This window comes from Streptomyces sp. NPDC053750, assembly GCF_044544295.1.
GTDB lineage: Bacteria > Actinomycetota > Actinomycetes > Streptomycetales > Streptomycetaceae > Streptomyces.
The window spans coordinates 1-57,671 of record NZ_JBITXB010000025.1; the positions used below are offsets into that span (position 1 = coordinate 1).

Annotated in this window: 37 protein-coding genes and 4 CRISPR repeat arrays (1 of these 41 running past the window's edge); of the genes, 20 read left to right on the plus strand and 17 right to left on the minus strand. The window is 71.6% G+C overall.

Annotated features, from left to right (window positions below; all coding sequences use genetic code 11):
• Nucleotides 1-338: 338 nt before the first annotated feature.
• The gene (locus tag ACIGO6_RS37420) at nucleotides 339-827 is read right to left on the minus strand and encodes a MarR family winged helix-turn-helix transcriptional regulator (protein WP_399884504.1); all 489 of its coding nucleotides are present in this window, start codon (nucleotides 825-827) and stop codon (nucleotides 339-341) included.
• A 483-nt stretch (nucleotides 828-1,310) separates the two neighbouring features.
• On the opposite strand from ACIGO6_RS37420, the gene ACIGO6_RS37425 reads away from it, so the two are divergent.
• From ACIGO6_RS37425 to ACIGO6_RS37435, 3 genes are all read left to right on the plus strand, one after another.
• Nucleotides 1,311-2,474 (plus strand): ParA family protein, encoded by a 1,164-nt coding sequence (locus ACIGO6_RS37425; protein WP_399884507.1) that lies wholly within the window; start codon nucleotides 1,311-1,313, stop codon nucleotides 2,472-2,474.
• On the plus strand, nucleotides 2,471-3,595 hold the full coding sequence (locus ACIGO6_RS37430; RefSeq protein ID WP_399884509.1) for a ParB/RepB/Spo0J family partition protein: 1,125 nt from the start codon (nucleotides 2,471-2,473) through the stop codon (nucleotides 3,593-3,595). Before ACIGO6_RS37425 ends, ACIGO6_RS37430 begins: the two co-directional genes overlap by 4 nt.
• Nucleotides 3,596-3,782: 187 nt before the next feature.
• Entirely contained in the window at nucleotides 3,783-4,421 is a 639-nt protein-coding gene (locus tag ACIGO6_RS37435) for a hypothetical protein (RefSeq protein ID WP_399884512.1), read from the plus strand.
• 76 nt (nucleotides 4,422-4,497) lie between these two features.
• Here the strand turns inward: ACIGO6_RS37435 and ACIGO6_RS37440 are convergent, their stop codons facing one another.
• Together ACIGO6_RS37440 and dnaE are read right to left on the minus strand one after the other, a co-directional pair.
• Nucleotides 4,498-4,854: a DUF6300 family protein gene (locus tag ACIGO6_RS37440; RefSeq protein ID WP_399884514.1), complete on the minus strand. Its 357-nt coding sequence runs from the start codon at nucleotides 4,852-4,854 to the stop codon at nucleotides 4,498-4,500.
• Nucleotides 4,851-8,450, minus strand: coding sequence for a DNA polymerase III subunit alpha (gene dnaE, locus ACIGO6_RS37445; RefSeq protein ID WP_399884516.1), 3,600 nt, complete (start codon nucleotides 8,448-8,450; stop codon nucleotides 4,851-4,853). The genes ACIGO6_RS37440 and dnaE overlap by 4 nt, the downstream gene beginning before the upstream one ends.
• A 478-nt stretch (nucleotides 8,451-8,928) precedes the next feature.
• A CRISPR array of direct repeats spans nucleotides 8,929-9,323; the repeat unit is 29 nt; unit sequence CTGCTCCCCGCACGCGCGGGGATGGTCCC.
• A gap of 280 nt (nucleotides 9,324-9,603) precedes the next feature.
• Between dnaE and mobF the strand changes: the two genes are divergently transcribed.
• Nucleotides 9,604-13,740, plus strand: coding sequence for a MobF family relaxase (gene mobF / locus ACIGO6_RS37450; protein ID WP_399884518.1), 4,137 nt, complete (start codon nucleotides 9,604-9,606; stop codon nucleotides 13,738-13,740).
• 338 nt (nucleotides 13,741-14,078) lie between these two features.
• Nucleotides 14,079-16,911: a CRISPR direct-repeat array (repeat unit 28 nt; unit sequence GAGCAACCCCCGCAGGCGCGGGGACGAC).
• Between the two features lie 21 nt (nucleotides 16,912-16,932).
• Here mobF and cas2e read toward each other — a convergent pair.
• The 10 genes from cas2e to ACIGO6_RS37500 all read right to left on the minus strand — a co-directional run bounded on the left by cas2e (nucleotide 16,933) and on the right by ACIGO6_RS37500 (nucleotide 32,438).
• Nucleotides 16,933-17,277: a type I-E CRISPR-associated endoribonuclease Cas2e gene (gene cas2e / locus ACIGO6_RS37455; RefSeq protein ID WP_399884520.1), complete on the minus strand. Its 345-nt coding sequence runs from the start codon at nucleotides 17,275-17,277 to the stop codon at nucleotides 16,933-16,935.
• The gene (gene cas1e, locus ACIGO6_RS37460; RefSeq protein WP_399884522.1) at nucleotides 17,274-18,248 is read right to left on the minus strand and encodes a type I-E CRISPR-associated endonuclease Cas1e; all 975 of its coding nucleotides are present in this window, start codon (nucleotides 18,246-18,248) and stop codon (nucleotides 17,274-17,276) included. The genes cas2e and cas1e overlap by 4 nt, the downstream gene beginning before the upstream one ends.
• Complete coding sequence (gene cas6e / locus ACIGO6_RS37465; RefSeq protein WP_399884524.1) at nucleotides 18,241-19,026, minus strand: type I-E CRISPR-associated protein Cas6/Cse3/CasE; 786 nt, start codon at nucleotides 19,024-19,026, stop codon at nucleotides 18,241-18,243. The genes cas1e and cas6e overlap by 8 nt, the downstream gene beginning before the upstream one ends.
• Before the next feature lie 4 nt (nucleotides 19,027-19,030).
• Nucleotides 19,031-19,822: a type I-E CRISPR-associated protein Cas5/CasD gene (gene cas5e / locus ACIGO6_RS37470; RefSeq protein ID WP_399884526.1), complete on the minus strand. Its 792-nt coding sequence runs from the start codon at nucleotides 19,820-19,822 to the stop codon at nucleotides 19,031-19,033.
• The gene (gene cas7e / locus ACIGO6_RS37475; protein ID WP_399884528.1) at nucleotides 19,819-20,997 is read right to left on the minus strand and encodes a type I-E CRISPR-associated protein Cas7/Cse4/CasC; all 1,179 of its coding nucleotides are present in this window, start codon (nucleotides 20,995-20,997) and stop codon (nucleotides 19,819-19,821) included. The genes cas5e and cas7e overlap by 4 nt, the downstream gene beginning before the upstream one ends.
• 121 nt (nucleotides 20,998-21,118) lie before the next feature.
• Nucleotides 21,119-22,318 (minus strand): type I-E CRISPR-associated protein Cse2/CasB, encoded by a 1,200-nt coding sequence (casB, locus tag ACIGO6_RS37480; RefSeq protein WP_399884530.1) that lies wholly within the window; start codon nucleotides 22,316-22,318, stop codon nucleotides 21,119-21,121.
• The gene (casA, locus tag ACIGO6_RS37485; RefSeq protein WP_399884532.1) at nucleotides 22,315-24,006 is read right to left on the minus strand and encodes a type I-E CRISPR-associated protein Cse1/CasA; all 1,692 of its coding nucleotides are present in this window, start codon (nucleotides 24,004-24,006) and stop codon (nucleotides 22,315-22,317) included. Before casA ends, casB begins: the two co-directional genes overlap by 4 nt.
• 331 nt (nucleotides 24,007-24,337) lie before the next feature.
• Nucleotides 24,338-27,109: a CRISPR-associated helicase Cas3' gene (gene cas3, locus ACIGO6_RS37490; protein ID WP_399884534.1), complete on the minus strand. Its 2,772-nt coding sequence runs from the start codon at nucleotides 27,107-27,109 to the stop codon at nucleotides 24,338-24,340.
• 309 nt (nucleotides 27,110-27,418) lie between these two features.
• Nucleotides 27,419-29,522: a CRISPR direct-repeat array (repeat unit 28 nt; unit sequence GTCGTCCCCGCACCCGCGGGGGTAGCTC).
• Nucleotides 29,523-30,741: 1,219 nt separating this feature from the next.
• Nucleotides 30,742-31,311, minus strand: a complete 570-nt coding sequence (locus tag ACIGO6_RS37495) for a hypothetical protein (protein WP_399884536.1) — start codon at nucleotides 31,309-31,311, stop codon at nucleotides 30,742-30,744.
• 29 nt (nucleotides 31,312-31,340) lie between these two features.
• Nucleotides 31,341-32,438: an NlpC/P60 family protein gene (locus ACIGO6_RS37500; RefSeq protein ID WP_399884538.1), complete on the minus strand. Its 1,098-nt coding sequence runs from the start codon at nucleotides 32,436-32,438 to the stop codon at nucleotides 31,341-31,343.
• A 253-nt stretch (nucleotides 32,439-32,691) separates the two neighbouring features.
• Here ACIGO6_RS37500 and ACIGO6_RS37505 point away from each other — a divergent pair, with 253 nt between their 5' ends.
• Genes ACIGO6_RS37505 through ACIGO6_RS37540 form a run of 8 tightly spaced genes read left to right on the plus strand, consistent with a single transcriptional unit; the run spans nucleotide 32,692 to nucleotide 42,258 of the window.
• Complete coding sequence (locus tag ACIGO6_RS37505; protein WP_399884540.1) at nucleotides 32,692-33,687, plus strand: hypothetical protein; 996 nt, start codon at nucleotides 32,692-32,694, stop codon at nucleotides 33,685-33,687.
• 13 nt (nucleotides 33,688-33,700) lie between these two features.
• Nucleotides 33,701-34,036 (plus strand): hypothetical protein, encoded by a 336-nt coding sequence (locus ACIGO6_RS37510; protein ID WP_399884542.1) that lies wholly within the window; start codon nucleotides 33,701-33,703, stop codon nucleotides 34,034-34,036.
• An 11-nt stretch (nucleotides 34,037-34,047) separates the two neighbouring features.
• Nucleotides 34,048-34,827: a hypothetical protein gene (locus tag ACIGO6_RS37515; RefSeq protein WP_399884544.1), complete on the plus strand. Its 780-nt coding sequence runs from the start codon at nucleotides 34,048-34,050 to the stop codon at nucleotides 34,825-34,827.
• Nucleotides 34,817-36,838, plus strand: a complete 2,022-nt coding sequence (locus tag ACIGO6_RS37520) for a hypothetical protein (RefSeq protein WP_399884546.1) — start codon at nucleotides 34,817-34,819, stop codon at nucleotides 36,836-36,838. The genes ACIGO6_RS37515 and ACIGO6_RS37520 overlap by 11 nt, the downstream gene beginning before the upstream one ends.
• Nucleotides 36,839-36,841: 3 nt before the next feature.
• On the plus strand, nucleotides 36,842-38,395 hold the full coding sequence (locus ACIGO6_RS37525; RefSeq protein WP_399884548.1) for a PrgI family protein: 1,554 nt from the start codon (nucleotides 36,842-36,844) through the stop codon (nucleotides 38,393-38,395).
• Nucleotides 38,395-39,999, plus strand: coding sequence for a type VI secretion protein (locus ACIGO6_RS37530; protein WP_399884550.1), 1,605 nt, complete (start codon nucleotides 38,395-38,397; stop codon nucleotides 39,997-39,999). The genes ACIGO6_RS37525 and ACIGO6_RS37530 overlap by 1 nt, the downstream gene beginning before the upstream one ends.
• A gap of 2 nt (nucleotides 40,000-40,001) precedes the next feature.
• Entirely contained in the window at nucleotides 40,002-41,747 is a 1,746-nt protein-coding gene (locus ACIGO6_RS37535) for a type IV secretory system conjugative DNA transfer family protein (RefSeq protein WP_399884552.1), read from the plus strand.
• Nucleotides 41,740-42,258, plus strand: coding sequence for a hypothetical protein (locus ACIGO6_RS37540; protein ID WP_399884554.1), 519 nt, complete (start codon nucleotides 41,740-41,742; stop codon nucleotides 42,256-42,258). The genes ACIGO6_RS37535 and ACIGO6_RS37540 overlap by 8 nt, the downstream gene beginning before the upstream one ends.
• A 103-nt stretch (nucleotides 42,259-42,361) precedes the next feature.
• On the opposite strand, the gene ACIGO6_RS37545 is transcribed toward ACIGO6_RS37540, so the two are convergent.
• A complete protein-coding gene (locus ACIGO6_RS37545) occupies nucleotides 42,362-43,363 on the minus strand; it encodes a peptidoglycan-binding protein (protein ID WP_399884556.1) in 1,002 nt (333 codons plus the stop codon).
• 56 nt (nucleotides 43,364-43,419) lie between these two features.
• A complete protein-coding gene (locus tag ACIGO6_RS37550; RefSeq protein WP_399884558.1) occupies nucleotides 43,420-44,667 on the minus strand; it encodes a peptidoglycan-binding protein in 1,248 nt (415 codons plus the stop codon).
• A gap of 194 nt (nucleotides 44,668-44,861) precedes the next feature.
• Here ACIGO6_RS37550 and ACIGO6_RS37555 point away from each other — a divergent pair, with 194 nt between their 5' ends.
• The 4 genes from ACIGO6_RS37555 (at nucleotide 44,862) to ACIGO6_RS37570 (ending at nucleotide 49,765) form a co-directional block, all read left to right on the plus strand.
• Nucleotides 44,862-45,857, plus strand: a complete 996-nt coding sequence (locus ACIGO6_RS37555) for a DUF2690 domain-containing protein (protein WP_399884560.1) — start codon at nucleotides 44,862-44,864, stop codon at nucleotides 45,855-45,857.
• Nucleotides 45,858-46,065: 208 nt separating this feature from the next.
• The gene (locus ACIGO6_RS37560; RefSeq protein ID WP_399884562.1) at nucleotides 46,066-46,491 is read left to right on the plus strand and encodes a hypothetical protein; all 426 of its coding nucleotides are present in this window, start codon (nucleotides 46,066-46,068) and stop codon (nucleotides 46,489-46,491) included.
• A complete protein-coding gene (locus ACIGO6_RS37565; RefSeq protein WP_399884564.1) occupies nucleotides 46,488-48,074 on the plus strand; it encodes a hypothetical protein in 1,587 nt (528 codons plus the stop codon). The genes ACIGO6_RS37560 and ACIGO6_RS37565 overlap by 4 nt, the downstream gene beginning before the upstream one ends.
• Nucleotides 48,071-49,765, plus strand: coding sequence for a hypothetical protein (locus ACIGO6_RS37570; RefSeq protein WP_399884566.1), 1,695 nt, complete (start codon nucleotides 48,071-48,073; stop codon nucleotides 49,763-49,765). The genes ACIGO6_RS37565 and ACIGO6_RS37570 overlap by 4 nt, the downstream gene beginning before the upstream one ends.
• A gap of 179 nt (nucleotides 49,766-49,944) precedes the next feature.
• Nucleotides 49,945-50,339: direct repeats of the CRISPR family, unit length 29 nt; unit sequence CTGCTCCCCGCACCCGCGGGGATGGTCCC.
• A gap of 342 nt (nucleotides 50,340-50,681) precedes the next feature.
• Here the strand turns inward: ACIGO6_RS37570 and ACIGO6_RS37575 are convergent.
• Together ACIGO6_RS37575 and ACIGO6_RS37580 are read right to left on the minus strand one after the other, a co-directional pair.
• Nucleotides 50,682-51,221: a GNAT family N-acetyltransferase gene (locus ACIGO6_RS37575; RefSeq protein ID WP_399884569.1), complete on the minus strand. Its 540-nt coding sequence runs from the start codon at nucleotides 51,219-51,221 to the stop codon at nucleotides 50,682-50,684.
• Nucleotides 51,218-52,504 carry an XRE family transcriptional regulator gene (locus tag ACIGO6_RS37580; RefSeq protein ID WP_399884571.1) on the minus strand — a complete coding sequence of 429 codons (1,287 nt, stop codon included), beginning with the start codon at nucleotides 52,502-52,504 and terminating at the stop codon, nucleotides 51,218-51,220. Before ACIGO6_RS37580 ends, ACIGO6_RS37575 begins: the two co-directional genes overlap by 4 nt.
• A 241-nt stretch (nucleotides 52,505-52,745) precedes the next feature.
• Here ACIGO6_RS37580 and ACIGO6_RS37585 point away from each other — a divergent pair, with 241 nt between their 5' ends.
• The 4 genes from ACIGO6_RS37585 to ACIGO6_RS37600 form a co-directional block, all read left to right on the plus strand.
• Nucleotides 52,746-53,192, plus strand: coding sequence for an ATP-binding protein (locus ACIGO6_RS37585; protein ID WP_399884573.1), 447 nt, complete (start codon nucleotides 52,746-52,748; stop codon nucleotides 53,190-53,192).
• Between the two features lie 197 nt (nucleotides 53,193-53,389).
• Complete coding sequence (locus ACIGO6_RS37590; RefSeq protein ID WP_399884575.1) at nucleotides 53,390-53,569, plus strand: FxLD family lanthipeptide; 180 nt, start codon at nucleotides 53,390-53,392, stop codon at nucleotides 53,567-53,569.
• A 222-nt stretch (nucleotides 53,570-53,791) separates the two neighbouring features.
• Complete coding sequence (locus ACIGO6_RS37595) at nucleotides 53,792-56,737, plus strand: lantibiotic dehydratase (protein ID WP_399884600.1); 2,946 nt, start codon at nucleotides 53,792-53,794, stop codon at nucleotides 56,735-56,737.
• Nucleotides 56,734-57,671: the 5' portion of a lanthionine synthetase C family protein gene (locus ACIGO6_RS37600; RefSeq protein WP_399884577.1), read on the plus strand. 343 nt of this gene lie beyond the right edge of the window; the window shows 938 of its 1,281 coding nt (coding positions 1-938); it begins with the start codon at nucleotides 56,734-56,736; its stop codon lies beyond the right edge, outside the window. Before ACIGO6_RS37595 ends, ACIGO6_RS37600 begins: the two co-directional genes overlap by 4 nt.

Sequence of the window (57,671 nt, forward strand, 5' to 3'; positions counted from 1 at the left end):
TTTTTGTGGGGCGGGGGGGGGGGGGGTCCTCCGGCCCTCGCGGGGGGCCCCCCGTGCCCCCCCCCCCCCCCGGGGGGGACCGCGGCGGGGGGGGCGGGGGCCGCCCCCCCCCCCCCCCCCCCCCCGCCTCTCTCGTCATTTCCCGGACACTCCAACTACTGTGCTTCGTCTTGAGCCCAGCAGCAGGCAAGGATGTGAAGCGATGCGACTCTGGAGTCGGATCGTTTCTCCGCGAGCCAACCAGCAGGAGCATCACTGGTCTGCTGAGGCAGGCAAGTATCACGGCGTGATAATCCCGGCGGGCCGCCGCGGCCAGGCCGCGGCGGAGCGGAAGACCGCTAGCGCGGCTGCGTGTGCCGATGCCGGTCGCCAGCCTGCTCCAAGGCGGTCTCGTAGGCGTGCAGAGCGGTGATGACTGTGGCGCGTTCTGCGGGGTCGAGACCGCGCATGACGCGTTCCCAGGCAGAGGCGCTGCCGGAGAGCCATTCGCCGATGGGTGCGGCGTAGGCGGGGGCGATGGCGACGATGCGGCGGCGGCGGTCGGCGGGATCGGCAGTGCGCTGCAGGACGCCCGGCCGTGACAGCTCGCTGACCATGAGGCTCAGGGTCGTCGGGGCCACCTCCAGCCGAGCGGCCAGCTCGTTGACGCTGGTGGGGCCGTCGTACTCCAGGTGGGCCAGCAGCGCGAGATGTCGCGGTGCCAGGTCCAGAGCCTGGAGCGCCGGCGGTATGGGCAGGCGCTTGGCGCGGCCCACGAGCCGTGGCATGAGCAACAGCATTGTGCGGACGGCCTCGTCGACGGCTGGACCGTCCGATTCCGTGGACATCGGTTACCTCTTCCACTCGCCGTCATGCCAGTGCAGCCAGAACGGCTGCGACCCGAGGAAACGACGCTCACCCCGCGACCAGCGGAACGTACGTGCCGGTTCGAGGATCGACATCCTCGAACCGGCACGTCGCACAGTCCCGTGGCGGGGCCGACGGCGTCCGTGCGCGATGTCCACGTGGGACAACTCGACGCACTCGCCCGTCTGATCCACCCCAGCCGGTACAGCCATCCAGCTCCCCCGGCGCGCTCAGCCGCGCGACCAGGTTCGCCGAGACAGAAGCCTGAACGACTCGGTTCGTCGAGGCAGCGACTCGATTGAGCGAGACGGGACATCCGAGCGCACCAAAGCCTTCCCGCCCTCTCGACGGAGCCGACAACTATCACGGCGTGATAATCCGGGCCGGACACCCATCGGGTGAAACCACGTCAGAACTTGCAAAGCGGTTGTCAACGCGCCGACAGAAGTCAGTATGCTGACGTCATGGCTTCCCCCTACCCCGACGGAGACCGGGAAAAGGTAGCGTCCAAGCTGCCCTCGGCGCTCCAGCAAGCACTCAAGGTTCGCGCCGCCGAACTCAGCCTGGACATCCAGGACGCCGTCGAGGCGGCCATCAACGACTGGCGCGACAGCACGAGCGGCGGAGCCGAGGTGGACACCGCCGGTGCGAGGTCGTTCTCCACGTGGCTTCCGCCAGGGCTGTACGAGCAGTTCAAGGAGACCTGCACCGATCGGGGCGTCTCCTACACCCAGGGCCTCGCCCAGTCGGTCCGCGGCTGGCTCGACGCCAACCCCTCCCCCCAGCACGGCGCCCGCGGAACCGATCCCGAACGCAAGATCGTCGGCAACCAGAAGGGCGGGGTCGGCAAGACCGCCATCTCCGCCGGCATCGGTGAGGCCTACGCCGAGGCGGGCAAGCGCGTCCTCATCGTCGACTTCGACCCGCAGGGCCACCTCAGCGAACAGCTCGGAGTCCCCCAGATCGAACCCGACCACGACAGCCTGGTCTCGCACATGTGCGGCGACGGCGGAGGAGACCTGCGCGATCTCGTCGTGGAGATAAAGGATCCGCGGTTCGAGAAGCGCCTGCACGTACTGCCCGCCTGCTTCGACGGATTCCTCCTCGACGCGAAGATCGCCGTCGTGGCCACGCAGAAGCGCGGCTTCCAGAAGGAGGCCGCGCTCGAGCTGGCACTGCGCCCGCTGGAGGCCGACTACGACGTGATCATCGTCGACTGCCCGCCCAGCCTCGGCATCGCCATGGACGCCGCCCTCTACTACGGGCGCCGGCGCCGCGGCGAAGCCGCCGGTGGCTCCGGGGTCGTCATCCCCGTACTCGCCGAGGACTCCTCCGCCACCGCCTACGGCATGCTCGCCCAGCAGATCGAGGACCTCTGCGAAGACCTCTCCCTCGAGATCGACTACCTCGGCCTGGTCGTCAACCTCTACGACTCCCGCCGCGGTTACGTCGCCACCTCCTCCCTGGAGAACTGGAAGTCGCTCGGCGACCCGAAGGTCCTCGCCGTCATCGGCGACCTGAAGGAGCAGCGTGAAGCGGTCCGCAAGCGGATGCCGCTGCTCAGTTACGCGCCACAGAGCGATCAGGCGGAAGCCATGCGGCAGGTCGCGAGGGGAGCCACCCGGTGAGCAAGGCCGACACCCTGGGATCGGCACCCGCGTTCGGCGCAGCCCGCGGCGCACGGTCCTCCCGACGCAACCTCATCGACAAGACCATCGCGGGAGAGGAGTCGACCACGGCGGCCCTCACGGAGCTGCCGGTCACCCTCATCAGCGACAACCCCGACAACCCGCGCAACCACCTGCGCAACCTCGACGAGACGGTGCAGAGCGTCCGCGAGGTCGGCATCATCATCCCCATCGCCGTCGCCACTGTCGATGCCTACCTGCGCAGCCGGCCGGACCGCGCCGGCGACCTCGACGACGGGGCGCAGTACATCGTCGTCGACGGCCACCGGCGCCTCGAGGCCGCTCGCCGCGTCGGCCTCGCCACCATCCCCGTCCGCGTCGACAACGGACGCGTCGCCACGGATGAGGCGCTCCTCGAGGCCGCGTTCGTCGCGAACTACCACCGCGACGACATGACGGACCTGGAGGAGGCCCACGCCCTCAAGACCCTGGTCGACTACTACGGTTCCCAGACCAGGGCGGCCAAGCGGCTGGGCATCCCGCAGAACACGATCTCCAGCAAGCTGTCCCTGCTGAAGCTCACTCCCGAGCTCCAGAAGGACCTGGTGACCGGTGTGCGGAAGGTGGAACACGTCCGCAACCTCGGGAAGTTGTCCGCCGAGGAGCAGAAGGCCAAGGCGGATGAGCGGGCGGAGGCGGCCCGCAGCAAGGCGGAGGCTCAGGCGCGGGACGTCGTCGTCGAGCGCTCAGCGGGCCCCGCCGATTATCACGGCGTGATAATCCCGGAGACGTCCACCGGCCAGGCCACCACATCCACTTCAGCGCCTCCTGCTGCCACACCCACACCCACCCCGCCCGCCGAGCGCGAGCAGGCGGCTTCCGAGTCCATCCCGGTACCACGCGCCGGTGCGGCGGAGCCCGGTCCGGCGAACGCAGAAGCGGCACAGCCGAAGCAGCCGAAGCGGCTCCCTTACGACGATGCCTTCTACTGCGTTCACCATCTTCACCGGAAGATGACGCCCGAGACGTTCCTTCAAGGGACCCGGGTGTGGATGGACATCCTGCGGGAGCAGCACCCGGACGAGTACAAGGCTCTGCTGGTCGAGCTGGGAGCCCAGTAGCAGACCAGCACCCCACGGCCCTGTTCGCCTTCCTCAGCGACGGCGAGCGGGCCGTTTCGTCTTGAGTGGCGGCACACCCCCTGCCGGGACAGAGCAGGCGACAGAGGGCGAGGGGAGTCACTGGTGGGTGCCATGATCGCCGTTACCGGCGGGTGGACGCCGGTCTCGCACCCCAGGAGCAGCTCGGATGGACACGTGGCAGGAAGTTTCGGCATCGGTGGAGAGACGGCTCGCGGCAGTGTCCTCCGGTGAGCGCAAGGTATTCGCTGCCGGCATCGCCGAACGGCTCATGAGCCGGCACGAAGCACTGCCCGAAGAGGAACAGGTCTCGTTCACGATGAGCCTGCGGCCCTTGCTGAACTCCGTGTGGGAAGGCGTACTCGGTGACACCACTGCCTTCACGGCGGTCAAACGTGGTGTCGCCGAGTACATGCTGAGCGACTACTGCCACAACGACGGCCAGGACGGTCCCGACGACGCGGACGAGCACGCAGCCGCGGCAACGCTGTATGCCGCGCACGCGTACCTGTTCGGTTGCAACGACTTCGCTGTCTGGGCCAGCCAACGGGCCGTGGAAGCAATCGACCAGCACCTGGCGTACCTCGCCGAGCAGAACGAGGCTCTGCCCGAACCCGACGAGGCACTTCTGGCCGAGCTGCAGCGTCAGACGGATGATCTCGACCTCATCGAGAGCTACTCGAAAGAGCTCCGCTACTCCAGTACGGGGCTCCCCATCGACACCTCGAATCGGCTCCGGGTGGAACTTCGGGCACCTCTCTCCAACGCCGGCTCTCATGCTGGCCGGACGGGAGGCCCCGAGCGGTGAACTCTCGAGTCACACAGCCACTGCACCACACGCGCTTCGGGGACGCGGTCCGGGACAGCTTGGCGTGGACTCGGTGTCATGGCAGCTCGCCGTGGCGCCGGTGAGCCTGCTCCTCACGCTTCAAGAGTTCCATGTCAACTCTGCTCTGTCGTACCGACTCGACCCAGGCGGCCACGTGGCCGGCGAGTTCGGTGTTGCTCGAGACGGGAATCCTCTCGGCGACCGTGAGGTGTGCCAGCAGGTTTTCCGCCGGCGTTTCTCCGCAGTCGCAGCCCGGGCACAGGTCCGCTTCCCGGAAGCCGTCGACGGTATGCCCGGCGATGTTCGTCCACGAATGACCGAAACGGACACGGAGTAGTACTGCGCCTCCGCAGCGGGCACACGGCGGGACCCGGTCGACCACCCGGACGGCGATCTCATCACCGTCGGTCATGCCACACCGTGCCAGGTGTCCTGACCGAAGGAGCCCTTAATGTCGGAGGCGATCGTGGCCGCGTTCACCATCGACTGGAGCAGGTAGACCGTGGTCTTCCGAGGGCCGCGTACGGAAAGGTGGACGGGGCTTTCGCCAGGGTGGGCGCCCATGATCCGCTTGAGTTCCCTGACCATCGGCTCGTTGACGCGGTGGTAGGGGAAGGCCAGCTGGACCGGTGGTGCTCCGTTGCGCTCGGCGGCCGTCACGTCGAGGACCTGGAGCTCCTGGCCGAAGATGCTGATGGCGCCGTCCCGGTCGTTGATGCGCCCCTGGACGGAGATCACGCTGTCCTCCACCAGCGCGCCCAGGACGAGTTGGTGGACGGCGGGGAAGAAGAGGACCTCGATCGTGCCGTCACGGTCGGCGAGGTTCACGATGGCCCAGGCGTTGCCCTGCTTGGTCACCTTGTTCTGGACGCTGGTGATGAGCCCGGACAGCCGCACCGTTCCCTCGGTCCGGCCGGAGGCCAGCAGGTCGGGGATGGTGGTGTCGCGGTGGGCGGCGAGGATGTGCTCGGTGCCGTCCAGGGGGTGGGCGGAGACGTACATGCCGAGCATTTCACGCTCGGTGGACAGGAGCTGCTTGCGCGGCCACTCGCCGTCGTCGATCCTCACCTCCAGGCCGAAACCGGACTCGCCTTCGTCGGGGCCGCCGCCCAGCCCGGCGAAGAGGTCGTCCTGGCCGTAGGCCGCAGCCTTCTTCAGCGGTACGACCGCGTCGATGGCCGTCTCGTGCACGGCGCACAGTCCCCTGCGGGTGTGGCCGAGCGAGTCGAAGGCGCCGGCCTTGATGAGCGATTCGACGGCCCGCTTGTTGAGTGCCGGCAGGTCGGCCTTGTCGAGGAAGTCGGTGAAGCCCGTGAACTTCCCCTTGGACTTCCGCGCCGTGATGACCGTGTCGATGACGTTGTCGCCGACGTTGCGCACCGAGCGCAGTCCGAAGCGCACGTCGTCACCGACGGCTGTGAACTCCGCGACGGACTCGTTGACATCCGGCGGGAGGACGGTGACGCCGAGCTTGCGGGCGTCGGCCAGGTAGATGCCGGCCTTGTCCTTGTCGTCGCCGACGGACGTCAGCAGCGCCGCCATGTACTCGGCCGGGTAGTTGGCCTTCAGATACGCGGTCCAGTAGGAGACGAGACCGTAGCCGGCGGTGTGGGACTTGTTGAAGGCGTAACCGGAGAACGGGAGCATCACGTCCCAGATGGCCTTGATGGCCTCCTCCGAGTAGCTGTTGGAGGCCATGCCGTCGTGGAACTTCTCCCACTCGGCGGCCAGGACCTCGGGCTTCTTCTTGCCCATCGCACGGCGCAGCATGTCGGCGCCGCCGAGCGTGTAGCCGGCCAGGGTCCGGGCGATGGCCATGATCTGCTCCTGGAAGATGAGCAGGTGGTGGGTCGAGCCCAGGATCGGGTCGAGGACCTCCTTGAGCTCCGGGTGGATCGGTTCGGGCTCCTGCTTGCCGTTCTGTCGCAGCGCGTAGTTCGTGTGCGCGTTGGCGGCCATCGGACCGGGCCGGTACAGGGCGAGGGCGGCGGCGATGTCCTCGAACCGGGTCGGTTCCATGAGCTTGAGGAGTGCGCGCATGCCGCCGCCGTCGAGCTGGAACACTCCGAACGTGTCGCCGCGGCCGAGCAGCTCGAAGGTCTTCCTGTCGTCCAGCGGAATGACGACGGTGCCGCTGTCGCCGTCCATCGGGTCGACGGTGGCGAGCCTGACGCCGCGGTTCTCGCGGATGTTCTGGATGGCGTGGTCGATGACGCCCAGGTTCCGCAGACCCAGGAAGTCCATCTTCACCAGCCCCATGTTCTCGCAACTGGGGTAGTCGAAGCCGGTGATCTTCACGCCGTCGGAGGCGCGCATGTGCAGCGGGATGCGGTCGGTGAGCCTGGTCTTGGACAGGATGACGGCGGCCGCGTGCACGCCGGTGCCGCGGGTCAGGCCCTCGACGCCCTTGGCGGTGTCGATGACGGTTTTGACGTCCGGCTCGTTCTCGTACATCGTCCGGATCTCACCGGCCTCGCCGTGGCGCGGGTGCGCGGGGTCGAAGATCCCGTCCAGCGGGATCGACTTGCCCATGATGTCCGGCGGCAGCGCCTTGGTGATCCGTTCACCGTGGCTGAAGGGGTAGCCGAGGATCCGTGACGAGTCCTTGATCGCGTTCTTGGCCTTGATCTTGCCGAACGTGTTCACCATGGCGGTGTACTCGTCGCCGTACTTCTCGGTGACGTACCGGACCATCTTGTCGCGCTGACGGTCGTCGAAGTCGAGGTCGACGTCCGGGGGGTTGATCCGCTCGGGGTTGAGGAACCGCTCGAAGAGCAGGCCGTGCTCCAGGGGACACAGCTCGGTGATGCGGGTCGCGTAGGCGACGATCGAGCCGGTGGCCGAACCACGGCCGGGGCCGACCGGTACGCCGTTGTCCCGGGCGTACTTGCAGATGTCCGCGACCACGAGGAAGTACGAGGAGAACCCCATCGGACCGATGACCGACATCTCGGTCTCGAAGCGTTCCAAGACCTCGGCCGGGACGGGATCGCCGTACCGCATGGCAAGCCCCTGCAGGCACTCCATGCGCAGCCAGGACTCCTGCGTCTTCCCTTCCGGCACGTCGGGGAACTGCGGCATCTCGTCGACGTTGTCGAAGACCTCGTCGTACGACCCGATCCGCTCGGCGATCAGGAGCGTGTTGTCGCAGGCCTCGGGCAGCTCCGCGAACAGGGCCCGCATCTCGGCCGCGGACTTCAGGTAGTAGCCACTGCCGCTGAAGCGGAACCGCTTCTCGTCGGCCTTGTTCTTGCCCACGCCGATACACAGCAGGTTGTCGTGCGCGTCGGCCTGGCTCTCGTGGACGTAGTGCGCGTCATTGGTGGCCAGAAGCGGAATGTCCAGCTCCTTGGCCAGGCGCAGCAGGCCTTCCCGTACGTCCCGCTCGATGGACAGACCGTGGTCCATCAGCTCCAGGAAGTAGCTCTCCTTGCCGAAGATGTCCTGGTAGGCCGCAGCGGTCGCTCGGGCCTCGTCGTACTGGTTGAGGCGGAGCCGAGTCTGGACGGCGCCGGACGGACATCCGGTCGTCGCGATGACACCCTCGGCGTGCTCGGAGATCAGTTCCATGTCCATGCGGGGCTTCCCCGCCGGGAACTGACCTGTGTACGAGGCCTCGGTGGACAGGTAGAAGAGATTCCGCAGACCCTGCGCCCCGGTCGCCCACATGGTCATGTGCGTGAAGCGGCCACCACCACTGACGTCCTTCGACCCCTCGCCGCCGTCCGACACGGCACGCTGGCCGCCGGGCCCCCAGAACTCCTGCCGCCGGTTCCGGCGCGAGGAGGGGGCCACGTACGCCTCGATCCCGATGATCGGCTTGACCGAGCCGAAGCCCTTGGCCACCTGCTGGAACTCGTATGCGCCGAACATGTTGCCGTGGTCGCTCATGGCCACGGCCGGCATGCCCTGCCGGTCCACCTCGGCGAACATCGGCTTCAGCTTCTGCGCGCCGTCGAGCATCGAGTATTCGGTGTGATTGTGCAGGTGAACAAAGCTGTCGGCCACGGGGCGAGCACCTCCGAGAGCAGTCTTGTGAAGCCGCACCCTAACCCCGAACCAAGATCGAACCGGGGTCCTCGGCTGCCTCTTCGGCCGCCCCAACTGGCTGCGGTGTTGGGGGGCTTGTCCTGTCGGCGGGAGAAGAAATGCTGGCCCGGCGTGTCGTGCGTGACGTGTCCGTGCCGGTCGGCAGGAGAGGCGCGGTGGCTGATCGTTCGTGGGCTGGGGGAGGCGCGGGGAGGGGGCGGAGGTGGGGCTGGGGAACCGAGGGGAGCGGCGCAGGTATGCGTGACCTTCGGGCGGAGTTCGCTGCCGAGTTACGGCGTCGTCGGCGTCCGGGCGGTGCGCTGGGGCTCGAAGGGGGAGGCGGTTGGTCATCCTCCACTCGCGGAAGCCGCAGATATGGCTTGTGTGCTATTTGTCGGAATCTGCGAAAGTCGCCGAAACCGCGCCTCAGCGGCTATAAAGGTGCAGGTCAAAGGGTCTGCTCCCCGCACGCGCGGGGATGGTCCCTGGAAGGTCTACTACGTCCGGTGCGGACATCTCTGCTCCCCGCACGCGCGGGGATGGTCCCGACACCCACCCCGCCTACGCGGCCACCCCGGTCTGCTCCCCGCACGCGCGGGGATGGTCCCACGCGTTTCCACCGGTCGTGACCCCTCAGGAACTGCTCCCCGCACGCGCGGGGATGGTCCCGCTCGGGGCTGATCTGGATCACGTCCTGGCCACTGCTCCCCGCACGCGCGGGGATGGTCCCATGCGGGCCGCCATGGCGCGGCCGGCGTCGCCCTGTTCCCCGCACGCGCGGGGATGGTCCCGACGGGAACAAGATGCCGGCGGGCGTGCCCCGCTGCTCCCCGCACGCGCGGGGATAGTCCTCTCACCTCCGGCCACAGACGGGTCGGCGGTGGCCGGTCCCGCGCCCGCGGTCATGCCCGTGGCCGGGGCCGTCTGTTTCCCGGGCGCTGTCCAGCCGAGCCGGAGAACCGCAAAGAAGTGTCTCCATTCGAGGGGATCCCGCCGACGGCAGGCACTTGGTCCTCTCCTAGAAGCAAGATCAAAATTAGAGTGAGGACAAAGGGGGTTCCCCTTGCGGGGAGTCCCGGGCAGGTCGAGAAGCACAAGCGCACATGGCGTGGAGAGCGGGGGAGGGGCGGCCATGGCCTGGCTGACGAAGATCGTGGCGGACGAGCAGGTCGAGTACCGGCTCAAGGAGCAGGCCGGGTGTGCCGTCGTGGAGGCCGGCGGAGGCGAGATGGTCGTGCTGGACGATGCCGAGAGTCCGGCCGTCGACTACCGCCTGCGACCGGAAGGCGAGGCCGCGCTGCTCTGGATGGGCAGTGGCCTGGAGGCCCTGGGACTGGTCGAGGGCGCCGTCCTGGACGAGGAGGGCAAGGCCGCCGCCCGGCGTGTCATGGCGGGCTGTCATCCGGCAACCGGGGCCCGGTTGGTCACCTCGCGCACCTCGGTCCGCGCCCACGAGAAGGCCCAGCTCACCACCGCCCGGATCGTCGAGGCGATCGAGCAGGCCGCAGTGGAGCGGGGCGTCACGGCCGCCGGGCTGTTCGACGGCAAGCCCAAGCAGCTCCGCGTCTTCCAGGCGCAGCGGCGCAACGTCAACCGGTTCGGTGAGGCCCACCGGATGCAGGTCGTCACCCTGTACAAGCTCGCGCGCGCCGTCGGCCTCGACCTCGCCGATGTGTACGACGAGGAGGAGCTGGCCACCGCGTGGGAGCACAAGGACCTGCGCGTGGACGACCGGGTCCGTGGCTGGGACCTGGTCCTCGACCTTCCCAAGAGCGACAGCGTCCTGCAGGGGCTCATGGACGCGCTCGGCGAGCAGGAGCTGCGCGACCTGGTGCACGAGGCCAAGCGCGACACCTTCCGCCAGTTGGAGCGCTGGGCCGGGTACGGGGTCGGCAGCAGGGACGGGGAGCCGGTGAGGGTGGCGACCGGCGGTCTGCTCGCGTGGTCGGTCGAGCACCGGAGCGCCCGCCCGATCCGGGCCGGGGAGCCCGGCGACCCTCACCTGCACCTGCACGTCACGATCGCCAACATGGCGCTCTGCGAGGACGGCGAATGGCGCTCCATCGCCAACTCGGGCCAGGACCTGCACCGGCACGCGTCGGCCGCCGACGCGTACTTCAAGGCCCGCGTCCGCTCCCTGACGTACAGCCGGTTCGGGGTACGGCGCGAACGGGTCGAGCGGACCGGCGCCTGGGAGATCCGCGGGATCCCTGTCGAACTGCGCGACGTGTTCAGCCGCCGGGCCGCGCTTGTGGACGCGAAGGCCGGCACCGACGCCTCCCGCACGGAGAAGCAGGCGGCCTCGATGGCGACCAAGCGCGACAAGGTCGACGTCGACGCCACGACGATGCGCGACAGCTGGCGCGAGCGTGCCGAGGCCGTTGTCGGTGACGTCGACGCGATGGTGGCCGCGGCTGCCCCCGGCCCGCCCGGCCCGGACGGCGGCGCCGGCGTCGACGGGCCCGGTGGAGGACCGAGCATCCCGCCGCCCGCCGACCTCGCGGCCGTCGTGTTCGACCCGAAGAGCGGACTGACCGCGAGCGAGAAGACGTTCACCCGCGCGCAGCTCCTCGCGGCCGTGGCGAACGCCCTGGAGTACGGCATCGACGTCGGCCCGGGCAGCCTGGAGCGGCTGTGCGACGACGTACTCGAAGTCGCCGGATACGCGGTACGCGTGCCCGCCCTCGGTTCCACCGTCATGTCCTCGACCGCCCGCTACACCACGCAGGACATCCTCGACGCCGAGGAGTCCGTGCGCGTCCAGGTACTGGACCGCTTCGACACCGGTACGGCGCAGCTCACCGCCGACCAGGCCGCGGCCGCCGTCGACGTCTTCCAGGTCGCCGCCGGTTTCGAGCTGTCCCCGGAGCAGCAGGCCGCGGTGAGGCGGGTGCTCACCGCCGGGCACGGCGTCGACGCCCTGGTCGGTGTCGCCGGGGCGGGCAAGTCCACGCTGATGGAGGCGTGCCGGATCGGCTGGGACGCGACCGGCACGACGTACGCCGGCGCGACCCTCGCCGCGGTCGCCGCCCAGCAGCTGCACCACGCCTCCGGCATTCCCGCCAGGACCGTGGCGGCCTGGCTCGGCGAGATCGAGAACGGCAACGGTCTGCGCGGCGTCGACGTCCTGGTCGTGGACGAGGCGACGATGGTCGACGACCGCGCCGCGGCCGTACTGATGGGCGAGGCTGCCCGCACCGGCACGAAGGTCGTCGGCATCGGCGACCACCTCCAGCTGCAGGCGGTCGGGCCGGGCGGCTGGTTCAAGGAGACGCACCGCCTGGTGCACGGGCTCACCCTCACCGAGAACCGCCGCCAGGAGGACGCCGCCGAACGGGCCGCGCTGGACGTGTGGCGCACCGGCAACCACGAAGCGGCGCTGCGAATGCTCGCCGAGGGCGGGCGCCTCCACCCCGCCGAGACCGCCGACGAGGCCCGCTCCCAGATCCTCATGGCCTGGGACGAGCTGCGTCTGCAGGAGCGGACCGACCCGCACGACCTCATCACCAACATGGTGGTGCTCGCCGCCCGCAACAGCGACGTCGACGCCCTCAACCTCGGCGCGCAGGCGATCCGCCGCCAGGCCGGCGAACTCGCCGCCGAGCACACCTACGCCCTGCCCGGCGGTGACACCCTCACCCTCGCCGTGGGCGACGTCGTCCGCGTGCGGGCGAACGACTACCGCTCCCGCCGCGGTGAGGGCCCGGACGTGCTCAATGGCCACCGGGCGGTCGTCACCGGCCTGGACGACCGCCACCGCGTCGAGATCACCTGGCGCGTGACGGACGCCAAGGCCCCCGGCGGCCACCGCGAGGAGTCCGCCTGGGTGCCGGCGCAGAAGGTCACCGGCGGGGCCCTGTCGCTGGGCTACGCCATGACGATTGCCGCGAGCCAGGGCCTGACGTGCGACACGTCCCTGCTGTACGGCCACGGTGCGAACGCCTTCGCCACCTACCCCGGCATCACCCGGGCCCGGCGCCAGAATCACCTGTGGCTGCCGCTGGCCGTCCTCGAGGACGAGCGGACCCGGGCCCGTCTCGGCGAGGCCCGCAGCGAGAAGGAGTGCCTGGAGCGCGCCATCGACGCGTTCGCCCGCTTCCTGGGCCAGTCCCGGCCGGACAGCATGGTTTCCGGCCTCCTGCGCGAACCGCCCACGCCCGCGCCGCTGCCCCGGCAGCGCGAGCTGTCCGCCGAGGAGGCCCGCGCGGAGTTCGAACGCAGGCTCCGGCAGACGAACACAGCCAAGGCCGCCCGCGCGAAGTCGGTGAGCCTCTCTCCCCGCCGGGCCGAGGACGAAGCCCAGCTTTGGGCACAGGCCCGGCTCGACGAGGAGAAGGCCCAGCAGCTCCTCGCCCGCCTGAAGGCCGGCGCCGAGGAATGCGCGGTGCCCTCGTGGCGGACCCGCGTCTACGGCACGCTCTCCCCGCAGGAGCTGAACCATCGCATCGCCGAGGGCGACCGGCTCGCCGCCGACGCCGAGGCCGAAGCCGTCAAGGCCGAGACCACGGCCCGCGAACTCGCCGCCCGCCTCGACCGGGAGCAGGCCACCGGCCGGCCCACCCGGGGGCAGCGGTTTGCCGCCGAGACCGGACAGATCCTCGACCAGGCAGAGACCCGCCTCGCCATCGCACGAGAACACGAGAGGTCCGCCGCCGTCGCGACCGCCCACGCCGAGGAATGCTCCCGCCGGCTCGCCAGGCTCGCCGAGAGCGAGGGCAAGAGCCGCCTCGCGCTGCGCCTGGCGGGCACGTCGCGAAAGGAGCAGCGCGAGCTGACCCAGCGCCTGACCGCAGAAAGCGCCGCGTACTGGAACCTGGCAGCCGATTCCCGGCGCGACGCCCGGCAGGCGCTGGACAAGGCATGGGAGACCGTCCAGGACAGCCGGATCGCCCAACCCCTCGGTGCAGCAGGCCAGCCGGTGCCCGACCGCGCGGACAAGGCCGCCGAGCGGTTCCTGGAGATGCGCTCCACCGCTGCCCGGCACGGCCACAGCCTCGACAAACGCGACCGCGACGACGTCAGCCGCGCGACCCGCAGGGCCCGGGAGTTCCGGACGTTCGCCGCCAGCCACCGCGCCCAGGCCGTCAACGCCCGCGCCGAGAAGGCCCTGCGCGCCACGATCGCCGAGAAGTTCCCCGACCGCCACGACCTGGAAACGACGGGACGCCGCACCCTCCAACAGGAACAGGCAAAGCGGACCCTGCAGCACCAGCAGGCCGCCGTCGTACACCCGCAGCTGACGCAGTCCAATGGGTCAAGTAGGAGGTAGATGGCGAAGGATCTTTGGTACTTCTGGACCGCATCCCTCGGGGACGTATACAACCGGAGCATTTATACAAGCGTCTACGGGTCTGAGTAGTCGCGGTGCAGAAAGTGCCGCTGAGGTTGACCTTGTCATTGCTCGCGGGACTGCTGCTGGTCGCGACCGTCTCGGTGTCATGGTGCGCAGAGCTGTGTGGGAGACGGCATCGGCGAACGGGCCCTCGCCGTACCCGACCCAACGCGACGGAGGGCCGGCAGGGGGGACACTCGCCCGCTGCCGACCCTCCGTCGCGTGCCAGGGTCACACCAGCCGTACGCGCAATCACAGCCAGACCAGCCTGCCTCGAGCAACCTCCGCAGGCGCGGGGACGACGCCCCGGACGGTGGCCCGCTGGAGACGCTGCTGGAGCAACCCCCGCAGGCGCGGGGACGACCGCCAGGCTGGCGGCTCGCCACGAGATTTCCCGGAGTAACCTCCGCAGGCGCGGGGACGACGACAAGGCCACCCAGGGCGACGGCCCGGCGAAGGAGCAACCCCCGCAGGCGCGGGACGACCGGATGGCGGCCCCGAGCCTGCCCCACTGCCATGAGCAACCCCCGCAGGCGCGGGGACGACCGGTGCCGCGACCGGATCGACGAGATCGTCGAGGAGCAACCCCCGCAGGCGCGGGGACGACCTAGCGAGGGCCGGCAGCGGTCAGCCAAAACGAGAGCAACCCCCGCAGGCGCGGGGACGACCCGAACGACCAGCCGACCACCGTCACGGTCCGGGAGCAACCCCCGCAGGCGCGGGGACGACGCGTCGGCGAACTCCTTGTACTTCTGCTTGCCCGAGCAACCCCCGCAAGCGCGGGGACGACATCCCCGAGCAGACAGCCCTCGACCTGATCCCCGAGCAACCCCCGCAGGCGCGGGGACGACATGTAGCCGAGCCTCGTTCCGTCGGTGCCGGAGGAGCAACCCCCGCAGGCGCGGGGACGACGTCCGACCCCAACACCTACCGGCGTCTCGCCGGGAGCAACCCCCGCAGGCGCGGGGACGACGCCATCACGATGGCCGGCGCCGCGTCCTCCGCCGAGCAACCCCCGCAGGCGCGGGGACGACTCGCGCGCCGCTTGGAGCAGGGAGCCAAGCCTCGAGCAACCCCCGCAGGCGCGGGGACGACCTTCTCCTCGACCGGCTCCGGCTCGGTCACCGGGAGCAACCCCCGCAGGCGCGGGGACGACCGGGTGTTGCAGGGATGACAGGAAGCCACGAGGGAGCAACCCCCGCAGGCGCGGGGACGACCCGGTGGCGTCGATCAGCACGCCGTGGAAGCCGGAGCAACCCCCGCAGGCGCGGGGACGACCGGCGGGAGCGAGTTGTGGCGAACTGGGCCCAGGAGCAACCCCCGCAGGCGCGGGGACGACTCATCACGGTTCCGGCAGGCTGCTGACGTGCGGGAGCAACCCCCGCAGGCGCGGGGACGACATCACGCCGGCCGTCGCGGTCGTCGCCGTCGACGAGCAACCCCCGCAGGCGCGGGGACGACTAGCGGTCCATCGGGCGCGCGGCCGCGCGCGTGGAGCAACCCCCGCAGGCGAGGGGACGACGGCTCGGCGGCCCGTCGGATCCTGCGGCTGAAGGAGCAACCCCCGCAGGCGCGGGGACGACATGCGGCGGGCGGTCAGGGCGCCCGGTCCACAGGAGCAACCCCCGCAGGCGCGGGGACGACGGGAAGCCGGGACGGTTCCGACTCAAAGGCCGGGAGCAACCCCCGCAGGCGCGGGGACGACCGCGGGTCGTGGGCGCGCAGCCCGGACGGCCCGGAGCAACCCCCGCAGGCGCGGGGACGACGCCCGGCGGACGCATTCGGCGGCCTCGGTGCGGGAGCAACCCCCGCAGGCGCGGGGACGACTACTCGCCCAGGACGAACTGGCCGATGAACATGGAGCAACCCCCGCAGGCGCGGGGACGACTTCTCGATGCGACGCAGGGCCCGCTCGGGGTCGGAGCAACCCCCGCAGGCGCGGGGACGACCCCGGCACCGCTCGCCCTCCCGGCCGCGCCGGTGAGCAACCCCCGCAGGCGCGGGGACGACTCCAGAATGCTCCGGTGGTCAGGCTCATAGTGGGAGCAACCCCCGCAGGCGCGGGGACGACGCGCGTTGGCAGCTCGCCGTATCGAACGTCTGGGAGCAACCCCCGCAGGCGCGGGGACGACTCGAGCTGGAGCGGTCGCTGCCGCGCGCCCGGGGAGCAACCCCCGCAGGCGCGGGGACGACTGCCCGCGCCACGCCGGGTCCAGGTAGAGCTGCGAGCAACCCCCGCAGGCGCGGGGACGACATGTCGCCCTGATAGTGGCTGGTCGTCGGGAAAGAGCAACCCCCGCAGGCGCGGGGACGACTCGTCGAGGATGGTGGGGCACCAGGGTCGCGTCGAGCAACCCCCGCAGGCGCGGGGACGACGGAACACCACCTGGCCACCCTGGCGGGCTGGGAGAGCAACCCCCGCAGGCGCGGGGACGACTCGTACGCCTCCGCGTTGCGTGCCTGCCACCACGAGCAACCCCCGCAGGCGCGGGGACGACCCATCCGGTGGCCCTGGCGCGCTCCTCGGCGATGAGCAACCCCCGCAGGCGCGGGGACGACCCATCCGGTGGCCCTGGCGCGCTCCTCGGCGATGAGCAACCCCCGCAGGCGCGGGGACGACACCCGGACCACGTCGCCCGGCTCCAGCGCCGCAGAGCAACCCCCGCAGGCGCGGGGACGACTGCTGGGCCAGGTTGTAGATGATCGCACCCGTGGAGCAACCCCCGCAGGCGCGGGGACGACCATCGCTCGCCGCCTTGAAAATCTGGCTGACGGGAGCAACCCCCGCAGGCGCGGGGACGACCGGCTGCAGCAACGGGGTGACCGCCTGCACCAGGAGCAACCCCCGCAGGCGCGGGGACGACGGTGGTGACGGTGTCGTCGAGGCCCCGGAAGAGGAGCAACCCCCGCAGGCGCGGGGACGACTCGCCCTTGCCCAGCTCGAACCGGGCCGCGATGGAGCAACCCCCGCAGGCGCGGGGACGACATCGCCGTCGCATGGTGATCTCGGCCCGCCCTAGAGCAACCCCCGCAGGCGCGGGGACGACCCACTGATGCTCCTGTGCTCATGCGATGAGGGAGAGCAACCCCCGCAGGCGCGGGGACGACACTTCCTGACCTGCGATGCCGTCAGGTGATCATGCCGTTCTCCTTTACCTCGTTCGCAGGCCGCCAAGGTTGTCCGTTCTGGCGTGGACGGGCCATGAGGGTCAGGCCGTCGAAGTCGACGGGGGTCCAGCGGTCGCGGCCGGCGGTGCGGGCCGACCAGCCCTGTTCCGTGGCCGCCGGTTCGATCATGACGGCTTGGCCGTCGTGGATGCGTTCGGCGAGGACGGTCCAGAGACGGTCGCGGATGCGTGGGTTGGGGTTGCCGACGAAGACGCCGGCGGCGACTTCGACGAACCAGCGGGTGAGGTGGCCCCGGAGCCCGGGCGGGGCCGCGACGAGCACGACCACGGTCGTCCCGGCGCTCACGGGGCCGGCTCCGCAGGGGTGGGGTCAGGGATGATGTCGAGGTGGTGCGTGGCGCTCCAGTTTCGGCCGCCGCTGACGACGCTGTCGCCGTCGTCCCAAAGAGCACCGATGTCCTCGTCCGGCAGGTCACCGCCGTCGGGTACGAGGAGCTGCTTGATGTCGGCGACGACGCGGGGCAGGAGTTTGCCTCGTACGGCGGCGTCCCGCAGGGCGGTACGCGCGTCACGCTCCGAGGTGAGGCCCTGTGCGGCGAGGTCGAAGGCGAGGGGGATGGTGAACTCGGCCTTGTAGAGGTCGGCGATGTCCAGGACGAAGGAGAGGGCGTTGCCGGTGTGGACGAAGCCGAGGGCAGGGCTGGCTCCCAGTCCGGTGATCGCGGCGTGGCAGATGCCGTAGAGGGCCGAGTTGGCGGCGGAGAGGAGTCGGTTGACGTCGTCGCCGGCGGCGAAGGCGTCGCCCGGTTTGTAATCGCGTTTGGTCCAGGGCACCCCGGTGCGTTCTGCGTGCTGGGCGTAGAGCTTGCGGATGCGGGTGCCTTCGCGGCCGCGGAGTTGCTGGAGGGTGAGTCCGGTGGTGCTCTCGCCGGGGAAGCGCATGTCGTACATACGGCGGGCGACGGACACGCGCTCCTTGGGGCGGGTGACCAGCCAGGCCTGGCGAAGCTGGAGCTGGGAGCCGCGCGCCGTGCTGGTGCCGGTGGCGTACAGGCGGACGCCCTGCTCGCCGACCCAGCACACGGCGGTCCCGGAGTCGGCGAGCAGGGTGACTGCGGGGTGGGTGACGCGGCTGCCGGGGCCGATGAGGAGGACGGCGAGCCAGGCGGCCGGAACGTGGACGGTGCGCACTTTGTTGACCAGGACGATGGCGTTGTCGTCCCGGTCGATGTGGCAGCGCTCGGCATAGAGGCTGGAGATGCGGTCCTCCAGCCTGTGCACGTCCTGCGGTCCGGTCCGCCACCAGGGTTCAGCCATGGTTCGTCTCGGTGGTTCGGAGCGGGGCGAGGGTGAGCAGGCCCTGCCCGTATCCCTTCGCTGGGCCGATGCCGCCCAGGAGGGAGGCGCGCAACGCGTCGGGGTCGGTCACGTGAAGGCGTCCTTCGAAGGTGGCGGTGGACAGAGTGACGCGTGGACCGGCGGAGCCCTTGCGGAAGCGGAGGATGTCACGGGCGACGATGGTCACCGCCGGTCCGGCGGTGAGGTCCTGGCCCTCGTTCTGCAGTCCGGGTCCGGGGGGCGCGACGGTGGCGTCGGGGATGGTGAAACCGTGGCGCTCACATCGTTTGAGGAGCCATTCGAGCTGCTGGGCGGCGGTACGGTGGGCGACCCGCGCGCCGCGGGGCCGACCGCCGCTGTCGGCTCCCTCTTTCAAGCGGGCGGCCTGCTGCTCGCTCGGTCTGTTGGGCTGGAGGGCGTTGCGGACCGGGTTGGCGGTGAGACGGAAGCCGAACTCGCGGCCCCGGACGAGACGTTCCAGCAGTGGCGTGTAGTCGGCGATGAGCGGGGTGCCTCCGTCGGCGCCCGGCCAGCCGGCTTCGTCGACGAGGTGGGCCCAGGAAGGGCGGCTCTCGGTCAGGACGAGGACGTCCGCCCGGTGCGGAGTACTGCCGTCCAGGCGCCACAGGACGCGTTCGGTGACGGGCTGCACGGCCAGGCCGGACAGGACGGCGGCGTGCAAACGGTGCGGGCTGGACAGGAGGGCCGCGGCGGCGCGGCGGCGCGGGTTGAGAGCGATCTTCGACAGGTAGGGCATGTGGTCACCAGCCCAGAAGGGCGAACGGGTCGTGGTCGGGCTGTCCGGCGAGGGCCGTTTCCGTCGCGGGTCGGTCGTTGCCGCTGGGGACGGTGACCCAGAGATGGCGGACGTCGCGCCGGACGAACCGGGTACCAGTCCTGAGGTCGTAGGTGTCGGGCACGTCGAGGGCGATCTGGTCGCCGGCCGCGTCCTCGATGGTGGCTTCCAGGGACACGGTGCTGCCCCGGGCCTGCCGGCGGCGGTGGCTGCCGGCCTGCCACGGCACATCCTCCAGGGCTTCCTTCAGCGGGGAGTCGGTGCGCAGTCCGAGGCTGACGGGTCCGGTGGGCGGGCAGGAGCGGCGGCCGAGACAGAGCGGGAAGACGGGGTTGCGGACGGCTTCTTCGAGACTCTGCACCAGAGCCTTCGGGCCGCGGAGGGCGGCGACGAAGACGGCGTCCTGGAGGTAGAAGCGCCGGGTGACACCTGTGTGCTTCGCCGGGGTGGTCCTGGTCTGCTGTCCCTTGGCGTTGGTCTTGGCCGACAGCAGCGGTACTCCGCGGTAGTCGCTGTAGGTGTGGTAGTCCCGCAGCAGGGTGCCGGGCTGGTCCACCCGGACGCCGAGCTGCAGGCCGACCAGGTCGGTGAGGGTGGCCTCGCGGTCGCGGCCCTCGGCGGCGGCGAGGAGGCCGAGGACGCCGGACTTGGTGGGCTGGGGCCGGGTTTCGCGCTGGTTGTAGCGGGACGGGCCGCCCCAGGACTGGAGCGGGGCGGCCAGCCGCAGCACGAGGACGGCGTGGTCGGTGCCGGTCATCGGGCACCGGCCTCCGTGGTCCCGGCGGGCGTGATCTCGCCGTCGGCGAGCCACTGTCCCACCAGGGTGTCGACGGAGTCGAGCAGGGCGGGGAAGGGCAGGGAGGAACCGAAGACCTCGGTGATCTTGTCGCCTTCGGCGGTGTAGGTGGCCAGGGTCCGCAGCGGCTTGTCGCCCCAGGTCTCGCCGACCGCCTTGAGCTCGTCGGCGAGCCGCACGACGGATCCCGCGGCCAGGCCGGTGACGCCGGTGACGGGTTCCTCGTAGGCGGAGACCAGGTTCACGGGCTGGTCGGCGCGGACGGTGAGCAGCACCAGGTGGGGCAGGGTGCGGTGGGCGAAGGAGTTCTGGTGCCCGGTCGGCATGGAGCGGGCGAACGCGTCGACGAACCGCACGGCCGCCCGGCGGGTCTCGTCGGCGTCGCTGAGGTTGTCACGCAGCTGGTGCACGCCGAGGACGGCGTAGCGGTACAGGGTGGAGGAGTTGAACTCGACGGTGCCGATCATGCCGGCGCCGTGGTCGTCGGTGTTCTCGTCGTCGACCGCGGTGTAGTAGTCGAACTCGGTACGCACGGCGTGGGTGGACAGGGCGTGCGCGACCTGGACGGAGGCGTCAACGTTCAGGGCGGGCAGGTCGGCGACCATACGGCCGAACAGGGCGACCTCGGCCGGGTGCCCGGTGGACAGCGTCTGGACGACGGAGAGCTTCTTCACCTCGTTCTTGAGGTCGTCCTCGGGCAGGGCGGCAAGCTCGGCGGCTCGGCCGTCGAGCAGCCGGACCAGGGCGTCGAGCTGCTTCTTGCCGAAGAACAGCAGGTAGGCGGACTGGTCGTCCTTCTTGGCCGACTTGGCGATGCCGAGCGGCTCCAGCAGTGCGGCGGCCAGCCGGTCCGCCGGCCCGGTCTCCAGTCCGGCGCCGCCCTCGGCGACGGGGCGGGCGAGGCGCTGGGCGAGCAGGCCGGCGATCCGCTTGGTGCGGGTGGCACGGTCGGCCTCGGGTACCTGCTTGGCGTACTCGGTACGGGTGGCGCGCTTCCACGCCTGCGAAGAGACGCGGGCACGGCGGGCACCGCCGTAGACGGCCTGCTTGGGGGTGCCGGAGTCGTCCCGGTTCACGTTCGACGGCGGCAGGCTCTGCAGGATGTGGACCTCGACGAAGAGGGTGGGCCGGCTCATGGCATGACTCCTTGAAGACGCGAGGCGCCGCTCGGACGGGGCGCGGTCGAAGACGGGTTGACGTGGGCAGGGCTGCTGGGCCGACGGCACGGCGCCGTGGCCGGCCGGTTCCCGGGTGGCGTCAGGAGGACGCGGTGACGGTGGTGTGGAAGTCGCGGTCCCATCGCTGCCGGAAACGGCCGGCGGCGTGCGGGCGGCGAGGGTCGTCCCAGGTCCGCAGGGCGGTGCGGAGCAGGTTGTAGTCGAGTCCGACTGCGGCCCGGTTCAGCAGCGGGGCGAAGGACCGCAGGTGCATGGCCAGTTCGTCGGCGTCGGCGGAGGTGAGCAGATGGCCGAAGCGCCGCTCCAGCGCCGCGGTGGCGGCCTTGCCCTCGCTGTCCGTGGCCGCCTTCCGGGCGAGCAGCCCGACGGCGGTGCCCGGGCTGTTGCCCGTGACGTGCATCCGGCGGTCGTGCGTCTGCTGGTGGCGGGCGAAGAGGGTGAGCGCGGTGTGCTCGGCCGCCAGGTCCCGGGTGAGGGAGCCTTTGTTCCGCCACTCGGACGCCATGCGGGTGCGGTGGAACGGCCACATCGAGGCGACCGTGCCCGGCTCGCGGCCGGTACCCGAGCGCAGCGCGGCCAGCTCCGCCCCGGCGTCCGGGCTGCCGGGCTCGAACGTCACCCAGTACGGCGCCCGTTCCCGGCCGTCGGTGTCCTCGTCGGCCTCCGCCTCGGTCGGGTCCGGTGTGCCCGGGTCGGTGTACTGCAGGCCCCAGGCTCGCAGCACCCGATTGCGGTCCGGCCCGTCCCACGCGGTCAGCTCATGGAACAGGCGGGTGTAGTCCAGGCCGACTCCTGCCTGCTGCAGGAGCGGCACGAGCCGCTGGAGGTGCTGCACCAGCTCGTGGAGGTCCTGGGCGGTCGCGGCCGCGATCAGCCGACGCTCCACAGCGGCTTCCGTCAGTGCCTCGCTGCGGCGCAGCACCAGACAGGCGGTGCCCAGGCCGACGCCCGGCCGGTGGGCGGGTTCGGACGCGGTGTGCTGGTGCAGTCCGAACAGGGTGAGCGTGCAGTGTTCGGCGATGTAGCGGTCCGGGAGGCGGTCGGAGCCGTCGTCCCGCAAGGGGACGCGGTGGACGGACCGCATGGCCGGGACGGTGCCGGCCTCCCGGCCGACGCCCTCGCGCAGGGCCCGCAGGCTCCGTGCGACGTACTCGGAGAATTCCGGGCGCCGCCCTTCCTCGCACGCCGACCGCCAGTCGTCGGCCGCCTCCTCCCAGAAGAACGGCCGGGACCGGCCCGCCGAGGGAGTGACGATGGGAGTGCTGCTGGTGGTGGTCATGCTGCGGCACTCTCCTCGCGGTCGGCGCGGCGTTCCTCGGCGACCCGGGTCAGGATCTCGGCGAGCCGCGTCCGGAAGACGCCGACGGACTTGCCGCTGCGGTAGACGAACTCCTTGTCGCCGTTCTTCACCGTGCGGCCCACCACGGCTCGTGGCGGGACCGCTGCGAGCAGGAGGCCCGCCTCCCGGTCGGCAGCGATCTGCACCGACTGCTCCCATGCGAGTTGGGCGCGCTCCATGAGCTCCTCGTCGTCCTCGTCGACGGTGCGCAGCCCGGCGAGCAGCCGGCGCATGGTCGCGTCGAGGGAGTGCAGGAACTGCGCGGACGGCCGGCTGCCCTTGTCACGGGGCAGTGGATCACCGCCGGCGGCACGCCGCAGATCGTTGTGGAGACCGTCCAGGGCCCGGGCGACCCGGTCCGCCTGATCCACGCACTCCAGCAGGGCTTTGCGCAGCCACTTGTCCTGAGCGAGCAGGGCCGTCACCGGCAGGGGCAGGTCGTCGCCGATGGCGTTCTCTACCACGGCGGACTGCGTGCCGTACTCGAGCCCCGACGTCTCGACGCCCAGCGGATACTGCCCGGACAGCACCCTGAGGACCCGCAGATCCCCGATCTGGCGCAGCAGCAGCGAGGTGTAGGGGCCGTCGCTCTGCACGGGCAGCGTCATCGACAGGAGCGTTCCCAGTCCCTGCCAGGCAGCGCGGCCCGAGGTGTGCCGGCGGGGCCGCCGGTGGGGCTGGCCCTTCTTCGGCTTGGCAGTGTGCTGCCATGCCGTGTGCGGCTCGATCTCGGGAGTCTGCGTCAGCCGGTCGCCGGCCGACACGATCGCCCGGTGGGCCTGCGGCCCCTGCTCCGTCTCGCAGGTGATCAGACGGATTCGACGGGCCTGAAAGGTCAGCAGGTCCAGCAGGCCGGTCGCCGGACGCTCGGACCAGGCGGCCCCGGCCGGTGACGTGCAGCCCAGGCCGGCCGGACGCTCGTCCCACGCCCACTGCGGCCGGTCTCCCGGCTCCAGGCCGTCGGACAGGATCGGTGTGTTCAGCAGCAGCGTCTCGTACAGGGACCGACCGGTGGGCACGATCACGCCGAACTGGCCGAGCGGTCCGGTCGGGTTGCCGGTCGTTTTTCCGTTCTTCGCCTGCGGGTCCCCCACGGCACCGGTCTTGATCGACGCCGTGTCCCAGCAGTGCGCGTGCAGCAGCCACAGCGCAGCGTCCCCCGGCGTCAGCAGCAGCTCGTCGGCCTCGCTGAGCGCACTGAACAGGGGCACGTTGTTGCCGGACGCCATGGACGGCACCAGCTGAGCGGCCGTCTTCGTCTCCCCGTTCAACGCCTGAAGACCGGCGACCTGGGCGAACGGGCGCTCCGCGTCGAACAGGCGGAACCGGTCCCCGTAGCGGGCGTCCAGGTAGTGCGCGAGACGGTCCTGCTCGTCCTGCGAGAAGCGGCCGCGGTGGAATCGCTCCGCCCACTCCTGTCGGGTGCCAGGCGCCCCGAGGGCGTCGATCACCACGGGCAGCAGCAGCTGCCGGAGCACCACCGGCAGCATCGTGTGCACCGGCAGCTCGAGCCGCCGGATGGTGTGCGACTCGAGCAACGCGCTCAGCAAGCCGACGGGTAGCCGGGCGCCGTCACGAACGACGGCAGTGAGCCATGCGTCATGGACGAGGTCTCCCTCGCTGGCCATGGCGGTTCCCCCCTCCATGTACTGACATCCCTGCGCCCCCCTGGACGCGTCGACCGACGGGCCAGCCCCACGGACCCGAGGCGGAGCTGGCCCCGACCGGTCGACGACAGCGTGACAGCCGAATGCTTGTTGTTCTACCGATTTGGGGAAACTCGGTGAAGACGCTCGCCCGGCGCCGTCATCCCGGCAGGCAGCGGGTACCCTGCGCACGGCTCGTGGAGCCGGAGCCCTCCCCGTGGACGGGGGTGTTCCCGCTTGATGTTCTGCTCAGCACGAGGAGCCGTCCCCGCAGCGCGGGGTGAGGCGGTCCCGGCCCGGCTCCACAGCCGCTTCACCTCGCCTGCCGCTCGATGACCAGCCCGAGTACGTCGTGGTACGACACACGGTCCGCGCCCAGGAGCCTCGTGCCGTCCTCCTCCAGCACGAGTGCCAGGCGGTACCGGAGCCAGGGCCGTCCGGCCCACCCCGGAAGCGGACTCAGCTCGGCGTGGGCGGCATCGGTGAGACCTGGGGGGAGGCGGACGGTGCCACCCATCAGGCGGTCGGTCACCTCGTCGTCGTCCACCTCGCCGTGCACTCCGAGCCAGGTTCCGTCGATGCCCCGGTAGCCGCCGGAGGCCCGCCGGACGATGACCACTTCGACGGACGGATCACCGTCACGGACGACGGCGTCGAGCTGTTCCTCGGAGGCGGCCCGGCTGCCGGCGTAGTGGAGTCCCTCCAGGGTCGGGAAGGCCCACTCCCGCCGACGGCACAGCAGGAACTCCTCGGCGTTCTTCTCCCGCTCCCGCTCCTTCGCCTCCCACTGCTCCCACGCGTCGGACTCGTCCCAACTCGCCGGACAGATTCCGGCATTCCCGTAAGCGCGAGCCACCAGCTCCGGCACGTCGGCGGGAATGCTCCATCCGGATGCCGTCGGCACGGCCGTCTCCCCGTCCGTGAGCGGGCCCGCGGCCTCGGTGACCAGGGCCGCCGCCCGCAGCAGTGACCACTCGCCGTAGATCCGCTTCGACGCGTGCAGGAACCGCGGTGTTCCGTCCCTTCCGGGCGCCACACCGGTGACCAGCACCTGAGGCACGTGGTGTGCGGCAGGACGCCGGGTACCGCTGTGTCGGTGCAGTCGGCCGATGCGCTGCAGCAGGAGGTCGGTGGGCGCCAGATCGGTGATCAACACGTCGGCGTCCACGTCGAACGATTGCTCGGCGAGCTGGGTGGCGATCACCACCATGCGCTCCGGCCGGTCGTCGTCGGCCTGTGGCCCCATCAGACGCAGGCACTCCGCGGTCCGGTCCGCACGGTGGGCGGCGCACAGCCGCGCGTGCAGAAGGTGCAGGACGCCGTCGAAGCCACCTTCTTGTAGATCGCGGTAGATCGCCTGAGCCCGGGCGACCTGGTTGACCACCACCAGGGCGACACCTCCGTCGGCGACGGCCTTGCGCACGGCCGCGGCGACCGTCGTCCCCGCGGGATCCGTATCGGGCAGCCAGGCCAGCCGCACGGGCGCCGACTCCCGCCAGGACCGCACCGCCTCCCGGGACGTCTCGGCCACCGCCCGGCCATCGGCGCCGTAGGCCACCGTGACGCACGGATACCCGGCCGGCTCCGGCACGGGCTGGTGCACGTCCGCCGTACCGAGTACGCCGGACAGGTAGGCGTCGACGAACCGTTGCCGCTGAGCGGGAGGCAGGGTCGCGGACAGCAGCACCACGGGAACCCCCGCCTGTCCCAGCCAGCGTAGCGCCTCGACGAGGAACTGCCGCATGTAGACGTCCGCGGCGTGCACCTCGTCCACGACCACGACCTTCCCGGCCAGCCCGGCGAACCGGAGCATCACGTGTCGGGTGCGGGTCGCCGCATGCAGAAGGTGGTCGACCGTACCGACCGCGAACGCGGTGAGCAGGCCGCGCTTGTCGTCCAGGAACCAGTACGCCGGCCCGTCCGCCTCGGGGCCGGCCGCTCCGTCCGGCGAAGACTGAGCGGACACCATGTCGTACTCGGCGTCCTCGTCGATCGCGCCGAAGTCGTCATCGGCCATGCCCGCAGTGCCGGGGAGGCCCTCTCCCCGGCATCCGCACCCGTCGCCGTCGGGACGCGGCTTCCCGGACCAGATGCTCCGCCACCAGGCGTTGAACCGCCGGCGGCCGTGCAGGAGCGCCACCTGCGACTCGAGCTCCGGGTCGAAGGAGCGCACCCACTGCAGCACCTGCTCGTACATCGGGTCGCTCGTCGCCTGCGTCGGCATCGCCACGAACACCCCGTCGAGGCCGAACCTCGCCGCCAGAATCTCGGCGGCCGCGAGCGCCGCCTTCGTCTTCCCCTCACCCATGGGCGCCTCGGCCACCAGCAGCCCCGGCGCCGGCATCGACCACGCCCGCTCCACCAACTCCCGCTGCGCCGCCCGCGGCTGCACACCCAGCCGACGGGTCAGAGGGTCCAGCGGATCCTCCGGCAGCGGAAGGTCCCCCCAGCCGCCGCGAAGCCGCAGCCGCTCCCATGCCGCCTCCGCACGGCGACGTGATGAGACGAAGGAGACCAGGTCGGCGTCCGACAGACCGACGAAGTGGCTGCTGTCGCTGGCGATCCAGTCCGCCATCACGATCAGACCCGACAAGGCCAGCTGCTCGGCCTTCCGCAGTGAGCCGACCGGCCGCACATCCGACAGGTCCTCGAAGCCGACAGCGCGTGTGAAGACGTCCACGACCGCCCGCTGGGCCTCCTCCCAGGCGGCGCCCCGCCCCTGGGCCCCGCGCGGCGGATCGAGAGCGGCGGCCGGCGGAAACGTCCCGTGGTGTCCGGCGACCAGCGGCCACACCCACCCGGCGGCTTCGTCGTCGCCCCACTCGGCGACCAGCCGCGGCAGCAACAGCACCGCTCCGGCCACGTCATGACGCCACCGCTTGTCCCGGCCAGTGGGCAGTCGCCCCCACGTCAGTCCCGCTGCCAGCACCGGTGCGGCCTCGGCCGCGTCCATGGCCTGGAACGCCGGGCACGCCTTACCGCAGTCGTGGATGCCGCACACCCACATGAACCACGCCCGCCCTCGGCCACCGCTGACCTCGTCCAGCCGTCGCCGGAACGCGGCCGACACGTACTGGTCCCACATCGTCCCCGCCACGCCACGGCAGCCGTGTCCAGCAGATGCCCCAGCAGCAGATGCGTCCGCCCACCGTTGCGCGCGGCCGACTTCCCCCACAACCGTGACACCCGCGTGACGACCTCGTCGGCCAGGCCCATCGACCGCATCAACTCAACGACCGACCGCTCATCCTCCACGCCCGCCCCCTGAAGACTTGGCTGCTTGCAGCCAGTTGGTGCCGGCACTGTAGACGGGGCCACTGACAATGCCTTCCGAGGCCGAAGCGAGGTGAAGGAAAACAGATATCCTTGCTCACATCTCCGCAGCTCACGAAGTGTCGTCCCCGCACCCGCGGGGGTAGCTCCGGCCGTCGACTTCCGCGAGGGCGAGCGGATGCGTCGTCCCCGCACCCGCGGGGGTAGCTCCACGACGAACACGATCCGTTTCGGTGGCCGCCAGTCGTCCCCGCACCCGCGGGGGTAGCTCCGCTCGTCTCGGTCACCTGCGGGCCGTCGGACAGTCGTCCCCGCACCCGCGGGGGTAGCTCTGACTCAGGGGCGGAGGACCAAGGAATGCGGATGTCGTCCCCGCACCCGCGGGGGTAGCTCCGGGCGACCGTCCTCGGCCTGACCGGCACCGCCGTCGTCCCCGCACCCGCGGGGGTAGCTCGATGTACGGGCCCACCTTGGAGTCGGAGGGGAGGTCGTCCCCGCACCCGCGGGGGTAGCTCCCCAGTCCAGACGGCACTTGCAGTAGGCGATCTGTCGTCCCCGCACCCGCGGGGGTAGCTCCTGACGTCCGTCGGCAAGGACGTCCCCGCCGATGTCGTCCCCGCACCCGCGGGGGTAGCTCGCCATACCGCCGTATCCAGGAAGCCGCCGCCAAGTCGTCCCCGCACCCGCGGGGGTAGCTCGTCGCACGCGTGAACCTGGTCCCGCCCGACCATGTCGTCCCCGCACCCGCGGGGGTAGCTCCCGGGTTCCTGGCTCGTGAGCGTCCACTGGGCCGTCGTCCCCGCACCCGCGGGGGTAGCTCGCACGTCCCCTCGACCGACGGCAGGCCCCGCATGTCGTCCCCGCACCCGCGGGGGTAGCTCTCTTAGTTCGATTACCGGCTTGCCCAGCCGCTGGTCGTCCCCGCACCCGCGGGGGTAGCTCGGCGACGTCGTGGTGCTGCTGCGCCCTGGCCTTGTCGTCCCCGCACCCGCGGGGGTAGCTCATGGGTCAGGAAGTTGGTCGCAGGAGAAGCCAAGTCGTCCCCGCACCCGCGGGGGTAGCTCGGCGTACGCCTCGTGCTGCTCGCGGGGGACAGCGTCGTCCCCGCACCCGCGGGGGTAGCTCCTGGTCGTCCAGTCCGAGCGGATGGCCCAGGCCGTCGTCCCCGCACCCGCGGGGGTAGCTCCCCCGGCACCGGCCCGGAGACCGGGCAGCCGGCGTCGTCCCCGCACCCGCGGGGGTAGCTCCCCGGATGCAGATCAGCCGGGGCAGCCACGGCGGTCGTCCCCGCACCCGCGGGGGTAGCTCTCGATCACGCCGAACTGCGCCGTGTCGTTGTCCGTCGTCCCCGCACCCGCGGGGGTAGCTCCTTCCAGATCGGCCGGTACGACGACGCAGGCACCCTGTCGTCCCCGCACCCGCGGGGGTAGCTCTCCCGTCCGCCCCGTGGGCCCACCACCGAACACGTCGTCCCCGCACCCGCGGGGGTAGCTCCGACTACTTCGCCGCCCACCCCGAGCACGTGCTGTCGTCCCCGCACCCGCGGGGGTAGCTCCTCCCGGAAGTGCCTCACGTGGGGCTTCACGTGTCGTCCCCGCACCCGCGGGGGTAGCTCCGGGTTCGAGATCGCCAACGCGGCGAACAGCCAGTCGTCCCCGCACCCGCGGGGGTAGCTCCCGGCCCACGGGCCGCACCACGGATGACCGGTGGTCGTCCCCGCACCCGCGGGGGTAGCTCCTTGGTGTCCAGGTGGCTGGACCCGATCGTCTCGTCGTCCCCGCACCCGCGGGGGTAGCTCCACCATCGAGACCAGCTTCCTGGCGATCGGCCAGTCGTCCCCGCACCCGCGGGGGTAGCTCGCCCTCCACATCCTGTCCGACCTTGACCGGCACGTCGTCCCCGCACCCGCGGGGGTAGCTCGCCCTTGGACTCGGCGCTGCGGCGTCGGATTCCGTCGTCCCCGCACCCGCGGGGGTAGCTCCGGCCTCCCAGGGCCCTAAGTCCCGCCGCAGGTGTCGTCCCCGCACCCGCGGGGGTAGCTCCAGGGACGCGCCGCCTTCCTTGTACCGCCAGACGTCGTCCCCGCACCCGCGGGGGTAGCTCCCGCGAGCCGAGCGCCGGGGTGGGCACGGTGCCGTCGTCCCCGCACCCGCGGGGGTAACTCCTCGAGGTCGAGCGGCATGTAACCGTGGATGATGTCGTCCCCGCGCCAGCAGGGGGTAGCTCGATGGAGCGGGCCTACGGCTACACGGCCGTGGGGTCACCCTCGCCCGAAGTTGGCTCCTGGACCCATTACTCATCCGAGGCTGGGACGTCACCGAGCCGGCCAGGGAGACCTGCTGATTGAACTTGCCGATCCAACCCACGTCGGCCTGGGAACTCAGATTGACAGCAACCTGCGGCTGCGACAGTGACTCAGATCGTGTGAAGTTGACATCACCTGACAGGTCAAAAGTTGCCCTCATTGGCTACCGGCACAGGATCAGAGGGCCGCACAGCGGCTCGAAAAACCTAACGAACAGTAATAAAATGGACTCTCGTTGATTTCGGATCCGCAGTAATCGACGTTCCGCACCTGCGAGAAGCGGCTCATATGGCCTCGGGTGGCGTTGAGGTTCTCTGATGGCAAATCACTTAAGGAGATTCGGAGAGGTACCGAGATTTCAGGTACGCTGCTTGCGTGATCTGAACGCATCCCCAGATGCCCTAGGGTGGGGCCGATCAGTGAACGAGCAAAAAGAAACCGCCCCCCTGGCTGGGAGGCGGTCCTCATCAGAGACGGGCTGCCGGGCTGCGAGCTACCGCTTCGCCATCACCTGGAGTAGCAGCTCCAGGAGCGCGATGATGAAGCACCAGAAGCTCCAGTCCGGCCGTTCGTCGTCATCCATGTGCCACCTCGCATGCGGCCCATATGACTTTTGGCCTGGCGAGCCGCTCCCTCCGGGCCATGGCGCCGGAGGGCACATCCAGTGACGGGCTGGTAACGAACGCCCAGCGGAAGTCTACGACCTTGGGGAACCTGCTCCGGACCATCCCCGCGGACAAAACAGCACAACTGGCGTGAGCTGAGGGCCAGGTGAGCGCAAAGAGCCACCATTTGCCACCCCTTCGGGTGATCTGAGCATCGAACACGGCCACGTACGGTCCACAGTTCCGGTGAACGGATCCACGCCCGCAGGCCGGTTCTCTGCGGGGGACCTGGAGACGTAGGGGAGCAGCGGTGGCCACGATGACCCGCACCACCGTCATCATCGACGCCTGTTCCTGGCTGCACGACAAACCCTTCTACTCCGAGTCCAGCTCGCCATGTACAAACTCCTCGCCGTCTACGACTGGAACCAGGCCGCAGCACCCGACCCTCGCGCACGTCCTCGGGCGGGAGCGGCTGAGCACCGTCCCTCGGCCCCGAGCCCGACCGCCGCGCCGATTCCTTCGCGAGGGGGTTCATGGGTTGTGCAAGTGTCCCATCGCGCTTGCGGCGGACGAAGCGACAGGCACCGCAAAGTCGTACAGCCGCCCCCGGATGTGGTGGACGAGTGGGGAGTCGGGGCCGTGGATGTCGGTGGCGACGGTCAGCAGGGCGGCGCCCAGGCGCTGTCGGTCCGGCTCGGCCGGCATGGCTCGCCACAGGCTGTAGGCGCGGCGGGTGGCCGCCTCGACGTCGGGGTGTCCGGGGCCCTGGATGGTGACACGCAGTTGCGCGGCGTGCAGGTACCAGGACAGGCCCGACGGGTGGTCCCCGGCGAGGGCGGCGAGGTAGCCGCGGACTTCGCGGACCTGGATCGTGTGCAGGTGCAGTTCGCCGTACTCGGCGGTGGCGTCCCGGTCGATCCGGGTGGCGAGAGCGGCGGCGTCAGGCAGGTGTCCCGTCCGGGCGATCTCGGCGACCTTGACGAGCCCGGCACGCAACATGTCGGGAGTCGGTCCGGGTCGGGGTGGTGCGGTGCCGGGCCCGGGGGCGGCCCAGAACTCCGGCGTCACCGTCCCCCAGGGGCGGTAGAGAGGCTCGGGCATGGTCGGACTCTCCTGCTGTGGGCCGGGGTTCACCAGTCCACCACCCGGCGGACCTCGGTGATGCGGGTGAGGTGGCTGGTGCTGTTGCGCCAGCTTTCGTACGTGACGATGCGGGTCTTCAGTCCGGTGCGCGGCGCTTCGACGATCAAACCGTGGCCGATGTACATACCGACGTGGCCGGGCCGCGCGTCCGAACCGTCGGATCCCGGGTTGAACACCAGGTCGCCCGGCTTGGGCCTGTCGATGCCGACCCGGGTGCCGACGTCGACCTGGTCGTACGTGGTCCGCGGGATGCTCACCCCGGCCGCCCGGTAGGCCTGTTGCATCAGGGAGGAGCAGTCGCACCAGCGGGCCGGGTTGTCGCCCAGTGCGTCGGTGCAGTCGCCGCCCAGCTGGTATTGCCCTCCTCGCTGCTTCAGTGCCCACGACACCGCCACGCGTACGTCCTCCGGTGTTCCCTCGGGCACTTCGTACCCGGCGGGCAGGGTGCCGTCCTCGCTCGGTGCCGGGGCGGCGAAGTCGGCCGACATCCGCATGATGTTCTGCACGTAGTGGTAGGTCTGGCCGCGGGCGAACGAGGGCGGCGGCACGCCCCGGTACTCGTCGACCCGGCCCCAACCGGCGTTGTACCCGGCGAGGGCGAGCTCGATCGGGGAGCCGTTGTACTCCGGATGCGCCTTGCCCTTCCGCAGCAGGGAGCACATCATCCGGCCCTGGGCCGGGATGGCATCCTCCGGATCCCATACGTCCTTACGGCCGTCCCCGTTGCCGTCCACACCCCAGGTGGTCCAAGTGCCGGGCATGAACTGCGCGATGCCCTTCGCGCCGGCAACGCTGGGGCCCGCCTCGGGATCGAAGCCCGATTCCTGCTTGAGCTGAGCGGCCAGTACGGCGGGGGACAGCCCTTCGGCGCAGTCGGCGGCTGCCCGCAGGACGAGGGGTGCGTACCGGGCGGGCACCCCGCCCTTGCCGATCCGTAGCCCTCCGATCGGGTTGCCGACGCGGCCGTCGCCGTTCCCGTCGAACGTGGCAGTCAGCAGGACCACGCTCAGGCCCAGCGCGACCGGTGTCATCACGAATCCCAGCCCGAGCGCCAGCAGGCCCCGCCCGACCGTCCTGCTCGGCATGTTCTCCCTCTTGATCTGTAGTTAGATTTGCTCCTTCAAATCTGAAATTCAGACTCCTGAGCGGGAGTCGACGGCGGGATCCTAGCGTGACGAGTCATTACGTTGTGCAGTTGTGCCACATCAGGGTGATGTTTGGTTTCGGCTTTTCGGGTGGGGCGGTTGTCCGTGTAGGGTCCGGCGTGGGGTTGGCGGTGGTGGGTGTCGTGCAGGTTATTAGCTAATGCAAATGTTGCGTGGAGGGGGTGGATGGAAAGTGCGCAAACAGGCTGACGCCGCCGTCCCGGAGCTGCCCGTGGGCGCGCGACTGGTGGTGCCGGTGATGGCTGCCACCGGAGGCAGCGGACGTACCACGGTCGCGGGGCTCCTCGGCGCCGGGCTGGCCTCGAGCGGTTCCACGGTGGTCCTGGATCTCGCGCCTCGGCTGTCTTCCCCCTGGCCCGCTCTGCTCGCCGGACAGAAGGCGGGCGGGCTTGCGTCCCTGCCGCCGGACCGGCCGCTGACCCGGTCCGCCGTTCAGCAGGCGTGCGTCGTTCAGCGGGCGCACGGTGTCGGCGCGGACGTGGGTGGCGCTGCGTGGCATCTTCTGTCCGACGGACAGGATTGGCATGCGCAGCCCTTGACCCTGCCCGAGAATCCCGCTGCCTGGTACCAACTGGCGGCTGTCGGCGGCTGGCAGGCCGTGGTCGCGGACACCACCCACCCGCTCGCCCACGATCTCCTGACCGCCCGCTGCACCGGGAGGAGCGGGCGGACGCGCGGCTGGTACGACCTGCCGTTCGCCGTGCCGGTCCTGTGCGCGGCCGCCACCGCCCAGGGCGTGCGTAGCCTGCAGCAGGCGGTCATGGTCCTGCACGCCGAGGGCCTGCCGCTTGGGCGTACCGTCGTCGCTCTGGTCGCGACCGGCGACGGCCGCCCGCCGGCCGCGGTGCGGGCCGGGGCGGCCATGCTCACGTCCCGTGCCGCCGCGGTGGTGCAGGTGCCCCACGATCCGCACGTCCGCGCGCACTCCCTGGCCGCCGCCCGCCTGCGCTCGCGCACCCTGCAGGCCGGCGCCCGGCTCACCGGGGCCGTCCTCGCCGCGGCACACGCCGCCTGGGGCCGTCCGCTGCCGGACGCTCCGCGTCCCGCCCCGGTCGTTCCTGCTCCGCGCCCCGCTCCCGTCGCCGCTGCCCCCGCTGCGGCCTCTGTCGCCACTGCAGGCTCCGGCGCCCGGGCAGCCCCCGTCGCCCCCGCAGTCACCGCTTCTTGACGAGGAATCGGATATGAGTCAGATCCTGGCCACTGTGCACACCGTCGCGGTGGCCGTCGACCCGCACGTGAGCGTCCTCGCCGACGCCGTGCCCGACGTCACCCCTCAGATGCCCAAGGACGTCGACAAGCCGGTCCGGTCCCTCCTGAACTGGACCGCCGGGCTCGGCCTTGCCTCGGCCGTCCTCGGTGGCCTGCTCGGCTGGGCCGCGGTCGCCGTCGGGCACAACAGCGAACGGGCCGCCCTGGCCGCACGCGGCAAGCAGGCCATCCTGTGGAGCCTGTTCGGCGCAGGCGGGATCGGCGTCACCGCCGCGCTGGTGACCACCTTCTACAACATGGGCAAGTGAGGGGCGGTCCGGTGAGCGACCGCAAGACCCGCAAGGCCCGGATCACGCTCGCCGGGCTCGGCATCCTGGTGGTCGGAGCGCTGGTCGGCGGGGGCGTGACCGCCGTAACCGTGCTCGGCGGGGACGACGACTCCCGCCCCGGTACGGCCTCGCCCACGCACTCGGCTTCGCCCACCGCGGGCGGGCCCTCCGCGCCCGCCCAGAGCCGGCAGGCGGAGATGACTCCGGACCGGGCCCGCAAACTCGTGCTGGAGAAGCCGACCGGCCAGGCGGACGGGCTGTCCACCGGCTTTTCCGACGGGCCCGTCGGAGCGATCTCCGCCGCCGTCCACTTCTGGGAGGAGTACGCCTTCCTCGACGACCGGAAGGCTCGTCAGCAGCTGGAGGCGATCGTCTCCCCGGACGCCGGGGGACACGTCGACGAGCAGGTCTCCGAGGTGCGCAAGCTGCGTGAGGACGCCGGCCTTCCACCGTCCGGTGGTACGCCAGCCGGAATCACCTTCAGCACCACGGTCAACGCCGTCCGGGCGACCTCCCTGACCGGGACCGAGGGGAAGGTCGTGCAGGTCTGGATGAACTACGACCGGTACGCCACGCAGGCCGACGGCAGCCCGGACGACGCACCGCTCAGGGGCGAGACCACCGACCTGTTGCTGAAGTGGCAGGACGGCGCCTGGAAGATCACGGACGAGGCCGAGTACCGGGAGAAGCGCTCCTTTCCCCGCGCCTACTTTCCCGATTCCCACGTCTCCTGGGCGGACGGCTGGCAGCAGGTGAGGCATGCGGACTGAGCGTCCGGCCCGTCTCCTGCCCCGCCTCGTTCGTCCCGTTGCTCTGCCGGCCGTCCTGCTGGTTGTCCTGTCGGCCGTCCTTCTGAGCTGCTTCGGCACCGGGACGGTGGCCGGTGGGCCAAGTGCGCCGGGCGCCGGCGGCAGCCTGCGCACCGCCCCAGTGGCCCTGGCCGCGGACGACCCGAAGTACCACCTAGCTTTCGGACCCGACAGCGGCAAGCAGTGCCCCGTCGACTGGAGCGGCGGCGCGCCCTGCGGCATCGACAAGCAGGGTCACTACTGCCTCTACGACGAGATCAACGACGACGGTCTGTGCCGCCTGCCGGAGAGCGGCGAACTGCCCGGCGCCGTCGGACTGTGCGAGGGCGCGGCCGGCGAGAAGTCCCCGGAATGCAGCGACGAGGAGTGGGAGGCGGTCGAGGAGAAGAAGCTGGAGGAGTGGCGCCGGACCAACCTCGCCCTCGTACGGAAGGGCGAACTCGACCAGGCGGAGTTCGACAAGCGGTTCACGTTCCTCGAGAAGTGCGTCGGCAAGGGGGCGTCGCTCGCCTTCTGCAAGGACGAGGCCCACAAGAAGTACGGGCCGACGGGCGGGCGGGGCCTCGGCGACTGGGTCGGCGAGAAGGTCTCCGAGCTGGCCCGGGACGCCTTGGAAGAGGCGGCGCAGTACATCGGCAACGCGGTGGTGTGGCTGCTCGAGCAGTTCGCCGACGTCTTCAACGACGCCTCCGGCGTGAACCTCGACGACACCGGCGTCAAGCAGCCGATGGGCATCGCCACGGCGCTGTCCGCGGCCCTGGCCGTCTTCCTCCTGCTGCTGCAGTTCGGCAAGACATCCGTCACCCACCGCGGTGAACACGCGGCCACGGCCGTCTTCGGTCTGGCGAAGTGGGCGCTGATCACCGCGGCCTACTGGACGGTCACCACGACGGCGCTGGAGCTGTCCGACGCGATCTCCACCTGGATCATCGACTACTCCTTCGACGGCGGTGAGGGCGCCGGGGCGGAGGAGGCCATGAAGGCCCAGTTCGGCACGTTGTTCGGCGGTCTGATCACCGGCGGCGGAGGGGCTGCCACCGCGGGCGGGGCGCTGGTCACCGGCCAGGGCGTCGCCGCGGCCGCCGTAGCCGTGGTCATCGTCATCGGCATCGTGTGCATCCTGGCCATCGGCGCGCTGTGGATCGAGATGATCCTGCGTCAGGCCGGCATCATGATCCTGGTCGCCACCATGCCGATCGTGCTGGTGGGGCAGATGTCGGACGCCACCGCCAACTGGTGGCCCAAGGCCCGGGACGCGCTGCTGGCGCTCATCCTGATGAAGCCGATGATCGTGCTCTGCTTCTCGATCGGCTTCTTCGCCATCGCCGAGGGCGAGGGCATGCACAACGTCGTCGTGGGCCTGGTCATCTTCCTGATGGCCTGCTTCTGCTGGCCCGTCCTGGCCAAGTTCATGACCTTCTCGACCCTCGGCGCCGGCGCCGCCGCGGCAGGCGGCCTGATCAGTACGCTGGGCTCGTCGGCCGCGTCGACGGGTGGCGGCTACCGGCCCGAACTCGGCGGCGCGGGTGCCGTCGGTGGCGGCCCCGCCTACACCCGGGCCCTGGAGCGTGACAACACGTCGACCCAGGCGGGTGGCTCCAACGCCCAGGGCGGCGGGGGATTCTGGACCAACGAGTCGCTGGGGGCCCGTCTCAAGGGGCCGGGAGGCCGTCTCGGTACCCGGGTGGCCGGACCGCTGGGCCTGGGACTGCAGGTTCTGGCGGCGGGCAAGGACACCCTCGAATCCGGGATGGCCAACACCGCCGCGCACGCCGGGCTCGACTCCGCGTCCCCCGGCGGCCGTCACGTGGTCATTCCGCCGCGCGGTCCGGACACGGCGAGTCTGCCCCCGGTCCCGGCCGCCCCGGCCGTTCAGACCGCCCAGGAGCATGCGCCGCAACCGCGCTCGGGCACCGCATCGGTGAGCACCGGCCGGCCCGGCACCGACGTCCCGTCACCGAGGGAGGGATAGCCGATGACCGGATCCCGTACCGGCTTCGGTTCCGGCGCGGCACCCGTCACGTACGGCGGCTGGCAGTCCGAGCGCAGTGGATTCATGGGACGGCTCTCCGGGGCCGGCTTCGCCCTGGTCGTGGGTGGGTGCGTGCTGCTGCTCACGCCGGTCAACCTGGGCAGCTGGACGGCCGCGTTCGTGTGCCTACCACCGGCGGTGGTGTGCTTCGCGCTCGCCTTCGGGAGAGTCCTGGGGCTGAGCGCGGAGGAATGGATCGGTCTCGCAGTAAGGCATCAGATCAACGTGGCCACCAGGCGCAACATCTTCCAGTCCGGGGCCTTCGCACCCCGCTCGAAGACGACCGGGCAGCAGCCCACCGACCTGCCGGGTGTGTTGTCGCGGCTCCGCTTCCTGGAGGCTCCCGACGGCCTCGGCGGTGACCTGGGCGTCGCCCACGACCCGGTGGCGAACACCTACACGGCCGTGGCCCGCATCACCTTTCCCGGCCTGGCCCTTGTCGACAGCGACCGGCAGGCGGCCCGCGTCGCGTCCTGGGCCGGCTTCCTGCGCGGCTTCTGCACCGAGGACTCGCCGATCGTCCGGATCGCCGTGCACCAGCGGTGCCTGCCCGACGACGGCGCGGCGCTGCGCTCCTGGACCGGCCGGCATCTGGCGCCGGACGCACCCGAGGAGGCCGTCGCCGCGCTCACGGAGCTGATGGAGGGCGCCGGGCCGGCCGCCACGACCCGCGAGACCTATCTGTCGGTCACCCTGTCCGCGTCCCGGGCCCGGACCGCCGTCAAGGGCGCCGGAGGCGGGCAGGTCGGCGCGGCCGCGGTCCTGGTGCGCGAGCTGCACGCGATGTACGGCTCCCTGTCCTCGGCGAGCCTGCAGGTCGTCGAGTGGCTCGCCCCGCGCGCCCTGGCCCAGGTGGTGCGTACCGCGTACGACCCCCAGGCGCAGCTGATGCTCGCCACCCGCAACGCCGCCGCCCAGCCGCCCGACTGGCAGGGCCTCGAGCCCGGGGTGGCCCCCGAACTGGCGGGCCCGGCGTACGCCGAGACCGACTGGGGCACCTACCGTCACGACGGTGCGTGGACCGTCTCCTACCAGGTCCGCACCTGGCCGCAGTCGGACGTGTACGCCACGTTCCTGCAGCCGTTGCTCAGGCCCCGGCAGAACGCCCGCCGCAGCCTGAGCATCGTCTACGAGCCGATCGGACCGCGCCGCGCCCGGCAGGACCTCGCCCGTGAGAAGGCGAAACGGGAGTCCGCCCGCAAGCTGCGCGCCAGGACCGGCCGGGACGAGTCCGCCGACGAACTGCTCGAGGCCCGGAAGGCCAGGGCCCAGGACGTCGCACGCGCCACGGGCCAGGGCGTGGTGCGGATGACGGCGGTGCTCGCCGTCACCGTCACCGACCCGGGCGAACTGGAAACCGCCTGCGCCGAACTGCAGGCGGACGCCGCCTCCTCCGGACTCGAGCTGCGGCGCATGTGGGGCGCCCAGGACGCCGGCTTCGCGGCCGCCGCACTGCCGTTGGGCCAGGGGCTGCCGGACCGGAGGATCGGATTCTGATGCCGTTGCCCGCGTCGCTGTCGTCGTTGTTGTCGCTGTCGTCGTTGTCGGGATCGTTCAAGCGCCGTGAGACCGGCGACACCCTGCTGAAGCAGTCCGCGTTCGGCGAGGCCACCGGCCTGGCCGCGCAGCGCCCTGCACCGGCGTCGCCGGCCGCGCCGAGCGTCCGTGACCAGCGCCGCGCGAGACTGCTGGAGGACCCCGGGACGGTCATGCGGGTGGCGCCCAGGAAGGGCTGGGCGCAGCCCTACGCGGGGCGTGCCGCCTCGCTGCCCCGAGTCGAGGCCGTCCGTGCCGACACCGCCAACGCGGCGGGCGCCTACCCGTTCCTGCACGCCGCCTCCCTGCCGCCCGTGGGCGCGTACATCGGGCAGAACACCCTGACCACCGAGGCGTTCAGCGCACACCCGGCGGTGTGGGTGAAGGAGGGGCTGTGCACCAACCCCAACGTGATGATCACCGGCATTCCGGGCAGCGGGAAGAGCGCGCACGTCAAGGCGCTGTGCTTCCGGCTGATGGCGTTCGGCCACCGGACCCTGATCGCGGGCGACGTGAAGGGCGAGTACGCCGCCCTGTGCCGCCACCTCGGAGTGGAACCGGTCCGGCTCGGCCCCGGCCTGCCTGGCCGGATCAACCCGCTGGACGCCGGACCACTCGGCCAGGGCCTGGACGCGATCAGGGACCCGGGCGAGCTGAACAACCGGCTCAGGGAGATCCACCGCAGGCGGCTGACCCTGCTCAAGGCCCTGCTCGAGCTGCAGACGCGCCGCACCCTGCTGCCGCAGGAGGAGGAAGCCCTCGACGTCGCCGTGCGCGAGGTCACCGGCGAACTCCACGGGCAGACCCGGCTGGAGACCCCCACGCTGCCGCTCGTCTACGACAGACTGCGCGACCCCACCGACGCCATGGCCGCGGAACTGCGCGTGCGCGACGGCGAGGTGCAGCGGGCACGCGAGCAGATGGAATCCATCCGCTCCGCCCTCGGCGCCATGGTCAACGGCCACGTCGCCGGCCTCTTCGACGACCGCACCAGCATCGGCCTGGACTGGGACGCCCCGATCCAGAGCGTCGACGTCTCCTCCCTCGAGCAGTACGGCGACGAGACCGTGGCCATGGTCCTCACCTGCGTCTCGTCCTGGGCCCAGGCGGCCATCGACCGGCCCGGCAGCCGGCCGTGGATCGTCGTGCGCGACGAGCTGTGGCGGCAGATGCGCTCCGGCGGGGCCTCCCAGATCAGGAAGATCGACGCGGACCTGCGCCTGTCCCGCGCGACCGGCACGATCCAGCTCCTCGCCACCCACCGCCTCAGCGACTTCGAGGGCGTCGGCGCCGCCGGATCCGAAGCCGTCAACATCGCCAAGGACCTCATCAGCTCGTGCGAGACCCGTATCCAGCTCGCCCAGGACACCCGTCCGCTGGCCATCACCCGCGAGGCGATCGGCCTGACCGACGCCGAGTGCGACCTGATCGGCTCCTGGGGCGCCGGGCAGCGAGGGCGCGCCCTGTGGAAGGTCGGCCGCGGCGGAGGCTCGCACGCCGTGCAGCTGATGCTCTCCCACACCGAGGAACGACTGTTCGAGACCGACGAGAAGATGGTGATGTAACCGTGGCAGCAGCCGGCAGGCCCGCGGGCGGCGGGCTCGACGACGGCACGCTGTTCGCCGCGTACGGCGCGGGGCTCGCCGTCGCGCTCGGCGGCGCGGTGCTGCTGGCCGGACCGCTGGCCGCGCTGCTGGCCGGGCGCGGCTGGGCGCACCCCACCGCGAGCCTGCCGGAAACCGTGCTGCGCGCGGTGGTCGACGGGCCCGGCGCGGTCTTCGCCCCGGCCCCGCCCGGCCGGCTGTTCTACCCGCTCGTCGCCGTACTGCTGCTGACGTTCTTCCTGCTCCTGCTCAAGGCCGTCACCAGGCTGAGCCCCGGCACGCACACCGGCGGCGCGCAGTGGGGTGGAGCGAAGGTCGAACGCAGGCTCAAGGCACCGCAGGACCCGGCCCGGCGGACCAACCGCGTCACCGCCGGACGCGGCACGCACACCGGCCGGATCGTGGCCGCGCAGCCCAACATCTCGGCGACCGTGTTCGGCGTACCGGGCAGCAGCAAGACCACCGGCCTGGTCCTGCCCAACGCCGCCGAATGGCAGGGCCCCCTGGTGGTGACCACCACCAAGGCCGCCGACCTCGACATCATCCACGCCCGGCGCCGCGCCCTCGGCCCCGTCTGGGTCATCGCCCCCGCCGGCGTCCCCGGCCGCCGGACGGACAGGTGGTCCCCGGTGGAGTACTGCACCGACGCCAAGGCCGCCGACCGCATGGCCGCCTGGATGGCCGAGTCGTCGGCCTCCGGGGACAGCAAGCGGGCCGCGCCCTGGATCGACCAGGCCAAGAACGTCCTCAAGGGCGTGCTGCTCGCCGCGAACCTCTCCGGCGGCGGCATCAACGCCATGCGCCGCTGGCTCTCCCTGGGCAAGGACGCCGTCGACCACGTCCGCTCCGTGCTCCAGCAGTACGGCTACACCGAGGTCGCCGACGACTACGCCTCCCCGTGGCTGCGGCTGCACGAGGACGGCATCGGCTCCATCCAGTTCAGCCTCAACGTCCTGGCCCGCGTCTACGCCGACGAGGAGGTCCGCGAGACCTGCGCCGGCACCGACTTCACCGTCGAGGACCTGCTGAACCGGAACGGCACCGTGTGCCTGATCGCCTCCGAGGCCGACGCCGAACGCTTCGCCCCGCTGCTGACGTCGATCATCGCCTCGATCATCCACGGCGCCGAGGTCGCCTACAACACCACCGGCAAGCCCCTCGACCCCGGCCTCGGCGTGCTGGTCGACGAGGCGGGCAACATGCTGCGCTACCCGCGCCTGCCCAACATCCTCACCACCGGCCGCGGCATGGGCATCACCCTGCTGACGGTGTGGCACGACCTGTCCCAGCTGCGCGACCGGCTCGGCGTGCAGAAGGCCAACACGGTGCTGTCCGCGAGCGGCCTGCGCATGCTGCTGCCCGGCTGCGGCGACCTGGAGACCCTGCGCTACTTCTCCGGCCTCTACGGCCGCACCGAGACCCTGCGCACCTCGTACGGGCGCTCCCGAGGCGAGTTCTCCACCACCACCTCGCCCACCGAGACCGACCTCGCGCCCGTCCACTCCCTGCAGCAACTGAAGGAGTTCACCGCGATCGCCCAGTACTCCAACCAGCCGCCGATCAAGGTGAAAATGCGGCTGACCTTCCGCGACCGCGACCTCAAACGCCTGCTGGCCGCGCCCCGGCCGCCCGCGGTGGCGGAGGCGGCAGTGGGGGAGCCAGGGGTGGGGGAGTCTGCGGTGGTGGAGGAGGCGGCGGACCGTGGATGACTTCCTGGACAACCCGGCGTCCCTGTGGCCCACCGTGCCGCCGACGCCGGCCGAAGCGCCGCCGCCGCGCCGCTGGGTGTGGTCGGCCATGCCCCCGCCCGAACGCCGGGCCCGGCTGCGTGAACTGCGCACCTGGGTCCAGTGGCTGTGCCACACCGCCGAGCTGCACAACGACCTCCCGCCCTGCTGGTACCGGCACCGCTGGACGCGGGAGATGCTCACCGCCCTCTACCTGGGCTGGCTGCGCACCTACGAGGGCGAGAGGACGCCGGGACGCGAGCTCGCCGAGGCCGAGTGGATCAACACGCTGCACGCCTTCAAACCGCACATGAAGCTCCCCGCCTGCGTCGGCGGCCACCAGGAGCCGCCCCTGCCCCCGCCGCCGGACCTGGGAGCCGAGCACGAGTGGGAGCTGTACCTGGCCACCTCCGCCGACATCACCGCCCCGGCGGCGCACCCGGCCGAGGCGGAGGTACAGCGGATGACCGCCGAACTGGACCCGCCGCTGTAGCGGGACGTGCCGAAGACCGGTGCCCGGCCGGACTGCGGTCCGGCCGGGCGTGGATCGTTCGCGCTGTTCCGTGAGCTCCTGGGAGCCGCAGAGGGCTCAGGGCTCAGTAGTAGGTGATGTCCCAGTGGTTCGCCCAGCGCTCGTCGGCGTAGTCGACGACGGTCTTGCCGCCGGACGTCACGCGCCACACCCAGGCGCCGTCGCGACGCTTGTGGTGCTTCTTGGCGTGGCTCTGGATGTAGTTGGTGACACACGGGGTCCGGCTGATGTCGACCTTGTAGCCGTTCCAGTGGCTGTACGTACCTCCGGAGTGGCCGGTTTCCGTGCCGCCGGTGACGACGACCTTGCAGCCGCTCTTCTTCTTCAGGGAGATGACGCCGTTGACGGTACCGACACGGATGCCCTGAAGACTGGTGCAGTTCTTGCGGTTGCGGTTGGTGCAGTTCCCACTGGAGACCCGGCTGATCCCGGCCGCCTTCAGCCTGGCCGACGCCTGGGCGTCGCTGAGCTTTCCACCGCCTCCGGGCTTGCCGCCCCCGCTGCCGCCTCCGCGGACCAGGGCGGACCAGGTGTTCGGGCCGGCGATGCCGTCGGCGGTCAGGCGGTGTGCCTTCTGGAAGGCCTTGACCTTCGCCGTGGTGGCGGATCCGAAGACGCCGTCCGCCTTGGTGGCGTGGCCGTTGGCGGTGAGCTGGTGCTGCAGGGCCTTGACGGCGGTGCCCTTGGAGCCGGCCTTGACGGTGACGACGAGCCGGGTCCAGGTGGCGGGGCCGACGATGCCGTCGGCGGCCAGGCGGTGTGCCTTCTGGAAGGCCTTGACCTTCGCCGCGGTTCCGGATCCGAAGACGCCGTCGGCCTTGGTGGCGTGGCCGCGGGCGGTGAGCAGGAGCTGCACGGTGGTCACGTCGACACCGCGCTGGCCCGACTTCACCGTGGGCCAGGACGCCTGGGCGGCGGCTGCGGGTGCCGCGGCCGCAGCCGTCACGGCCGTGGGAGCGGGCGCCGGCGCGTGGGGCGCGGCTGTCGCCGCGGCACCGGCCGAGAGAGCGGTGGCGAGCATGGCCGCGGAGGCGACGAGACGGATCCTGTGTGCTGCGGTACGCATGGTGCGGTTCCTTACGTTGGGGAGAGGGTTGTTCGGGTCATGTGCGGACGGGGGCTTCATCGAGACACCAGGGCGGACCAGGTGTTCGGGCCGGCGATGCCGTCGGGGGTCAGGCGGTGTGCCTTCTGGAAGGCCTTGACCTTGGCGGCGGTCGCGGGGCCGTAGACACCGTCGGCGTCGACGGTGTGGCCGTTGGCGGTGAGCTGGTGCTGCAGGGCCTTGACGGCGGTGCCCTTGGAGCCGGCCTTGACGGTGACGACGAGCCGGGTCCAGGTGGCGGGGCCGACGATGCCGTCGGCGGCCAGGCGGTGTGCCTTCTGGAAGGCCTTGACCTTCGCCGCGGTTCCGGATCCGAAGACGCCGTCGGCCTTGGTGGCGTGGCCGCGGGCGGTGAGCAGGAGCTGCACGGTGGTCACGTCGACACCGCGCTGGCCCGACTTCACCGTGGGCCAGGACGTCCCGGGCCGGGGTGGAGTCGGCGTGCCGTCGAGGTTGGCCATGGCACGCAGCTCGGCGAGGGTGCCGCGGAAGACGTTGCGGTCGGCGGTGCCGACGGTGTTCTTCGCGCCGGGCACACCGGGGACGCGCTCGCTCTCGGTGTACTGCCAGAACGTCCAGGGACCGGCCCCCGGTACGGGCTGCGGTTCACGGGCGCCGCTGCCGTAGCGGGCGAGCCACAGCGGATAGTCCTTGAATACCTGCCCGTTGCCACCCATGCAGCCGTTCACGAAGGAAGCGCGGGTGTAGACGATGGGCGTCACCTTGAACGCCGCCTTCACCCGCTTCAGGAAGATGTCGAGCTGGCCGGCGTGCAGGGCCTTGGGGCACACCTCCTTCCCGTTCACCCACACGCTCTCGACGTCGAGCACCGGGGGCAGCTCTCCCGGCTTCGTCCCGCTGTACCCGGCGGCGCGTGCGGTGCGGATGAAATGGTCGGCCTGGGCGGCACCGTCCCGGGCGTTCTTCGGGTCGAAGAAGTGGTACGGGGCCCTCAACAGCGATGTCGCCGAGACGGCCTTGAAGTCGCGGGCGAACCAGGGGTCCTTGTAGCGGGAGCCCTGCGTCGCCTTCAGGAAGGTGAATGCGTTCTTCTGGGCGACACGTTTCCAGTCAATGGGCTTACCGGTCGCGTCGTGGTTGTGGTGGCTGGTGTCGATGCCCTTGACGGTGTACGAGCTCGGTGGCGCGGCGGCGCTCTGGGGAACGGTGGCCAGCAGCGCACCGCTTGTGAGAGAGGCGGTGGCGATGCCGAGCGCGGTCAGGCGCACGGTGCGCGAGGGACGCGTCGAGGGACGCATGGACATGGCGGATCTCCTTCGAAAGGCCATGGAGGCGTGGAAGAAGTGGTCGAACGACCGAGTGGGGATGGCTCAACCCTGCCCCGACTTCCGCGGTGGCTCCTACACTTCCGGCGGGTCAGCTGATTCATTCACGGATGACGCCTTATGCACGCCGCTGACCTGCGGCTATGCGCGGGCGGGTAAGGGACGGTGCATCAATGGGCGTTGAGCGTGACCAGCACGCGAACGCGGCACGGCACGAACTCGCCCACCTGCTGCGAACCTGGTGGAAGGAGGACCCGAAGAAGGTCACGCAGGAGTCGCTGGCCCGTCAGATCACCGAGCGCGGCGTGAAGATCAGCCAGGAGATGCTGTCGCGCTATCTGAAGCAGTCGCGGCCCACGCTCGCCCGACCCGACGTGATCCGTGCGATGCACGAGGTACTGGGCCGCCCGCCGGAGGAGCTCACCGTCGCGCTGGGCCTCCACGCCCGGGCGAACGCGCGGGCGGTGCTCCCGGCAGAGCCGCCCCCGGAGGAATCGCCGTCCCCGAAGGACACGCCGGCAGCGGCGCAGGACACCTCCTCGACGGACCGGGCACGGCTCGCGCCGGACACCGTGGCCTCTGCCCGAGGCGGGGCACCCGTGCAGGAGCCGGTGGATGCACCGGTGGTCACGCGCAGGAGATGGCCCTGGGCGGCCGCCGCGATGGCCGCCGCCGTCGTCGCCGGAATCGTCGTACTCACCGCTGCCATGACAGACCGGGACGACGACGCCTCGGCCAAGGGCCGACCGCCCTCGCCCACGGCCTCCCCGTTCTTCCCCGGCCCTCCCTCGCCCTCGCCCTCGACGGTGAAGTGCTGGAGAAAGACCTGCTACGGCGTCGACCCCAAGTACGCCACCTGCGGCGAGGACGCCACCACGTACTACACCGGCAAGGGGCACGGGATCCTCGTCGAACTGCGGTTCAGCCCGTCGTGCCAGGCGGCCTGGGCGAAGATGACCGGCACCACGCAGGGGGACGTCGTCCGGATCACCAACAACGCGGGAGACACGCGGCACTACACCCAGCAATGGGGCCACGACGCCCACTCCACCATGGTCGAGGCGCTCAACCCCGACACCGCCGAGGCCTGCGCCAGCACCCCCCGCGGCCGGGTCTGCGCCACCACCCCGGTCGACGCCACTCCCACTCCCGTCCCGAGCGGCAGCTGACCCGGGGATTGTCCCGCTTCCCGCGTGGGAGGCGGGGCACGCATTGCCGCCCGCACGCGACCTCGAGCCGCGTTCCCGTCCGTGTGGTTCTGCGCTTCGCCGGTCATCCACAGGTCGCGGCCGTCGTTGAGTCGAAGTGAGACCCTCGCGGAAAGCCGCAGCGGCCGCACCGACGGTGTGCGGCGAGGCCGACAGGAGGAACACAGCGATGACGCAGCCGACCATCACCGACCTCGCCACCGCGCTGGACGACGCCGGCCGGGTCGACGTCGTGCTCGGCGCGGCCTGGGACGCGTTCGACGTCGTGGGCCGGCTGGCGGACGCCCTCGCCCTCGACGAGGGCAGCGACGAGATGCAGGCCATGCTCGTCGGCATCAAGTGCGCGGACGGCCGCCGCCTGCTGCCGCCGCCGGAACACGGCCGGCCTCTTCAGACGGGCTCCCCGGGCCCCGGCAGAACCGGACTCGAGCCGTACGCGGCGCTGCTGCGTCACGTCGACGCGGCACTGCGCCGACTGGCCTCCGTACCGGAATGCGCGGACGACACGGAGCAGCTCCACCTCGTCGCCGGCCACGCGGCAGCCGCCGCCGCCCTCCTCATGACCGTACGGCAGGACAGCGGCACGGCCTCATGACCGTCACGCTCGGAGAGCTCTACGACGTCGTCCACCACCGCCTCGAACGGGCCGAGTCCGTGAGCCTGCCCGGAGACGACCCCTTCGCACACGCCCTCGCGCTCGCACAGGCCGGCACCCTGGTCGGACACGTGCACCTCCTGCTCAGGCGACCGGGAGAGCGTGTCGACGCCGCGACCGACGACACCTTCCGCCATCTCCAGCACGCCCGGCGTGCGCTCGACGGTGCCGCCCGCTGGCTTCCGGCGGTCGACCCGGACATCGCCGCGAACGGCGGGGCGCTCGGTTCCGCGGTGGAGGCCAGCGGGGCGGTCATCGACCTGATCCGCGGTCACCGCGACGGCACCGGCGCTCCGGTCACCCCCTACGCGCTCGCCTTCACCACCCGCTCCGCACGGGCGTACCACCTGCGCCACGCCTCCAGCACCCTCCTTTCCGTGAGCCGGATCGTGCACACGGTGAGCCGGACGCTCGGCAACCACAACGCCTCGATCAGGCTCCGGACCGCTTACACCTCCCTGCAGTACGCGTCGGTTCAGGCCCGCCACACCGGTGCCGGCGCGGATCCGGCGCTGGCGGCCTTCCCCCAGGCACTGCCGCTGACCCCGGTGCCCGCCCTGCCGACCGATCCGCTCTCCCAGGACGCCGGCCGGATCCGGGACGACTGCGAGCGGCTCTCCCGCGCCGCCTACGAGACGCTGCACGGCCGCTGCGCCCAGCCCCTCAGCGGGTCCGACCTGCAACTGATCATCCGGTGGCGCTCCCTGGGCACCATGCTCGCCGGGCGCCTCCTCGTACAGGCCGCCGCCGAAGCGCCGAACGAGGCGGGCACTTTGCTCAGGAGCTGCGCGGACCTCTTCCGAAGCGCCGCCCGCACGTGGAGAGACGTCCAGGAGAGCTGGGACCGCGTCGTCGACGTCGACGACCCCCAGATCCGTCCTCGGCTCCCGAAACCGAGCTACGACATGGTGCGCCAGGGCCAGACCTTCCGTATGCCGCGAGGAGCGGATCCGCACCCGGCCGTGGAGATCGCACGCGCTTCGACCCTTCGCGTGGGACGACTGCTGTTCGGTGGGGGCTGGGACCCCGACTCCGGAAGCCGCCCACCCGGGACAAGGACCGCACCGGACATCGTGGCCGATTCGGGAGGCATCGCCGAACTGGCCCAGACCGCCTACCGCCTCACCGTCGCAGACTGGCGGATCGCGGTGGCCGCGCCCCGGGCCGTGACGGCCATCGAACACCGCCTGCTCACCGACGTCCCCGAACACTGCCCGCCCGGCCACCCGTACCGCTTCTACCAGCTCCACGGTCACCAGCTGGAGCGCCTGCGCAACTCCTTCCAGCAGGTCTGCGCCGCACAACAGGCCGCAGCGCAGAGCCTGCTGGCCGCTGCCCCCGCCATCGGCATGGACACCCGTCGCGCTGCCCTCGACGCGGCGGCCCACCGGCACATCACCGCCCGGACCTGGGCTCCGCCGTCTGCCTCCGCCTCCGCCCCCGTCCTTGCCGCGCGAGGCATGAACGCGCGAGGGCCCGCCGTGCCTGCGCCGACCAGTCACGGGAAGGGTGTGCGCCTGTGAGCCCTGCGAGCCGGCCGGATACGGAGAGGGCGGGCGACGCCGAGCGGACCGCGGTGCCCGCCGAAACCGATGAGAAGGCGGCCCGGCAACTCGCCGCGACCGCCGCCGCGCCGGCGCCGTCACACGGAGAGGCGGTCGCCGACCCCGTCACCATCGATGGCGGCGCACGCCTGCGTGCTCTCGCCGAGGCCGCCGTGCGCCGGACACGACCGCAGCCTGTGGCGGAACGGGCGGAAAAGACTGAAAGGGCGGAAAGGGCGGAAAGGGCGGAACGGGGCGACTCGCTACGGGCCCGCGCGCTGGCGCGGGCCGCTGCGGCGCCCTCGCAGGAGCAGCGGGACCTGCCCCTGTGGACCGGAAGTGACCTGCCGGCCGGGGCCTGGCGCAAGGAGGACGGAGTCCTCCACGACGCCTACGGCGTCCCGCAGTGGCGGCTGCGGACGGCCCCCGGTCCGCGGCGGCTCACGGAAGCGCCCGCCGGGACGGTCGGACTGGCGGACCCCGGGGCTGGCGCGTACGAACCCGTGGGTCTCAGGCAGGCCTTCACCTCCACCGTCGCGCAGGCGTGGGCCGACATCGTCCCCTCCGAACACGGCACGGTCGAGGATCTGCTCGAGGCGGTCGACGTGCCGCTGCGTGAGCTGGAGGAGCAGTGGCGCCGGACCGTGCCCGCCTCCGAGGCGGACGACGAGCAGCACATGGCACCCGCCCGCACCGGCTTGGTCCCTCCCCGTCGCGATCCGGAGCCGGTCGCCGCGGCCCTGCGGCAGACCGATACCCACGCCGCCGCGCTGCAGAGCTTCCCGGAATGGCAGCGCCTGCAGACCGTCCGGGGCGCAACCGCCCACCTGTGGAACGTACTTCGCGAACAGGCTGGCGAATACTTCGGCCGGCTGCGCACCGACCTGCGCGTCCAGGGCTTCTGGCGCACGGTCTCCCTCCGCTCCGCCGCAACGGTCGGCCAGTGCGCGCAGGCCCTCGCCGACCGACTGCGCAACGGCCTCCGCGGCGACCTGCCCACGGCCGAGGCCCTGCTCAAACTCAGCGACGCGGCCCTCGCGTACAGCACTCCCGGCATCCCCGGCCCCGACCACACCGTCCCGGTCTCGGCCCCGGACGCGGCCGCCAACGCCACCGTCGACGCAGTACGACGGCTGCGCACCACCCTGCGGACCGGGGCGCCGGTCCCGTACGGGGCGCGCGAGGAGGCCGCGCGTGCCTCCCGGGAGGTTGCCGAGGCCTTCCAGGTGTGGTGGGAGACCCCTATGGGTCGGGAACTGACCACCTCTCCGGAGCACCCCCGGGTGGCCGCCTTCCGGCAGGCCTGGCAGCGGCTGCCGGCCGCAGACCTGCCCGACGGCCCTGGTACAGCGGCCGGCCCCTACGGCGACGTCGGGCGCAGCGCCCTGGCCCTGGTGGAACGGGCCGAGGCTGCGAACGCCCAGCGTGCCCGGGTCGGACTGCCCGCCCGCTTCGCCGCCGCCGACGTGGACGCCCTGCGGGCCGTCGCCTCACTGGCCGACCACCACGGCGGCCGGCTCGCGGTCACCCTGCCACCCGGCCACATGCCCCGCCGGACGCCCGGACCACAGACGACCACACCGACCCCCAGGACAGCCGCTCCGACGCCGCCGACGCTTCGGGTTGCGGCGACAGCACGTCCGGCGCCTGCGTTCCGTGGCCCGGGGTGACCAGGGGCAGGGGAGAGGCTCAGCCGGGAGCGGTCGCTTGCAGTCCGGGTGAGCCGACCCCGCTGCGCGACGGTGACCGTGGCCCACCCGAGTCCACGCCACCCGTGCCCTATTTGCCGGAATCTGCAGAAGTCGCTGAAAACACGCCCTCGCGACCATAGACTCCCAGGTCAAACAGTCTGCTCCCCGCACCCGCGGGGATGGTCCGTTCTACGAACAGGGCAAGGATCCGGCCACTGGCTGCTCCCCGCACCCGCGGGGATGGTCCCCCGGCATCCCCGCCCCGGCCACCTGGCGCGGCCTGCTCCCCGCACCCGCGGGGATGGTCCCTGCGCCGGCATGGGCAGGGTCTGGCCGTTGATCTGCTCCCCGCACCCGCGGGGATGGTCCCCGTTCGATGACCGGCCCCACTGCCTCGATGTACTGCTCCCCGCACCCGCGGGGATGGTCCCGCGACGGCGGGGGTACGGCGCTCCGGGAGGCTCTGCTCCCCGCACCCGCGGGGATGGTCCCGGTCCGTCGGTCGGGTTCTGCGACGGCAACAACTGCTCCCCGCACCCGCGGGGATGGTCCCAACGGCTACCTCAACGGCAAATGCGCCGCCAGCCGGCTGTCAGAACAGGGCGACTACCGGTGTAGCGGGCCTGCGGCTCAATCCTGCTCTAAGACCTCAAGGGTGACTTCGAGTCGGCACACGCGGTCGTTGCCGGCTGCGCCGCGCAGCCTGGCTTTCGAGGGTGTCGCGTGCCGCACGATATGCGGGTCGAGCTGCGCGCGGAGCTTCGGCAACTGGTGCGACGGGGGCACAGGTCAGAATCAATCTGGGGCAGATGGTGGCCTCGTCGTCCGCCCTTGTCTCATGGTGATGACGGGCTCAGCCTCCGACGCGGTCGCGCAGGAGGGCCCCGCCCCGCGGTCAGCGGATGGCACGGATCATCACCGTAAGGACCGGTGACGCCGGTGACGGCTGGCTCTGTCCGATGTCCTCGTACCCCCAAGACCTGTAAAGCGCATGGACCTTGCCCTCGCCCGCGGCCGGATTGACCATGAGGGTGACGAAGGGCTCGTCGCGGGTGGCGAGGAGGGCGTCGTGGATGCGCCGGGCGGTGCCGGTCTTCCGCCACGCCGGCCGGACGCCGATCTCCTTCAGTGCCACGGCCGGACGCTCGGTGTACGTGTCCGCCGGCGCCGGGCTGGTGCGCTGCCAGTAGCGGTCGCCGTGCTCGATGGAGTTGCCGTAGGCGTAGCCCACCGGAGCCCCGTCCGCGTAGGCGAGGACGGCGGTGAAGCCGGGCTCGCCGGCGTGCCGGTCCAGGCGCTCGCCGAACGCGGTGACCGCGTAGTTCGGCAGGTGGAGGAGCGGGGCGCGGACATCGGCGTAGACGTCGAGGAGGTCGCCGCGGACGGTGTCGAGGGCGGTGAACGTGCGCAGTTCGATGGCGGGCGCCGTGGTCATGCCGCCATCCTCCACGAGGCGGTGTGCTCGGTCCAGGTCTGCACGGTGGTGCTGCGGGGTGCGGTGGCGCGCAGCGCGGCCCCGAACTCCTGCAGCATGCGCGTCACCCGCGCGTGCCGGGTGGCGGCGTCGGCGGGAACCGTCATCGCGGTGGTCGTGGCGGCGTCGGCGGCACCCTGGGCGAGCTGGGCGTGCGCGAGGCGAGTCGTGGTGATGGCCCGGGACCGGACCATGTGCGGTCGCAGGGCGGACAGGCAGCGGTGGGCGTGGTACTCGGCGGTCGGGTAGTCGCCGAGCGCCAGATGGGCGGACAGGGCCAGGGAGTCCAGCTCGGCCTGGTCGTAGAAGGCGAGCATCCACACGGGCCGGTAGTCCCCGGGGTCGGCGCGCAGCATGGCGTCCTGTGCCTGGTCGAACGCACGGCGGGTGCCGGTCCGGTCGTGCGCCGCGCCGTGGATCGCCGCCTGGCGGGCCATGCCGAGGGAGGCGAACAGCGGGTCGCGGCGCGTGATGTGCAGGTTGCGGGCGACGTCGTTCGCGGCGAACGCGTCCGCGGGCCGGCCCATGTGGCGGTACATGGTGCCCGTGTGGCTCCAGATGCGGAACTTGATGGCCTGGTCGCCGGACATCTCGGCGAGGGCCTGGGCCTCCCGCATGTGCGCCTTGGCGACGTCGTAGCGGCGGCCGTCGATGGCGGCCCACATCGCCGACGAGCGGAACGCCGCCGCGGAGGCGTAGAGGCTGCTGCGTACGCGCTGGGTGGCGCTGCCGGCGTTCTGGAGGTTGAGTGCCTCGTCGGCGAGCGCGGCTGCCCGCTGTTCGATGCCGAGCTGTCCGCCGTGGCGGTGGTCGCTGGCGATGATCTCGGCGAAGCGCTTGTTCAGGCGGTCCACGTCGCTCATGCCGATCCGGCGGGGCCCTGCGGTGCCGGGCGCGGCCGCTGCTGCGGCGGCGGCCGCAGCGATGCCGCCGACGAGGGTACGGCGTTTCATGTCGGGGTCCTCCTGCTGCGGTGGGGCGGGGGTGGACGAGGGCCGGCCCCGTGGCACGAACCCCAGAGCGACGGCGGGCAGGCCGCTGACGTCCTCGAGCGCCTTGCGGGTGGCTGATTTGGGCCACATGACGCGCCCCGCTTTCCAGGCTCGGACCGACGAGCCGTCGAGGCCGCCGGGACGCCCGGTCAGGTGCTCAAGAGCCCTGTTCACAGCGTCGGCGAGGCTGTTGGAGCTGTAGCCGTGTTCGGCCATCCACGCCTCGAGAACGACGTTGCGCGTGGTGTCCATGCCCGCACGGTAGCTCTGACGCCCCCTCACCCACCAGGTAAAGGGGAAGTCAAATCGCCCTAGGTCTTTCCTTGGGGTGGCGGGTGGATCGCCCTAATCACCGGGCCACGGAAGCGAGTTGTCTGGTTGGTGGCCGCTCGCCCCCTCCTCCGGAGCGGGCGGCTGTTGACGGTCCGGTCTCCTCCCTTGCGTCTTCTCAGGGGTGGGCCGGGCACCGAGACGACGCGAGGGCTCAACCCCGATGACGAGTCTGATCACGCTCATGCAACCCGCTGCCACCGGACATCCCGCCTACAGCCAGACCTTCCCGTGCGAGCCGTCGACGGCCGAAGCGGGCCGGACGCTCGTTCGTGACGCCCTCGGCGTATGGCATCTGGACGACCTTGCCGACGTCACCGCGCTGATCATGTCGGAATTGATCGCGAACGCCGTCACGCACACGACGTGCCGATCGATCCGCCTGATCGTCGGGCGGCCGAGCGCGACACGGATACGTGTCGGGGTGGTGGACCGGGCGCCTTCACGTCCACCGGTCCTCGGCCGGGCCGGCGAGGACGACGAGTCGGGGCGTGGCCTGCTCCTGATCGACGGCATCGCCGACCGCTGGGGCTATGACCTGCACGGCTCGCACAGGCGCCCGTGGGGCAAAGAGGTCTGGGCCGAACTCCTGACGAAGGGCGAGGAGTGAGCCCCTCCAGCCCCTCCAGCACCTCCACGGCGGCCCCGGGCCGCCCGGACGCCGCCCAGCTCCGCATCGACCTCCCGAGAGCGGCGGCCGGCTGCCGCCGCCCCGTCAGACTCCCGTCCCCGGCCATGGGGCGCCGCGCCGTGCGGCCGGGGACGGGCGGCACCGCACAGCAACCTTCCCACCACAAAGGAGTCGACATGACCCGCAGCACGGCAGTACCGAGCAGCATTCAGATGAGCCGACAGACCCCGAGGACGCCGGACGGCTTCGACCTGGACGTCTCCCTCGTCGAGGTGGCCGACCCGGCGGGCCTGGTCAACCTGACCGACGACAACTGCGGAACCACCTGCGGCGCCTGCACCACGAACGTCGCCTGACCCGAGGTTCACGTCTCTGCAGGCTGGTGCCGCCGCGCCCTGCGGCGGCACCAGCCGCCCCGTTCCCCACCCACGGAGGTAGTGGTGGCTGATCCGTACCCGGCGTTCCGCGCCGGCACGACCGCTCTCGTACGAGCCGTTGCACGGCCGGCCCTGCCGTGCCCTCCGCTTCCCGACCTCGATGACCGCTCCACCGACGGAGTCGCCGCCTGCACCGCGTGGCTGCGTGCGGTCCTGGCCGACGACCTCGCCGAAGCTCTGGAACACGCCAGCCCGGTTCTGGCCGCGCAGGTACGGAGCGTGTGGACGTCCGATGAGCCGTCGGCGCGGGACGTGCGGCGTGCGGCGCTGTCCGTGGCCCGCTACTTGCTGCGTTCCCAGCACAGGGCGACACCGTTCGGACTCTTCGCCGGTGTGACCACCGCGGGATTCGGCCCACAGGCACGCGTGAGCTGGGGTGGCGAACACGTAGTCGTCGGCCGTGCGGGCGCGGAGTGGCTGGCCGCCGTCGTACAGCGGATGGAGTCCTGCGCGGACCTTCTCGAACGACTGCCCGTGGTCGTCAACAACACCGTGACGAGCCGTGACGACCGGCTCGTCGTGCCGTTCCAGTCCGACGGCCGGGGCGAGCAACCTCGCGCGGTCGAGGCGTCCTTGGCCCTGACCGAGCCCGTGCGCGCGGTCCTCGCCGCGGTGCGGGAACCGGTCCGGGGCGGTGAGCTCGCGGACAAGATCGAGGCGGAGTTCCCCGAGGCCGGACCGGAGACGGTGCGCCGGCTGCTGACGGAGCTGATCCGACGGCGTGTGCTGATCACAGGCCTGCACGCGCCGAGCACCGAGACCGACGCCCTCGGACATCTGCTCGACCAGCTCCGCACGGCCGACGCCGATTCCCTCCCCGCTCTCGCCGGGACCGTACGCGAACTGCGGGAGATCCGGACCGCTCTGACGGAGTGCGCTTCGCGCGGTGGGCGGGACAGTGCCGCAGCGCGGATGAGGGCCCTCGTGCCGGGCCTGCGCCGCCACCCCGTCGCACTCGACCTGCGCCTGGACGCGCAGCTCGTCCTGCCGGACGCGGTCGCCTGCGAGGTCGAGCGCGCCGCGCTGCTCCTGACCCGGGTCAGCGCCCGCCCGTACGGGACCGCGGCGTGGGGCGCGTACCACCAGCGGTTCTACGAGCGGTACGGCATCGGCACGATGGTGCCGCTCCAGGAGGTCGTCGCCGACAGCGGCATCGGTTACCCCGAGGGCTACCCGGGCTCCTCGCCCGGCGCCCGCCGGCCTCGCCTCTCCGCCCGGGACGACGTCCTCGTACGGCTGGCGCAGGCCGCCGCGCTCGACGGCCGCGACGAGGTGGTCCTCACCGACGAGCTGATCGACGCCCTGGACGTGGGGCCCGACGAACCCCGCCTGCCCCCGCACCTGGAGGTGGGAGTGCGGGTCCATGCGGCCGGCGTGGACGAGTTGCGGCGCGGGCGGTTCCGGCTGGAGATCGTGAGCGTGTCCCGCGGCGCCGGCGTGACCTCGGGCCGCTTCCTCGGCGTCCTGGCACCGGCCGACCGTACGGCCCTGGCCGCCGAACTGTCCGGCCTCCCGACCGCCGACGCCGACACCGTGCCCGCGCAGCTCTCCTTCCCGCCGCTCCTGCCGGAGAGCGCCCACGTCGCGCGGGCCCCGCGAGCCCTGCCGACCGTGATCAGCCTCCAGGAACACCGGGCACCCGACGCCGACGTCCTCGTGCCTGCGGACCTGGCGGTGGGGTGCGACGGCCGCCGCATGTACCTGGCCGATCCGGAGCGCGGCCGGCGCATCGAGGCCGTCGGAATGCACGCGCTGAACCTCCGCACGCACACCCCGCCGCTCGTGCGGTTCCTCACCGAGTTGCCCCGCGCCCAGTGCGCGCAGGTCACCGTGTTCGACTGGGGCGCCGCGGCGGCGATGCCGTTCCTGCCGCGCCTGCGGTACGGGCGCACCGTGCTCGCCCCGGCCCGCTGGCGACTCGAGGCGCCCGAGCTGCCCGGTCGCGCACGTCCCCGGGCCGAATGGGACGCCGCTCTCACCGACTGGCGGGCCCGACGGCGACTGCCTCGGCGGGTCCACCTGGTGGAGGACGACCGGCGTCTCTTCCTCGACCTCGACGAGACCGGCCACCGGACGCTGCTGCGCCACCACCTCGACCGAGTACGCCGGGCCGTGCTCGTCGAGGCGGCGGAACCGGGGGCGTTCGGCTGGTGCGAGGGCCGTGCCCACGAGGTGGTGGTGCCGCTCAGGGCGACCCGGCCGTCGCCGTGGCCGGAGCTGCCCGCCCCCACCTCGGCCCGGGCCCTCTCCAAGGCCCAGATGCAGACCCCGGCCGCATCGTCGGTGTTGCTGGCCGCGTTGTACGGCGACGCCCGCCGCCAGAACACGCTGCTCTCCCGCCACCTGCCCGATCTGCTCGAACGGCTCGGTGGCCCGCCGTGGTGGTTCATCCGCTTCCGCGACCCCGAGCAGCACCTGCGCCTGCGCATCGCGCTCCCCACGCCCGAGGCGTTCGCCGAGACGGCCCGAACCGTGAGTGCGTGGGCCGACGAGCTGCGCGGCGCCCGCCTGCTGGCCGACCTGCGGTACCCCACCTCCTACCGGGAGACGGGACGCTGGGGCTCCGGCGCCGCATGGGACGCGGCCGAGGACGTGTTCCGCGCGGACTCACACGCCGTCCTGGCCCAGCTCTCCCAGCCGCGGCGCCCGCACGAGCGCACGCTGGTGGCCGCGCACACCGTCTCCATCGCCTCCGCGTTCCTCGGCAGCACGGAAGCCGGGATGCGCTGGCTGATCGACCACGTCCCGCCCACGGCGCCCGGGCCGCCCGTACCGCGCCCGCAGTTCAGCGATGCCGTACGTCTGGCCGACCCCGGCGACGACTGGGCTGCCCTGCGCGCCGCCCCCGCAGGAGCGGCGATGGTGTCGGCGTGGGCCGATCGTGACGCGGCGCTCGCGGCCTACCGGCGGCACCTGCCAGGCCCCCACACGCAGGGCATCGCCCTCGACGACGTCCTGACCTCGCTGCTGCACGTCCATTTCGTACGGCACATCGCGGTGAACTTCCCCGAAGAAGAGGTCTGCCTCCACCTCGCCCGCGCTGCCGCCCTGGCCTGGACCGCCCGCACCACTGGGAGGACTCCGTGACCGCACAGACCGTACAGACCGTACAGACCGCACTTGGCCTGGCCGACGCCGTCGCCGAGCAGCTCGCCGACCCCGGCCGTGTGTCCCTGTCGGCGGCACACCGGCAGCACCTCGCCCATGGCCTCCCCGGCATCGCGCTCCTGCACGTCGAGCGGGCCGCGGCCGGCCTCGGCCCGTGGCAGCGCGCCCACGACTGGCTCGAGGCCGCCTCCCGCGAACCGCTCACCAGCGGCCCCGACAGCCACCCGTTCTACGGGGCGCCCGCCTTCGCGCACGCCCTGGCCTGCGCCGCCGATCACCTGCCCGGCTCCTACCGGCGCGCTCTCGACACCCTGGACCGGCGGACGGCGGCCGATGCGAGCCGCCGCGTCGACGCCGCTCACCGCCGCATCGACACCGGACGCCTCCCGGCGCTCGCCGAGTTCGACACCGTCCGGGGCCTGACCGGCTACGGCGCCCACCTCCTGCGCCGCGCCCCCGACTCTTGCGTCCTGCGCGCCGTCCTCGACTACTGCGTACGCCTGACCCGGCCGATCACCCATGACGGGGAGACCCTGCCGGGCTGGTGGACGCCAACGGGCCCGTCGGGCCGCCCGGACGAACGCTTCCCCGGCGGACACGCCAACAACGGCATGGCGCACGGCATCGGCGGCGTACTGGCGTTGCTGGCGGTCGCCGCCCGGCACGGCACCTTCGTCGCCGGCCACGACGAAGCGGTGGGCCGGATCCTGGCCTGGCTGGACCACTGGCAGGAGGACACCGGCCGAGGCCCGGTGTGGCCGTACTGGGTCACCCGGGTCGAGCTGCGCACCGACTGCCTCTCCCCGTCCACGCCGCGGCGGCCGTCCTGGTGCTACGGCACCGCCGGTCTCGCCCGCGCCCGCCAACTCGCCGCACTCGCCCTCGGCGACACCCGTCGCCGGCTGGACGCCGA

Excerpts from the sequence above, each read along its gene's own strand:
- ACIGO6_RS37440 (WP_399884514.1), bottom strand. The coding sequence starts at position 4,854 with ATGACCGACGGTGATGAGATCGCCGTCCGGGTGGTCGACCGGGTCCCG.
- ACIGO6_RS37530 (WP_399884550.1), top strand. The coding sequence starts at position 38,395 with ATGCCGTTGCCCGCGTCGCTGTCGTCGTTGTTGTCGCTGTCGTCGTTG.
- ACIGO6_RS37525 (WP_399884548.1), top strand. The coding sequence starts at position 36,842 with ATGACCGGATCCCGTACCGGCTTCGGTTCCGGCGCGGCACCCGTCACG.
- ACIGO6_RS37555 (WP_399884560.1), top strand. The coding sequence starts at position 44,862 with ATGGGCGTTGAGCGTGACCAGCACGCGAACGCGGCACGGCACGAACTC.
- ACIGO6_RS37580 (WP_399884571.1), bottom strand. The coding sequence starts at position 52,504 with ATGGACACCACGCGCAACGTCGTTCTCGAGGCGTGGATGGCCGAACAC.
- cas1e (WP_399884522.1), bottom strand. The coding sequence starts at position 18,248 with ATGGCTGAACCCTGGTGGCGGACCGGACCGCAGGACGTGCACAGGCTG.
- casB (WP_399884530.1), bottom strand. The coding sequence starts at position 22,318 with ATGACCACCACCAGCAGCACTCCCATCGTCACTCCCTCGGCGGGCCGG.
- ACIGO6_RS37500 (WP_399884538.1), bottom strand. The coding sequence starts at position 32,438 with ATGCCGAGCAGGACGGTCGGGCGGGGCCTGCTGGCGCTCGGGCTGGGA.
- ACIGO6_RS37575 (WP_399884569.1), bottom strand. The coding sequence starts at position 51,221 with ATGACCACGGCGCCCGCCATCGAACTGCGCACGTTCACCGCCCTCGAC.
- mobF (WP_399884518.1), top strand. The coding sequence starts at position 9,604 with ATGGCCTGGCTGACGAAGATCGTGGCGGACGAGCAGGTCGAGTACCGG.
- casA (WP_399884532.1), bottom strand. The coding sequence starts at position 24,006 with ATGGCCAGCGAGGGAGACCTCGTCCATGACGCATGGCTCACTGCCGTC.
- ACIGO6_RS37560 (WP_399884562.1), top strand. The coding sequence starts at position 46,066 with ATGACGCAGCCGACCATCACCGACCTCGCCACCGCGCTGGACGACGCC.
- ACIGO6_RS37585 (WP_399884573.1), top strand. The coding sequence starts at position 52,746 with ATGACGAGTCTGATCACGCTCATGCAACCCGCTGCCACCGGACATCCC.
- ACIGO6_RS37435 (WP_399884512.1), top strand. The coding sequence starts at position 3,783 with ATGGACACGTGGCAGGAAGTTTCGGCATCGGTGGAGAGACGGCTCGCG.
- ACIGO6_RS37495 (WP_399884536.1), bottom strand. The coding sequence starts at position 31,311 with ATGCCCGAGCCTCTCTACCGCCCCTGGGGGACGGTGACGCCGGAGTTC.
- cas7e (WP_399884528.1), bottom strand. The coding sequence starts at position 20,997 with ATGAGCCGGCCCACCCTCTTCGTCGAGGTCCACATCCTGCAGAGCCTG.
- ACIGO6_RS37520 (WP_399884546.1), top strand. The coding sequence starts at position 34,817 with ATGCGGACTGAGCGTCCGGCCCGTCTCCTGCCCCGCCTCGTTCGTCCC.
- ACIGO6_RS37590 (WP_399884575.1), top strand. The coding sequence starts at position 53,390 with ATGACCCGCAGCACGGCAGTACCGAGCAGCATTCAGATGAGCCGACAG.
- cas5e (WP_399884526.1), bottom strand. The coding sequence starts at position 19,822 with ATGACCGGCACCGACCACGCCGTCCTCGTGCTGCGGCTGGCCGCCCCG.
- ACIGO6_RS37550 (WP_399884558.1), bottom strand. The coding sequence starts at position 44,667 with ATGTCCATGCGTCCCTCGACGCGTCCCTCGCGCACCGTGCGCCTGACC.
- cas6e (WP_399884524.1), bottom strand. The coding sequence starts at position 19,026 with ATGCCCTACCTGTCGAAGATCGCTCTCAACCCGCGCCGCCGCGCCGCC.
- ACIGO6_RS37565 (WP_399884564.1), top strand. The coding sequence starts at position 46,488 with ATGACCGTCACGCTCGGAGAGCTCTACGACGTCGTCCACCACCGCCTC.
- ACIGO6_RS37425 (WP_399884507.1), top strand. The coding sequence starts at position 1,311 with ATGGCTTCCCCCTACCCCGACGGAGACCGGGAAAAGGTAGCGTCCAAG.
- ACIGO6_RS37510 (WP_399884542.1), top strand. The coding sequence starts at position 33,701 with ATGAGTCAGATCCTGGCCACTGTGCACACCGTCGCGGTGGCCGTCGAC.
- cas3 (WP_399884534.1), bottom strand. The coding sequence starts at position 27,109 with ATGTGGGACCAGTACGTGTCGGCCGCGTTCCGGCGACGGCTGGACGAG.
- ACIGO6_RS37420 (WP_399884504.1), bottom strand. The coding sequence starts at position 827 with ATGTCCACGGAATCGGACGGTCCAGCCGTCGACGAGGCCGTCCGCACA.
- ACIGO6_RS37545 (WP_399884556.1), bottom strand. The coding sequence starts at position 43,363 with ATGCGTACCGCAGCACACAGGATCCGTCTCGTCGCCTCCGCGGCCATG.